Raw genomic sequence first — 57,671 nt, forward strand, 5'->3', positions numbered from 1 at the left:
GTTCCGCACGAGCTTCGTCCCGAACTGCTCCTGCAAGAAGGAGGGGCAGAGCTGGGCGCAGTCGCTCGCCAAGGCCGAGAGCATGCTGGTGCGGCACAAGGGCGACATCTTCGTCACGCCGATGACCGCCGAGCGGCTGTCGCGCGCCCCGAAAGTCCGCCTGACGCTGGTCGGCCGTGCCGACCGGACCGCGGCCTCGCTCGCCGCCGACGCCGCCAACCGCGAGGGCGTGGCGACGACGGCGCCGGAAGCTGCCGCCGCCGAGGCCACCGGCTCGACGGGCGAGGCCCGCAGCAGCGCCATCCGTGTCATCGTCCCCGGCCTCGTCCCGGTCCCGGCCGCGCCCTGACGGCCTTGCGCCGGAGATGTTTGGTTCGCGCCGCGCGGATCGAAGTAGAACGCGCCTCGACCTGAAAATTTGACGTCTCGTGATCGGGAACCATATCGGCCCGACACTGTTCGGAACCGCCGATCGCGTTTCACGAGGCCGTCCTACATGCGGATCACCCGCTCCCTGCTCCTGACCGGTACGATTCTGCCGGCTCTTCTCCTGTCAGACCTGTCCTTCGCGCGCTCCCTCGGCGAGGCCGCCAACGGGCGGATCGAGCTGGCGCAGCGCGATCCCGAAGGGCCGGGAGGACCGGGTGGCGGTCGCGGCGGGCCGGGCGGCCCCGGTGGACCGGGTGGCATGGAGCGCGGTGGACCGGGCGGTCCGGGCGGCGGTCGCGGTGGCCCCGAGCGTGGCGGCCCCGAACGCGGCGGTCCCCCCGGCGGCATGGAGCGCGGCGGCCCCGGTGGGCCGGGTGGCGGTCGCGAGCGGCCGGATCGTCCCGAGCGCCCCGACCGGCCGGAGCGTCCTGATCGTCCCGAGCGGCCCGCGCCCGCCGAGCGCGCCGCCCCGCCGGCGGCCCGCGAGCGGCCGGACCGCCCCGAGAGACCGGACCGCCCCGAGCGTCCGGATCGTCCCGCGCGCCCCGACCGCGACGCGCCGGATCGTCCCGACCGTGCGACTCCGCCGGCCGCCCGCGAGCGCGCGCCGACGCCGGACCGCGACGCCCCGCCGGCCCGCCCCGGCCGCGACGCGACGCCGGATCGGCCCGACCGGCCGACACCGCCCGCCCGCGGCGGTCGCGATGCCGACCGCCCCGATGCCCCCGGCCGCCCGGACACCCCGGCGCGCCCCGGCCGTGACGCGACCCCGGACCGTCCTGGTCGTGATGCGACGCCGGACCGTCCTGGCCGCGATGCGCCCGGCAAGGATACCCCCGGCAAGGATACCCCCGGCAAGCCCGACCAGCCCCCGGCACGCGGCGGTCGCGATGCCGATCGTCCGGACGCGCCCGGTCGCCCGGATCGCGACGGCCCGAACCGTCCCGGCCGCGATACGCCGGCCAAGCCCGATGCCGCCAAGCCCGACCGTGACGGTGATGGCAAGCCCGATCGCGACGGCCCGGCCCGTGGTGGCCGCGATGCCGATACGCCGCCGAACCAGCGCCCCGGCGTTCCCGGCCGCCCGGCCCAGCCGCCCGGCACCCCGCCGAACACCGACCAGCCCGGCCGTCCGGGTCAGCCCGGCGCCAACCCGACGACGCCGCCGAACCAGCAGCCGGGCGTGCCCGGCCGCCCCGTGACGCCGAATCAGCAGCCCGGCGTCCCCGGTCGCCCGGTGCAGCCGCCCGGCACCCCGCCGAACGCGCCGCAGCCCGGTCAGCCCGGTGTCGGCACGCCGCCGCCCGGCGCCCCCGGTGCGCTCCAGCCCGGCCAGCCGGGCTATCAGCCGAACGGCCGCGACGGCCGGCTCGATGACGACCGCCGCGACGGGCGCGACCGCGACGACCGCTTCGGTCGTGACGGACGTGATCGGGACGACCGGTTCGGCCGGGATGGGCGTGACCGGGACGACCGCTATGGCCGCGATGACCGCCGCGACGGGCGTGACGGCTACGGCCGCGACGACCGCTCCGGTAGCCGCGACCGCTTCAACGTGCCAGGCACGCCGGCCTACATCCCCGGCGGCTTCCGCGACGACGACGACCGCATCCGCGACTACGACACGATCCGGCGCGACCGCCGCGAATACGACGTGGATGGCCGCACCTATTACCGCGAGCCCGGCCGCATCATCGTGCGCGACCGTGACGGCTACTTCATCCGCCACGACGAGAACGAGCGGTTCCGCACGATCTACGGCGGTCGCGGCTATCGCAGCGAGCGCCGTGGCGGCGAGGTCTACAGCTACGTCGACAGCCCGGCGGGCGGCCAGATCGTCACCGTGGTGGACGACGACGGGCGCCTGCTGCGCCGCTCCCGCCGCTACAGCGACGGGCGCGAGGTGTTCCTGATCAACAACGCCTATGGCGGCGCGCCGCGGCCGGTCTACGACGATGTGGTCGATCTGCCGCCGCCGGACATCCGCATCCCGCGCGACCGCTACATCGTCGATTACGAGCGGGCCGACGAGCGCCAAGTCTATCAGGCGCTTTCCGCCCCGCCGGTGCAGGCGGTGGACCGGCGCTACACCCTGGATCAGGTGCGCTACTCGCCGCAGCTGCGCGCCCGGATGCCGTCCGTGGACATCAACACGATCACGTTCGAGTCCGGCTCGTTCACCGTGACGCCCGATCAGGCCCAGCGCCTGTCGAGCATCGCGGCGGCGATCAACCAGACGGTCAAGGCCAACCCGCAGGAGGTCTTCCTGATCGAAGGCTACACCGACGCCGTCGGCGCGGAGGTCGACAACCTGTCGCTCTCCGACCGCCGCGCCCAGTCGGTCGCCGCGGTGCTGACGCAGAACTTCCAGGTGCCGCCGGAGAATCTGACCACGCAAGGCTACGGCGAGCAGTACCTGAAGGTGAACACGCAGGACGCCAGCCGCGAGAACCGCCGTGTCACGGTCCGCCGCATCACCCCGCTGCTCCAGCAGCAGGCGGACGGGCAACAGCCGGCGGCCCCGCCGCCGCAGTAAGCGCGACGCTTGACCCTCCCCCCTCCGCGGGGGAGGGTGCCTGCGAAGCAGGCGGGAGAGGGAAGCGACGGTGCCGGAAACGTCGCTCATCTCCCGCTTTCTCCGAAAGCCCCCTCCCCCACCCAAGTCGGGCCTGCCCGACTTGGGTTTTCGTTTGCGGATATCGGGCAAGCCCGACATCCGTCGGGGGGAGGGTCTTTTGTGCGTCGAGGACACGGCACCATGGATGAAGCCCGGTTGATCGAAGCCGGCACGCCGGCCTTTCGGCGGGCGACCCTAGCGCTCTTCGCCGCCGGCTTCTCCACCTTCGCCGTGCTCTACGGCGTGCAGCCCCTCCTCCCCGTCTTCGCCGACAACTTTTCCGTCTCGCCCGCCGAGAGCAGCCTCGCCCTGTCGCTGCCCTGCGCGACGCTCGCCATCGCGCTCCTCGTCGTCAGCCCGTTGTCGGAGGTGTTCGGCCGCAAGCCGGTGATGACCGCCTCGCTGTTCGCCTCGGCGCTGCTCACCATCGCGGCGGTGCTGATGCCCGACTGGCACGGCTTCCTGATCCTGCGGGCCCTGACCGGGATCGCGGCCAGCGGCCTGCCCGCGGTGGCGATGGCCTACTTGAGCGAGGAGATGCACGGGCGCGCCATCGGCCTGTCGATGGGGCTGCTGATCGGCGGCAACGCGCTCGGCGGCATGGTCGGGCGGCTGCTGGCCGGCATCATCGCCGACCACGCCTCCTGGCGCTGGGGCCTCGGCACCATCGGCGTACTGGCGCTGCTGGCGGCCATCGCCTTCCAGTTCGGCCTGCCGGCCTCACAGAAATTCCAGGCGCACCGGATGCGCTGGCGCGAGGTGCCCGGGACCTTCACCCACCATTTCTCGGATGCCGGCCTGCCGTGGTTGTTTCTGGCGCCATTCCTGCTGATGGGCGGGTTCGTCTGCGTCTACAACTATATCGGCTTCCGCCTGCTCGATCCGCCCTACTCGCTGAGCCAGACGGCGATCGGCCTGATCTTCGTGGTCTACCTCGCCGGCACCGCGAGTTCGGCGCTCACCGGCCACGTCGCGAGCGTGCTCGGGCGGCGCAAGGTGCTGTGGCTCGCCATCCTCCTCGGGCTCGTCGGCATCGCGCTCACCATGGCCGAGAACCTGATCCTCATCATCCTCGGCATCGTCGTCGTCACCGTGAGCTTCTTCGGCTCGCATTCGGTGGCGTCGAGCTGGGTCGGGCGGCGCGCCTCGCGCGACCGGGCCCAGGCCTCGGCGATCTATCTCTGCCTATACTATCTCGGCTCGTCGCTGCTCGGCACCGCCGGGGGCTGGTTCTTCCTGCAGTACGGCTGGGGCGGCGTGGCCGGCTTCTTTGCAAGTCTCTACGTGGCCGCTCTCCTCGTCGCCCTTCGATTGACCCGCCTTCCGCCGCTTCCGCTCTCGTGAGGCCGCCATGACCGCATCGGACAACCACGAATCCCAGGTCGATCGCCAGTTCGGGGCGCGGGCCGCCGATTACGTCGCCAGCGCCGTCCATTCTTCTTGTGCCGACCTCGACGCGCTCGCCGCCCTTTGCCGCGACTTGCCCCAGGCCCGCGTGCTCGATCTCGGCTGCGGCGGCGGCCACGTCGCCTACGCGGTCGCCCCGCATGTCCGCACGGTCACCGCCCTCGACCTGTCGCAGGCGATGCTCGACGCGGTGGAGGCGGAGGCCGCCCGACGCGGCCTGACCAACCTCGACACGCGCCGCGCCGCGGTCGAGTCCCTCCCCTTCCCGGATGCCAGTTTCGACCGGGTGCTCACGCGCTACAGCGCCCATCACTGGGCCGACGTGCCGACGGCCCTGCGCGAGGCCCACCGCGTGCTCAAGCCCGGCGGCCGCCTCGGCCTCGTCGACGTCATCCACCCCGGCCCCCCGCTGCTCGACACCCATCTCCAAGCCTGGGAACTCCTGCGCGACCCCTCCCATGTCCGCGACTAAGGCGAAGCGGAGTGGCGCGCGATGCTGACGGAGGCCGGCTTCGTGCCGGGGGCGGTGCAGCGCTGGCGGGTGCGGATGGAGTTTGCGAGCTGGGTTGCGCGGATGGGGACGCCGGACGCGAATGTTGCGATGATCCGGGCATTGCAGGCGGGGGCGCCGGAGGCGGTGCGGGGGTATTTTGGGGTTGAGGTGGATGGAAGTTTTAGGGTAGATGTGATGATTGTTGACGTCGGGCTGATATAATATTATGAATTGGTATTCTATATTTCTATGTATTTTGTATCCGTGTAAGACAGTCCGGTAGTGTTGTGGGATAGCCGTTACTTATAGAAATGTGATTATATTGAACGTACAGAATTTTGGCAAAGTAAGATCGGTTAAATTTGCAGGGAGATTGCGCGTGACCCTCGTTGTAGCAAGGATATCGAATGGAGTAGTCGCGATGGCCGTGGATACTCTGTTGACGGAGCATGATGTGGCTTTGCCTGTGAGTAAAGGAACTTTAAAAATATGTTTTCTTCCAGGTAGAATATGTGTTGGATTTGCAAATTCGCCTGAGTTGGCCGAAAGGGATTTTCAGAATTTCATAAATAAATTTCCTTTAGGAACAGATTTAGAGACATCGGTTTTATATTTCGAGTTATCTAGCAAAAACACTGGCAACGATTATATCATTGCTTCCTGTGATGGCCCAAAAGAATCGTAAAAATTTCGGATGGTTGTCGTGCCAGGACTGTGTCTCAAACAGTCTGGATCGGAGATCGACAAGCATACAATCGTTTCGTAGAAGTAGATAGAAAGCATCGGCGATCATTGGACTCAGGTCGTGCTGTAAGTATATCAATTTTTGCTGACGAAATGGATGGTTCGCCAGCTAGCTCTTTGTATTATGCAATGAAAAATACCGTTGCGGATAAATCTATCGCCAGCGTCGGCGGACTCGTTGCCGTTGCGAGTAGCAGGATCGACGGATTTAGGTTTTCTTCGTTTTGTGACTTGCTTTACGATTGGCCGATGCAGAAGGACGATGAGTATACTGTCAATTTGGATGAGCCAATCACGTACTCATCATCGGCGGAAAATTCTCGCTACTCGCTGTCGCATATCCCGTCTGGATTTTTAAATGCCAACTTCCTGGCATTTTATTTCATCAAAGGTAATCTTCTGTATGTTTTTTATGGAAGGTATAATGGGCTTGCCCGCCAGTGTTATTCAGAAACAGGTGTAGCGCCTGGAAACATTTATAATACCATTAGTAGGTATTTCGGTTTTGATCTGAATTGGTTGGTATGGGTGTTCTCAGGACTGCCTGCTGATTTATCCGTTGTTGGATTAGACGTGCCTGGTGCCACGGGTGTGAGAACCGGCTTCATTTGTCATGCAAACACACACTCTGATGACAAAAAGCAAGCAATCATGTACGCACATGCTCCGCCCTGCGGGGATGATTAGAGATTTCCTAAGTGTTGCAGTTGTTTTAGGAAGGTGTGCTTAATCGCTCCACCGCCCGCTCCCGCCCAATCAACGGCAACAACCCCGCCAGATCGGGCCCATGCTCCAACCCCGTCAGCGCCAGCCGCAGCGGCATGAACAGCGCCTTTCCCTTCGCCCCGGTGGCGGCCTTCACGGCGTCGGTCCAGGCCTTCCACGTGGTGGGGCCGAAGGGGGCGTCGGGGAGGAGGCGGGCGGCCTCGGCGATGAAGGCCGGGTCTGGGATCACCGGGGTGACCGGGCCGGTCACCACGCGCCACCAATCGGCGGCCTCGCTCACGCGGGCGAGGTTGGCCCGCACCGCGAGCCAGAATTTTTCGGACATCTCCTCCGGCACGCCGAGGGCCGTCAGGCGCTCGCGGGCCTCGGCGAAGGGCATGTCGTGGACGAGGCGGGCGTTGAGGCCGTCGAGTTCGGTCGGGTCGAACCGGGCCGGCGCCCGGGAGAGATGGGCGAGGTCGGCGAGTGAAGCCAGTTCGTCGAGGGAGGCGACCGGGCGCACGGCCTCGGCCGAGCCGGTCAGCACGGCGAGCGAACGCACGGCCGCCGGCTCGTAGCCGGCCTCGCGCAGGGAACGCAGCGAGAGATGGCCGAGGCGCTTCGACAGCCCCTCCCCGTCCGCCGTGGTCAGCAGGTTGTGGTGGCCGAAGGCCGGCACGGGGGCGCCGAGCGCCTCGAACAGCTGCACCTGCACGCCGGTATTGGTGACGTGGTCCTCGCCGCGGATCACGTGGGTGACGCCGGTCTCGGCATCGTCCACCACGGAGGGCAGCGTGTAGAGATAGCTGCCGTCGGCCCGAACCAGCACGGGGTCGGACAGCGAGGCGCAATCGACGTGGCTGTCGCCGCGCACGAGGTCGGTCCAGGCGACGACGCGGTGGTCGAGCCGAAAACGCCAATGCGGGCGCCGGCCCTCGGCCTCCAGCGCGGCGCGGTCGGAATCGGTGAGGCTCAGCGCGGCGCGGTCGTACACCGGCGGCTGGCCGCGGCCGAGCTGGCGCTTGCGGCGGCGCTCCAGTTCTTCCTGGGTCTCGTAGCAGGCGTAGAGCCGGCCCGCGGCCTTCAGTCGTGCGGCGGCCGCGTCGTAGAGGGCCGTGCGGTCGCTCTGGCGGAAGAACAGGTCCGGGGTGATGCCGAGCCATGCGAGATCGGTCTCGGCGGCCTCCGCGAACGCTTGCGTCGAGCGCTCCCGGTCGGTGTCGTCGAGCCGCAGCAGGAAGCGCCCGCCGTGGCGCCGGGCGAAGAGCGCGTTGAGCAAAGCCGGGCGGGCGTTGCCGATATGCAGGAAGCCCGTCGGCGAGGGGGCGAAGCGGACGAGGGGTGCGGTGGCCATGCCGCCCGTCTACCCAAATTTTTTGGGTCCCGCACCCACTACGCCGCTCGCTCAGTTGCCGTAGGGGTTGGTCGCCAGCCCGGGGACGAAGAGATTCGAAAAGTTGTAGCGCAGGCCGATGCGGAACTCGTTGGCGGCGAGGTCCTTCACGCGTGTGCCGTAGCCGTAGGCGTCGAGCCCGCTCTTGGCCCGGCCGAGATCTACGTAGCGGTAGGCGGCATCGAGCGTGAAGCCCGCGCCGATGTCGTAGGACACGCCGGCGGTGAGGGCCCAGGCGAAGCTGGTGAGGCCGTAATTGGCGCGGGGCACGGACTCGCGCGGGCCGGTGCCGGGGCGGCCGTCGCAGGCGTCGAGGGTGCAAGTGGTCTGGGTGTAGTTGCGCTTAAAACCCTTGTCGGCGAAGCCGATGCCGCCGCCGATATAGGGCGTGAAGCCGTACCACGTGCCGAGATCGGCGTAGACGTTCACGAGGCCGGTCAGCACGTCGATCTTGCCGGCCTCGATGTTGTAGCCGGTGACGAAGTTCGAGCGCGAGGAATAGCCGCGAAAATCCGAGCTGCCGCGCTGGTCGATGGTGGCGTCCACGCGCAGCCACGGGAAGAGGCGGTAGCCGATGCCGCCGCCGTAGCCGCCCTCCGGGCTCATCCGGATGCCGACCATCGGCGGCAGGCCGGGATCGGTCGGGTCGGGCCGCACCGCGTCCTTGGGGTGGGCGTACCAGCTCTGGGTGAAGTCGCCGCGCAGGTACCAGCCGGTGCCGATCTCGACCGGCGGGGCGACGGGCGGCGGAGGCGGCGGGGGCAGCAGGTCCGCGGCCCCGGCGAGGCCGGGCGCAACGCAGGCGAAGACGGTCGCCGCGAGGGTGAGACGGTTCATGGACACTCTCTCGGGAATCGGCGGCGCGGGCCGCGGTGCGATTGCCTAAGAGCTTGACCGATAGAGGTTATGATCGTCTTAACCTTAACCGATCGGTTGAAGAATAGAAGAACGGCGCGGGAGGGCCCGCGCCGTTCGATCGATGGCGATGTCTTGTCTGGATCAGTACTTGCGCACGAGCGGGCCGGGCGCGTAATCGACCGGCGGCAGCGGGGCCGGAGCGCCGAGCAGGTAGCGCAGGCCGATCTTCACGTCGTGGGAGTCGAGCTCCTTGAGGCGGTAGACCGTCTTGATCCCGCAGGCCGGGACGCACTCGACCACGCCGGTCTCGGCGTTGCCCATGTTGAGGTAGCGGTAGGCGAGTTCCAGCTTGACGTTGTGGGACAGCGAGTAGGCGACACCCGCATGCGCGGCCCAGGCGAAGTTGGTCTTCTCCTTGGCCGGGCCTTCGCCGTAGCCGCCGAAGTAGTTGCCGTAACCGTGATCGTAGCTCTTGCCGAACATGTGGTGGGCGACGCCGACGCCCGCGCCGAAGAACGGCGTCATGCCGAAGAAGGTACCGAGTTCGACGTAGCCGTTCACGAGGCCGACCACCGAGTCGAACTTGCCTTTGGTCAGGTTGTAGCCGCCGGTGTTCGGGACGGTGGTGTCCTCGGCGAACAGGTGCCACTTGGTCTGGAAGCGGTATTCGCCGGTGGCGTCGAAGCGGAGCCACGGGTTGAACTGATAACCGATACCGGCGCCGGCGAACCACTGGCTGCCGACCTTGTCCTGGATCGCCTTGTAGGCGTAGGGGGTCGGGTGCTTGGAGACGTCGACCGCCTCGGTGCGGCGCAGTTCGAGGTCGCCCCAGCCGCCGTCGCCGCGCAGGTACCAGCCGCCCGCGAAATCGATCGGCTCGGCGATCGGCGGGAGCGGCGGGGGCGGCGGCGGGGGCAGCAGGTCGGCGGCTTGAGCCAGGCAGGGCACCCCGACGCCCGCGAGGAGCGTGAGAGAGCGCGCCCAGGCGAGGAGCGTGGTGCGGCGGGGCATGTGGATATCCTTCACTCGTCGGGCGCGCCGGAGACTGTCGGGCCGGCCCGTGGTGCGAGTTGGAGAATGATCCGTTGGGGTTAAGCCGCGCTTAACGTAAAAAATTAGCCTTGCCGATCGGTGGATTTTCTCGCCGAGACTGCAAAAGCGCAACGAGGGGGCCGCCCCCGTTTTGCGGGGGCGGCCGAGAGCAGCGGCTCGAAAGGTGGATGCCGGCTTTTGAACCGCTGCGGTACGATCAATTAAGACATCGTCCCGGATCCGATATCCAGGGCAATGTCTTGAGCCTCAGGCGGCGGCCTTGGTGACGGCGTCCACCACCTCGTCCACCACCTCGTTGACGAGGTCGCGGTCGTCGCCCTCGGCCATCACGCGGATCACCGGCTCGGTGCCGGACGGGCGGATCACGAGGCGGCCTGAGGCGCCGAGGCGATCCTTGGCGTGGGCGATGGCGGTGACGACGGAATCGGCCCGCAGCGGCTCGCCGGAGCGGAAGCGGACGTTCTTGAGGATCTGCGGCAGCGGCTCGAAGCAGTGGCAGACCTCGCTCACCGGCCGCTCCTGGCGCTTGACGACGCTCAGCAGCTGGAGCGCGGCCACCAAGCCGTCGCCGGTGGTGGCGTAGTCCGACATGATGATGTGGCCGGATTGCTCGCCGCCGAGGTTGTAGCCGTGCTCGCGCATGTGCTCCAGCACGTAGCGGTCGCCCACCGCGGTGCGGGCGAGGTTGAGCCCGAGGCCGTTGACGTAGCGCTCGAGGCCGAGGTTCGACATGATGGTGGCGACGAGTCCCGGCTGGGTCAGGCGCTCGTCCTCCTTCCACGAGCGGGCGACGACGGCCATCAGCTGGTCGCCATCGACCTTCTGGCCCTTCTCATCGACGATCAGCACCCGGTCGGCGTCGCCGTCGAGCGCGATGCCGACATCGGCGCGCAGCTCCCGAACCTTGTTGACGAGGGCGGCCGGGGCCGTCGAGCCGACATCGTGGTTGATGTTGAAGCCGTCCGGCTCGACTCCGATGGAGATCACCTCGGCGCCGAGTTCCCACAGGGTCTCGGGGGCGACGCGGTAGGCGGCGCCGTTGGCGCAATCGACCACGACCCGCAGGCCCTCCAGCGTCACGTGGCGCGGCAGGGTGCGCTTGGCGAACTCGATGTAGCGGGCATGCACGCTCTCGATCCGCTTGGCCCGACCGAGATCGCGCGAGCCCGCGAGTTTCTTGCGCAGGTCGCCGCCGTCGAGCAGGGCCTCGATCTCGAGTTCGACCTCGTCGTTGAGCTTGAACCCGTCGGGCCCGAACAGCTTGATGCCGTTGTCCTCGAACGGGTTGTGCGAGGCCGAGATCATCACGCCGAGATCGGCCCGCATCGAGCGGGTCAGCATGGCCACAGCCGGCGTCGGCATCGGCCCGAGCAGCAGCACGTCCATGCCGACCGAGGTGAAACCGGCGACGAGCGCGGTCTCGATCATGTAGCCGGACAGGCGCGTGTCCTTGCCGATGACGACGCGGTGGCGGTGATCGCCCCGCTGGAACACGACGCCCGCCGCCTGCCCCACCTTGAGCGCGAGTTCCGGGGTGATGACGCCGTTGGCGCGCCCGCGGACGCCGTCGGTTCCAAAGTACTTGCGCAACGTCGCTTCTCCGCGGTCCGGACGGGTGCCAGCCGGCCGCACATTAGCAGATCGGAGCCCCGACCGGTCGAACGAGCCGCGGGCGTGGTGAATCGGTTGCTCCGCGACAAAGGCGTTGGAAATACGGCCGATGCTTCAGATCAGCTTCGGCAGCGCCGAGGCGAGCATCGCCACGCCCGAGACGGTCAGGAGACCGAGCACCAGCCGGCGGAAGCCGGCTTCGCTGATGCCGGCATAGACGCGGGTGCCGAGAAGGGTCGGGATCAGCATGGCGAGCAGCACGACGGCAAGGGTCGGCAGCATCGATATGCGGACGACGCCCGAGGCCAGATAGGCGATCATGATGGCCAGCAGCATCGACAGGTTGAAGTTCTGGATGACGTTGCGCTGCACGTCCCGCTCGTAGCCGCGCAGGGTGCACCAGAGCGTCGGCAGCACCCCGGTGAAGCCGCCGAGCCCTCCGAGCACGCCGCCGGCGAGGCCCACGACCGTATCCGCCGCCCGGCCGCCCACGGTGATGCGAGGCAGGTTCTTCGCGAACAGCATGGCCGGACACCAGACGACCAGCAGGCCGCCGAGGATCGCCTTGAACCAATCGATGTCGAGGCGCGGCAGCAGGGCGACGCCGAGCGGGATGCCGACGAGGCCGCCGAGGACGAAGGGCGCGAGCAGCGGGAGATCGAAGCCGCGGCGGACCCTGACGGCGGCGACGAGTTGACCGCCGAGGCTGCCGGCGACGGAGAGGACGGCGGCGAGCGTCGGATCGATCACCCAGGCCCAGACCGACAGGGCGGTGAGGCCGAACCCGAAGCCGGACAGTCCTTGCACGAACCCCGCAAGGGCGGCGCCGAGCGCGACGATCAGAAGGGTCGAGAGGGTCATGTCGCGGTGCGCGTTCCGCCAACCGGAGCGGATCGGATCATCCGACCAAGAAGAAGGGGCGCCTCGCGGCGCCCCTTGCTGAAAGGAACCTGTCCGGGTCGGCCTCAGCCCTGCGGCTGCGGGCTCGGCTCCAGCCCGCCGTCGGTGCCGCGCGGGCGGCCTCGGCCGGTGGAGGGGACCGTGGAGCCGCGGGCCGGGGTCGGCGGGACGTCGCCGGAATCGCGCACCGGAGGCTCGCCCTTGAGCAGCTTGCGGATCTCGTCGCCCGAGAGCGTCTCGTATTCGAGGAGCCCCTGAGCCAGCGCCTCCAGATCGTCGGCCTTCACGCCGAGGATGCGGCGGGCCTCTTCCAGGCCGGCCTCGACGAGGCGGCGGACCTCCGCGTCGATCTTCTGGGCGGTCGCCTCCGAGACCGTCTGCTGACGGCCCATCGACATGCCGAGGAAGACCTCGTCGTTGTTGTCGCCGTAGGCCACGGTGCCGAGTTCCGGCGAGAAGCCCCAGCGTGTGACCATCATCTTGGCGAGCCGCGTGGCCTGCTCGATGTCGGACTGGGCACCCGAGGTCACCTTGTCTTTGCCGAACGTCATCTCCTCGGCGATGCGGCCGCCCATCATGATCGCGAGGCGCGAGGTCATCTGCTCGAACGACATCGACAGCTTGTCGCGCTCGGGCAGCTGCATGACCATGCCGAGGGCCCGGCCGCGGGGGATGATGGTGGCCTTGTGGACCGGGTCGGTGGCCGGGACGTTGAGGGCGACGATGGCGTGGCCGCTCTCGTGATAGGCGGTGAGCCGCTTCTCGTCCTCGGTCATGACCAGCGTGCGCCGCTCGGCGCCCATCATCACCTTGTCCTTGGCGTCCTCGAACTCGTGCATCGTGACGATGCGCTTGCCGCGACGGGCCGCGAGCAGGGCCGACTCGTTGACGAGGTTCATCAGGTCCGCGCCGGAGAAGCCGGGCGTGCCGCGGGCGATGGTCTTCAGATCGACATCGGGGGCCAGCGGCACCTTGCGGACGTGAACGCGCAGGATGCGCTCGCGGCCGGTGACGTCCGGGTTCGGCACCATGATCTGGCGGTCGAAGCGGCCGGGACGCAGCAGCGCCGGGTCGAGCACGTCGGGGCGGTTGGTGGCCGCGATGATGATGACGCCCTCGTTGGCCTCGAAACCGTCCATCTCGACCAGCAGCTGGTTGAGGGTCTGCTCGCGTTCGTCGTTGCCGCCGCCGAGGCCCGCGCCGCGGTGGCGACCCACCGCGTCGATCTCGTCGATGAAGATGATGCAGGGCGCGTTCTTCTTGGCCTGCTCGAACATGTCGCGCACGCGGCTGGCGCCGACGCCGACGAACATCTCGACGAAGTCCGAGCCGGAGATGGTGAAGAACGGCACGTTGGCCTCACCCGCGACCGCGCGGGCGATCAGGGTCTTACCCGTGCCGGGCGGGCCGACGAGCAGCACGCCGCGGGGAATGCGGCCGCCGAGCCGCTGGAATTTCTGGGGGTCGCGCAGGAACTCAACGATCTCCTGCAAATCCTCCTTGGCCTCCTCGACGCCGGCGACATCGTCGAAGCTCACGCGGCCGGACGCCTCGGTGAGGAGCTTGGCCTTCGATTTGCCGAAGCCCATGGCGCGACCGGCACCGGACTGCATCTGGCGGCTGAGAAAAATCCAGGCGCCGATAAAGACGAGGATCGGCAGCCAGCTGACCAGAAGCTGGATGAACCAGGGAGTGTTGTCGGACGGCGGGCGGGCGGTGATCGAGACGCCCTTGCTCTGGAGCTTCGAGACGAGGCTCGGATCGTTGGGGATGTAGCTCGTGAAGTTGCCGCCGCCCACATAGCTGCCGCTCACGTCCTGACCGGCGATCACGACGGACTGGATCTTGCCGGAATCGGCGTCGTTGAGGAGCTGGCTGTAGGCGATCTCGCTGCCGCCGCCGCGGTGACCCGGGTTCTGGAACAGGGTCACCAGCGCGAGCACCAGCAGGAAGATGACGACCCACAGGGCGAAGTTGCGGAAATTCGGGTTCATCTCTCGGTCCTGAGAGGCGTGCGGGCGACTTCCCGCGGCTGCCGGGGCATGCTCCACGCGCTCCGGGCCAATGTAGGCGGCGGTTCCCCCGTTGCCAAGTAAATCGGCGGCCCCTGCGGCGAGGTCGCCGTGCACGGTTACTTTCGGGGCGCGACAGGGCGGCGCGGCGGCGCGGGGGTGAGGCGGATGCGGCCCGAGGGGCCGACGCCGATGATTTGGCCGCGCAGGGTTCGGCGCAGGGCCTCGCCGCGGGCGAGCGCAGGCAGGATGCCGTCGAGAACGAGGTTTTCCAGGCGTTCCAGGCGCTTGGGCGGTGCCGCGTAGTCGTGGCCGAGCGCCGTATCGAGCACGCGCAGGACGATGGCCACCGGCTCCCCGGCGAGGCGGTGACCATCGAGGGTGAGCACCTCCCCATCGCCCGCGAGGCGCACCTGCGCGAGCACCGTGGCGGCACGGACTGCCAGCGCCGCCTCGTCGCGGGCGATGCGGGCGGCGAGCCGCGCCAGCCGTTCGGTCGAAAGCCCCTCCCCTTCCAGCAGCGGCAGCAGGCGGCGCAGCCGGGCGCGGGCGAAGCGCTCGTCGGCGTTCGACGGATCGTGCACGAAGGGCAGCGCATGGGCGGCGCAATAGGCGACGAGGTCGGCTTTTGCGATGTCGAGGAACGGGCGCGCGAGGTGAAGCCCCTCGCCGAGGGGACGCTCGTTCCGCATGCCGGCGAGCCCGGCCGGACCGCTGCCGGCGATCAGCCGCATCAGCACGGTCTCGGCCTGATCGTCGCGGGTGTGGGCGGTGAGGATGCGATTCGCGCCGATGCTTTTGGCATGCTGCGCGAGAAGCTGGTAGCGCGCCGCCCGCGCCTCGGCCTGGATGCGGCCCGCGCGCCGCGGCGTCTCCCAGGTCAGCACCGTGTGCGGCAGGCCGAGTTCTTGCGCGAGGCGGGCGACTTCCGCGGCCTCGTCAGCCGAGCCTGCACGCAGGCCGTGATCGATCGTGGCGACGAACAGCCCGGCCGGGGCGCCGCGGATCGCGGCGGCATGCATCAGGGCGGTGGAATCCGGCCCACCGGAGACGGCAAGCAGAACCGGCACGGTCGCCCCGTCGAGGAACGGCGCGAGGGAAAAACTGAGAGGATCGTCGTTCCGCATCGGCTTTGTCCGAAAGCCGGTTCCCACCGATCGAGCCGTTGCTCCGGGACCGCCGGGATCAAGCCGCGCAGCGGGCGCGCTTCTGCTCCCGCTCGACGCCCTGGCGCACGGTGGCGCCCGCGCCGGGGAACTTGCGCTCGACCTCGGCCAGCGTCGCGCAGGCCTGGGCCTTGGCGCCGAGCGCGTGGAGCGAGGCGCCGAGCTTCATCATCGCCTCGGGGGCGACTGGCGAGGCGGCGTAATCGGTCGAGACCTTCAGGAACTGCTCGGCGGCCTCGCGCGAGCGGTTGCGCTGGAGGTAGCTCTCGCCGAGCCAGTAGGTCGCCTTCGGCACCAGCCGGTCGCGGGGATGCGACTGGATGAACTGGCGCAGGCTCATCTCGGCCTGCTCGTATTGCCGCTCGCGGATCAGGCTGTAGGCGGCCTCGAAATCGGCCTGGGCGTCGCCGCTGCCGGTGGCCGCGATGCTGGCCGAACTCGGCGGCTCGGCCGCGGCGACACGCGCCTGCGGCGGGGCGATGTCGACTGGGCCGCCGAGGCCCGGCGGCGGCAGGTCGGTGTCGCCGGGTTCGCCCGCGTCACCTTCCTCGACGCCGGCGCTGCGAAGCGGCGCGTCGGCCTCGGCGATGGCGCCGGTGGGCAGCGGCAGCGAGGGCTGGGTGGAGCCGAGTTGCTTCGGTGCGCCCGGCGCGTTCGGGTTCTGGGCCGGATTGAAGGCGTCGCCGCGCTTGGCCGGCTTGCCGTCTCCCTTGCCGTCGCCCGGATTGACGCCGTAAGGCGTGCCGCCCGAGGGCGCCGCGGCGGGCGGTGATGCGGGCGCGCGCTTGGCGGCGGGCGCCGGGGCGCTCCCCTTGCCCTCCTGCAAGCGGAACTCGACGTCCTCCTGGAACTTGCGCAGCTGCTCCTTGAGCTGGCGGTTCTCGTATTGCAGCGTCTCGATCTGGCCGGAGAGCTGCCGGGAGACGTTCTCCAGGCGGTTCAGGCGCACGATCAGCTCGGAGGCGTCCTGCGCCCGCGCGGGACAAGCGAAGGCGAGCGCGAGCCCGAGGGTGAGAAATAGGCGGCGGAGCATGGGGGCTGGCACCGATCGTCAGTCTGTTCGCGGCCGTACCTTCCGGTTAGCAGAAGCCCCGGCCGGCCGCAAAACCGGGTTCCTGCCTGCCGATGTCAGGAGCCGGCGCCGTTGTCGAGCACGGTGACGGCGCGGCGGTTCTGCGACCAGCACGAGATGTCGTTGCACACCGCGACGGGGCGCTCCTTGCCGTAGGACACCATCCGCATCCGGCCCGCCGCGATGCCGCGGGAGGCGAGGTAGTCCTGCACCGCCTGTCCGCGCCGGGCGCCCAGCGAGAAATTGTACTCGCGGGTGCCGCGCTCGTCGGCATGACCCTCGATCAGGAAGCTGTAGCGCGGGTAGCGCTGCAGCCACGCGGCCTGCTTGTCGAGGGTGGCGGTGGCGGTCGGCGTCAGGTCGGTCGAGTCCGACTCGAAGAACACCCGGTCGCCGATGTTGACGACGAAATCCTGCGCGCTGCCCGGACGCGCCGGGCCGCCCGCGCCCCCGGCCCCGAAGCCCGAGGCGTCGGCGAGATCGGAGTCCTTGGTGCAGGCGCCGAGCCCGAGGGCCGCGCACAGAGCCAGCGTGAGGGAAAGCCCACGGAGAGGCGCGGGTGTCGGCATCGTCTTGGCTCCTCGGCCCGCTTGCGCGCGGGCCGGCTGCGTTCGGTTGCGAACGGTGTAACGGCGGATGGTTAAGCGTCCTTGACGCAAGGCACGTCGTAGCCGTGGGCGGGGTGACTCCCGGTGCGCCCGCACACCCAAACACTCACCGTTCAATGCGGCGCCTCGGAGACGCCGGCGGCGTCCCGCGACTTTCGCGGCCGGTGTTGCGGGCCGGCAACAGCCTCAGGCGGCCCGCAGCACCGCGATGGCCGAGCGGGCCCGCGCGGCGTCGGCCAGCGCGTCGTCGAGCGCCACCGCGAGGTCGGCCTCGCGCAGGCAGGCCTGTTCCAGCCGGGCGCAGGCCTGCGACAGCGACGAGAAGGCGAGCGCCCCGCTCGACGAGACCAGAATGTGGGCGTCGCGGGCGAGCTGATCGCGGTCCGCCGACGGCGGTTCCAGCCGGGTCGCGATTTCCTGGTCGAGGGCGCCGAGCAGTTCGAGCAGGCGCGGGCGCCCGAACAGGTCTTCCAGGTCGGCCATCGTCTCGGCGTCGAAGTCGTGCGCGGTCATGCGGCGTTCCTGCCTTGCGAATCCTTGACGTGACGCAACCGTCTCAAGGGAACGTTAACCGGACCGAGGTGTCATGCGGCCGGACCTCACCGGAACTGGGCCATGGTTTCACGTCCCACCGTCCTCATTGTCGAGGACAATTATCTCTTGCTCGAGATGCTCACGCACTTGTGCGAGCAGGAGGGCATCGCCGTGCTGGCGGCATCGAGCGGCGAGGCGGCGCTGACCATGCTGCGCGACGGCCGCACGGCGATCGACTGGCTGTTCACCGACATCAACCTGCCCGGCCTGATCGACGGCTGGACGGTGGCGGCGGCCTATCGCGAGCGCCATCCCCGCCGCCCGGTGATCTACGCCTCGACCCAGCCGCAGCTGGAGCGCCGCACGGTGCCGGGCAGCCTCTACGTGCGCAAGCCGTTCCAGATCCGGGAGATCCTGGCGCTGGCACGGATGATGGCAGTGGAGAGCCAGAACGCCGAGCCGATGCGCGCTGCGGGTTGAGTCTCCGCCTCGCGATAACGGGGCGAGAGGGAAGCCGCAGCGAGCGAACGCTTATTTCAGGTGCGCGAAATACACGTCGCCCGCTGCGCGCTTCAGTTCCGCGCCGGCGTCGCGCCCGATCGCGGCGGCATCCGAGACGGCACCCTCGCGACGGACTGCCCAATGCTGCGAGCCGTCCGGAAGGAACAGCAGGCCGTCGAGGCTGATGCGGTCGCCCGTCACCTGGGCGAGGGCGGCGATCGGCGTGCGACAGGAGCCGTCGAGTTCGGCCAGAAGCCCCCGCTCGGCGTCGAGCACCGTCGTGGTCGTGGCGCAGGCGACGGGCGCCAGCAGTGCCCGGACCGCGTCGTCGCCCGCGCGGCACTCGATGCCGAGCGCGCCCTGCGCCACCGCGGGCAGCATCTCCTCGACCGAGAGGACGGAACGGGCCACCGCTTCCATGCCGAGGCGCTGGAGGCCGGCGAGCGCCAACAGCGTCGCGTCGCACTCGCCGGCTTCCAGCTTGCGCATGCGGGTGTTGGCGTTGCCGCGCAGGGGCACGATCTTCAGGTCCGGCCGGTGCATCAGCACCTGCGCCCCGCGCCGCAGCGACGAGGTGCCGACCCGCGACCCGGCGGGCAGGTCGGCGAGCCCGGTCGCGGCGCCCGCGGTGAGGAAGGCGTCGCGCGGGTCGTCCCGCTCCAGGATGCAGGCGATGACGAGCCCGTCCGGCAGCCAGGTCTCCACATCCTTCATGGAATGGACCGCGACGTCGACTTCGTCGGCGAACAGCGCCTGCTCCAGTTCCTTGGTGAACAGGCCCTTGCCGCCGATCTCGGAGAGCGGCCGGTCGAGGATGCGGTCGGCCACCGTCGAGACGACCACGATCTCGGTTTCCAATCCGGGATTGGCCGCGACGATCCGGTCACGGACCATTCCGGTCTGCGCCAGCGCCATGGGGCTGCCGCGGGTTCCGATTCGCAAGGGGCGCACGCTCATGCTTCGCCTCGTAGCCGAGACTGGCCCGTCCGTCACGCGGGCGCGTGCGTCTTGTCCCGTCCGGCCGTGAGTTCCGTGGCCGACGCAACCGCCCCATGCCGGCGAGCCCCCAGCAAAGGTTCCCGGCAAAATCTTCGAACCATCGGCTAGACAGCCGTCCCGGCCGTTGCTAATAGCCCGCCACCGCAGGGGATTGGTGGCCCGGCGGGACGGCCTCTCAAGAGAGACCGAAGGGCGCATAGCTCAGTTGGTAGAGCAGCTGACTCTTAATCAGCGGGTCCTAGGTTCGAACCCTAGTGCGCCCACCAAACATCCCAGACAATCTCGAAATATAGATAGAGCCGATCTTCGGCTCCGCTGCGTTCACCGTCTCGCGACGATCGGAGATGCGGTTGGGGCGCCGTTACGGCCTTGAGATTCGCGGTGCGGCTTCCGCCGACGCGCCCGGCCTCGCCGAGATGCTGGCGGCGTCCGGTTGGCCGGTTTCGGCGAGCGATCTGGCCGGGCGGCTCGACGGACTGCGTCACGGCACCGGGACGGCGTTGCTCGCCCTCGAATGGGGGCCGCCGAGCGGGATCGTCGTGCTGCACTGGTATCCGGGGCTGCTCGACGCCGCGCCCGTGGCACAGATCACGACGCTCCTCGTCGCACCCGACGACCGGCGCCGCGGGATCGGGCGCCAACTCCTGAAATCCGCCTCGCAGGCCGCGCGAATGGCCGGCTGCGACAGCCTCCAGACGCTGGTGCCGTCCGAGGCACCGGAGCTTGCCGTCTTCTGTCGGGCTGCGGGTTTCGTGGAAGGGCCCGGCGGATTCGTCCGGCCGTTGCGCAAGAAGGGCTGAATCAGCGCGACAGCCACAGGCCGTGGTCGATCACCAGCACCGCGCCCAGCACGATCCCGACATAGCGGCATCACGAAACGGTTCCAGCCGTGGCCGGGTCTCCATCCGGGCGGCCCGCTGGCGGCGCGGCGTCGTTTCATCCGCGCGCGCTTGGGCGACGCGGCCGGGCTAGGGCGGGCGGCCCGCGGTCTCGTCGTCGGTGGCGCCCGCGTCGATCTGCGCCTTCAGTTGCGGGACGGTCGGGTGCGCCGAGGCAGGGGCGCCTCGGGAATCCGGTCGGCTGTGGGCGGCGGCGTCTCGGAGTGAAACGCCATCGGTGGGGGCCCGCTTAGCGCGAGGAGCCGCCGGTGCCGCCGCCGCCGCTGCCCTGCGGGATCGCCCGTTCCGGCTGGCCGGCATTGCCGCCCGCGGCCGAATTCGTCGTGATGGTGTCGGCGCCGGTGGGGCCGGGCGCGATGACGTAATCGACGCCGCCGCCGGTGACGTTCTGCTGGCGCTGAATGATCGTGCCGGGCGGGAAGCGGCCGGGCGGGCCGTCATAGGGCTGGGCCTGGGCGCCGGCCGCACCGAGGGCGGTCAGGAAGGCGGCGGTGAAAACTGGAAGACGCATGGTCATATCCTTGGACGTCGGGGGGGCGCCGGAGCGGCGGCACACGCCTCGTCCTCGAACAATCCGGATCGCCCCGGTCCGGTTTCCGCACGATGTTGCGATCCTGAAGACGCGGGAAAGGCGCGGGATGCGCGCAATTCGAGCGAATCGGTCAGGCTCTCGTTCAAACCGTGCTGCAAGCCTCTAGCGGTGGAGAATGGATCGGGCGGACCATGCTGACGGCAGGCGCAGAGCGGCGGATCGAGCCCCGCCAACGGATCGGAGAGGGCGGAACGGTGGCGCTCGACGAGCACACCACGATCGGCTGCCTCGTCCACGACATCTCGGCGAGCGGCGTGCGCATCACCCTGCCGGACGCCTCCGCCATCCCGGAGGTGTTCCTGCTCAGCGCCGCCTGCCTGCCCGACGCCGCGGTCTGCCGCGTGGTCTGGCGCGACGACGAGACCATCGGGGCACGCTTCGAGAACTGAGAGACCGGGTGGCGGGGGGGCGTTGAGCCTACCGGCACTGCTCTTCGAGCATCCGGGCGATGTCGAGCCCGCCCAGCGAGACGCCGGGCTTGAACGGCGGGCCGGGCATGATGCGGACCCGGCCGCTTTCGCTGAAGAGTTCGAGCGGCTGCTTCACGCTCCACGAACCGTCCGGATTGCGGCTGAACCGCGAGCAGTCCAGCTCGTTCTGGCCCGTCGGCTGCTGCGTCTGGGCACCACCCACCAGAAGCGCCCACGCGGCCAGAGCCAACAGAGCAGAGCGCGACGGCATGAACGGTCCTCAAGGGCGCGACGGTCCCGGCGGAGGTTAGGGGCTTCGCTCCCCGAAAGCCAGCCGGGACCTTTCGAGCGCGACCGCGGGAGCTAAGCCGCGCGGCCCCCTCCCCTCACAGCATCGCGGCGAGCGCGTCCTCGCCGTAGAGCGCGTTCGTCTCCCGCTGGTGGCGGGCGTATTGCGCGCGGTAGGCCTCGTCGGTGAGCGTCTCGCTCTCGGTCAGGTCGAGACTGGTGCCGTAGGTGTGGGCGAGGTCGAGTCCACGCAGGCGCGGCACAGGCAGCACGTCGTTGGCGGCCGCCTGGGCCATCTGGCCGTAGAGCCCTTCCAGGCGGCGCACCAGCAGCGGCGTGTCGAACAGCTGGCAGGTGTCGCGGCCCGCGATCAGCCGCTCCCGCGTCGGCCGCAGGCTGGCCGGATCGCGGCCGTAGGCGACGGCGCGGGCGACGTAGTCGTCGCCCGAGGTGCAGATCATCTCCTCGATGCCCGCCGCCCGCACGAGGCTGGCGCAGACCCGCGCGGCAAAGCTGCGGCCCATCAGCGTCAGCACCGGCACCCCCATCCACAGGGCGTCGGCGGCGGTGGTGTGCGAGCCGTAGGGGAAGGTGTCGAGGAACAGGTCGGCCAGCGGGTAGCGGGCGAGATGGTGCGGGTTGGCCCGCTTGTCGGCGAAGACCAGCCGCTCCGCCGCGACGCCGCGGGCGGTCGCCGCCTGGCGCAGGCGCTCGTTGGTCTCGTCCGTGCCGGTGAGCAGCCACAGCACGCTGTCGGGCACCTGCGCCAGGACCGACATCCAGCGCGAGAAGACCCGCTCGGTGATCTTCTGCATGCCGTTGAGCGAGCAGAACACGAAGCCGTTCTCGGGCAGGCCGAGTTGGGTCCGGGTCGGACGCTCGGTCGCGACCGTGCGGCGGCGGTCGTTCGGCTGGTAGCAGGGCAGCCGCAGCACGCTCTCCGAGACCGTGTACTCCAGTTCGCGCGGAAGAATGGTGTCGTCGGCGATGAGGTAGTGGTGGAACGGCGAGGCCATCGAGCCGGGGAAACCGAACCAGTTCACCGAGACGGGCGCGGGCCGCATGCCGAAGACGCGGGTGCGCGCGTCCTTGGTGTAGCCGTTGAGGTCGATCAGGATGTCGATCTCGTGGGCGCGGATCAGCCGGGCGGCGTCGGCGTCGCTGACGCCGGTCAGGTCGTGCCAGTGATCGACCGCAGCCTTGGTGCGCTGGTGCGTGGCGTCGGCGGCGGGTACGCCGCAATAGTAGCCGAAGATCTCGCAGACCGTGCGGTCGTGCTTCTCCATCACCTCGGTCATCGAGAAGCCGACCGCGTGCTCGCGGAAGTCCGACGAGACGTAGCCGATGCGCAAGGGGCCGGGCCGGCGGTTGCGCGGATCGAGCGGCGGCAGCGCGTCGGCTGGCTCAGGCGTCAGCCCGATCGAGGTGCGGCAGTAGCGGTGGGAGTTCGACAGCAGGAAGACGGGATCGTCGGTGTAGCAGGCGGCCGAGAGCGGCGAGATGCCGGCGACGAGGTCGGCGCGCTTCATCGTGCCGACGTCCGTGATCAGCGGCCACTTGCACTGGCGCTGGCGCAGCGCGATCCAGTGCTGGACCACGTCCGGCTGGTGCGGGTTCAGCTCCAGCGACTGGCGGAGCGTATCCTCGGCCAGTGCATCGCTGTTGGAGGTCTCCAGCACCCGGCCGATCTGCTTGAGCGCGATGGTCTTGAAGTTCAGGTTCTCGCCGGTGAGCGCGGGCAGCCCGGTCGCGACGCCGTTCCAGGCGGTCACTGCGGCGCCGACCTGGCCGAGGCGCTCCAGCGCGCTGCCGAGGTTGATCCGCGCGGCGTAGAAATCGGGGTTGAGCCGCACCGTGTCGCGCAGGACGTTGACCGCGCCGGTCACGTCCTTCTGGTCGGACAGGGCCATGCCGTAGTTGAACATCGCCGCGTAGAGCAGCGGGTGGTCGGGGTTGAGCGCGATCCAGGTCTTGTAGAGCTCGATCGTCAACTCGGGCCGCCCGCCCTGCTTCAGCGCATCGGTGGCGTGGATCAGGCCGGCGAGGTCGAGCTGGCCGGCTCGGATGCGCGCCAGCTCCCGCTCGTGGAGTTCGTTCCCCTGAATGTCCGCCTGGGTTTCCGACTGTCCTGCCGCCATGATCGTGCCCGCCAACGAGATGTGCGTCGAGGTCACCGATCTGTTCCGCCGAGCGTCCGTTCTCCGGGACGTTGCGCGCGACTCTCGATGAACCCCGCCTCATCAGGTCAGAGTTTGGTTAACGACTGGTTTCACGAGGTCGGCCACAGGTTTCGCCGGGGCGAACACGCGGACGCCGCCGGCCGCGACTCCTTGCGGATCGTGGCCGGCGGCGCCGGGCGTTCTTGAGGTGTCCCGGCGCCGGAGCGCCGGGGTCGTGCCTCGGATCAGGCCGTGAGCAGGCCCTTCAGGGCGTCGGACTGCGCGCCCGACATGCCGGTGATCTGCGTCGTGGTGAAGGCGCTGCCCTGGGTCGTGGTCAGCGAGGTGATGTCCCCCGCGCTGAGGCCCGCGATCTGGGACTTGTTCAGCGAGCGGATCACCGTCGCCGACAGGCCGTCGATCTGGGTCGTCGTCAGGGCGGCGATCGCCGTCGAGGCCAGGCCCTTGACCTGGGTCGTCGTCAGCACCCCGACCTGGGTCGAGGTGAGGCCGCCGATCTGGGTCGCCGTCAGGACCGACATCTCGGAGGAGGTCAACCCGCCGACCTGGGCGGCCGAGAGCGCCCCGATGTCGGAGGAGGCCAGCCCCCTCACCTGCGTCGTCGTCAGCGCCCCGAGGAGCGTGGCGGTGAAGCCGGCGATCTGGGTCGCGGTCAGGTCGGCGATGTCGGTCGAGGAGAAGCCCTTGACCTGCGCGGTGGTGAGGCCGCCGAGCTGGGTGGCGGTGAGGCCGCCCAGTTGGGTCGTCGTCAGTGCATCGAGCTGCGAGGACTTGAACCCGCCGACCTGCGTCGTGGTCAGGGAGGCGATGTCGTCGGAGCTCAACCCCTTGACCTGATTGGTAGAGAAGCTGCCGAGCTGGCCCGTGGTCAGGCTCCGCACCTGCGCCGTGGTCAGATCGCCGATGTCCGTCGCGGTGAGGCCCGCGAGCTGCGCCGTCGTCAGCCCGGTGACCTGGGTGGCGGTGAGCCCGCCGGACTGGGTCGCGGACAGCGCGCTGAGCTGGGAGCCCGTCAGGTTGCCCATCTGGGTCGTCGTCAGCCGGCCGAGGCCGGCCGAGGTCAGTCCGCCGATCTGGACCGTGGTGAGGTTCTTCAGCTGCGTCGCCGTCAGCCCGCCGATCTGCCCCGTGGTCAGGGAGCCGAAGTCGGTGGAGGACAGGCTCTTCATCTGCGTCGTGTTGATCGCCCCGAGCTGCGTGGCGGAGAGCGCCTGCAACTGGGCCGTCGTCAGCGCGTCGAGCTGGGTGCCCGAGAAGCCGGCGAGCTGCGTCGTCGTGAGGGCCGCGACCTCGATGGCCGAGAGGCCGCCGAGCTGCGTCGTGGTCAACCCGGCGAGCTGGGTCGCCCGGAGGTTGGCGAGCTGGACCGTGGACAGGCTGTTGATCTGGTCCGCGGTCAGGCCCTTGATCTGCGTGATGGTCAGGCCCTTGATCTGGTTCGCGGTCAGGCCGTCGACCTGAGTGGTCGAGAGCGCCGCGATCTGGGTGCTGGTGAGCCCGATCATCTGGCTCGTGTTGAGCGCGCCGATGGCGGCCGAGGAGATCGCGCCGACCTGCGTCGTGGTGAGCGCACCGATCTGCGCGCCCTTGAGGCCGGCGAGCTGGGTCGCGTTGAGGCTCGTCAGACCGGTGGTGGAGAGACCCGCGATCTGCGCCGTCGAGAGTGCGCCGAGCTGGGTCGCGGTCAGGCCGTCGAGCTGGAGGGCGGAGAGCGCACCGAGCTGGGCCGCGGTCAGGCCCGAGAGCTGCACCGTCGTGATCGCGCCGAGCTGAGCCGAGGTCAGACCGCCGAGCTGCGTCGTGGTCAGGCTCTTCAGGTCGGTCGCCGAGAAGCCGAGAACCTGCGCGGTCGTGAGGCTCCCGAGCTGCCCGGCGGTGAGGCCGCCGAGCTGGGTCGAGGTCAGCGCGTCGAACTGCGTCGCCTTGAAGCCGGCGAGCACCGTGTTCGAGAGGCGTCCGACCTGGGTGGTGGTCAGGGCGCCGAGCTGGGCGTTCGACAGCGCACCGACCTGGGTCGTGGTCAGGCCGTTGAGCTGGGTCGAACTGAGGGCGCCCATCTGGCTCGTCTTGAAGCCGGCGAGCTGGGTCGCGTTCAGCCGCTGCAACTGGGCGACCGAGAGGCCGGCGAGCTGGGTGCTCGTCAGGGCGCCGAGCTGCGGCGCCTTGAGGCCGGTGACCTGGGCGGTCGTGAGCGCGGCGACGTCGGCGGTCGAGAGATCGCCGAGTTGGCTCGTGGCCAGCGCGCCGAGCTGGGCGGAGGTCAGCGCGTTGAGCTGAGCCGTTGTCAAGGCCCCGACCTGGGTCGAGGTCAGACCGGCGAGCTGGGTGTTGCTCAGGGCGGTGACCAGCGTCGTGGTCAGGCCGCCGAACTGAGCCGTCGTCAGGCTGCGCAGGTCGGTCGCCGAGAAGCCGCCGATCTGCGTGGCCGTCAGGCGGCCGATCTGGGTGCCGGTCAGGGCGCCGAGCTGTGTCACGTTGAGCGCGTCGAGCTGGGTCGCCTTGAGGCCGCCGAGCGCCGTCGTGTTCAGGGCCCCGATCTGGGTCGCGGTCAGCCCGCCGAGCTGGCCGGTCGAGAGCGCCCCGATCTGGGCCTGGGCCAGACCGTTGAGCTGAGCCGCGCTCAGTGCGCCGATCTGGACGCTGCCGAGGCCGGCGAGCTGGCTCGTGGCGAGGTTCGACAGCTGGGTGGCCTTGAAGCCGCCGATCTGCGTCGTCGTCAGCGCGCCGAGCTGGTTGGCCTTGAGGCCGGCGACCTGAGCGGTCGAGAGCGTCCCGATGTCGGTGGTGGACAGGCCTCCGAACTGGGCGGCGGCGAGCGCGCCGATCTGCGCGGCGGTCAGGCCGCCGAGCTGAGTCGCCGTCAGGGCGCCGAGCTGGGTCGAGGTCAGGCCGGCGAGCTGGGTGTTGGTCAGCGCGGCGATCTGGTTGGTGGACAGGCCGCCGACCTGGTCGGTGGTCAGCCCCCTCAGGTCGGTCGCGGAGAAGCCGCCGATCTGCGTGGTGGTCAGGTCGCCGAGCTGGTCGCGGGTGAGGCCGGCGAGCTGGGTCGCGGTCAGGGCGTCGAGCTGGGTCGGCTTGAAGCCGCGCAGGGTGTCGGCGCTGAGGTCACCGAGCTGGTCGGCGGTCAGGTAGCCGATCGAGATCGCCGAGAGGCCGCCGATCTGGGTCGCGGTCAGGCCGTCGAGCTGTTCCGCGGAGAGCGCACCGAACTGGGTGCTGCCGAAGCCGGCGAGCTGGGTCGCGGAGAAGTTGGACAGCTGGGTGGTGGTCAGCCCGCCGATCTGGTCGGCGGAGAGCGCGCCGAGCTGGGTCGTCCGCAGGCCGCCGAGCACCGTGGCCGTGAGGTCGGCGATCTTGGTCGCGGTCAGGCCGGAGAGCTGGTCCGTCGTGATCGCGCCGAAGCCGGTCGCGGTCAGGGCGTTGAGCTGCTCGGTCGAGAGCGCGCCGAGCTGGGTCGAGGCGAGGCCGGCGAGCTGCGTGGTCCTCAGCCCGGCGATCTGCGCGGTGGTGAGGCCCGCGAGCTGGCCATTGCCGAGGACGCCGAGGTCGGTCGAGGAGAACCCGCCGATCTGCGTCGTCGTCAGGCCGCCGAGCTGCGTGCTGGTCAGGCCGCCGAGCTGGACCGAGGACAGCGCGTCGAGCTGCGTCCCGCTGAGGCCGCTCAGCGCGGTGGCGCTGAGGTCGCCGAGCTGAGCCGCGGTCAGGGCGCCGAGCGAGGTGATGGAAAGCCCGCCGTACTGGGTCGAGGTCAGGCCGTCGAGCTGGGTCGCGTTCAGCGCGCCGAGCTGGACGGTGCCGAAGCCGCCGAGCTGGGTCGCGGTCAGCCGCGACATCTGCGTGGTGGTCAGCCCGCCGACCTGGTCGGCGGTCAGGCCGCCGAGCTGGGTCGTGGTCAGGCCGGCCAGCGCCGTGGTGGTGAGGGCGCCGATGGCGGTCGCGTCGAGGCCGCCGAACTGCGTCGTCGAGATCGAACCGAGGCCGGTCGTGGTCAGGGCGTTGAGCTGATCGGTGGAGAGCGCGCCGATCTGGGTCGAGTTCAGGCCGGAGAGCTGCGTCGCGGTGATCGCCGCGAGCTGGGTGGTGGTGAGGCCGCCGAACTGGAGCGTGGTCAGGCCGGCGAGGTCGGTCGAGGAGAAGCCGCCGAACTGCGTCGTGGTCAGGCCGCCGAGCTGATCGCTGGTCAGGCCGTCGATCTGCGTGTCGGTGAGCGCGTCGAGCTGCGTCGCCTTGAAGCCGCCGAGCGCCGCGGTGGTCAGGTCGCCGAGCTGGGTCGAGCTCAGCAGGCCGAGCGAGGTGGTGGTCAGGTCACCGTACTGGGTCGCGGTCAGGCCGTTGAGCTGATCGCTGGAGAGCGCGGCGAACTGGACCGTGCCGAAGCCGGCGATCTGGCTGGAGGCGAGGCTCGCGAGCTGGGTGGTGGTGAGGCCGCCGACCTGATCGGCGGTCAGCGCGCCGAGCTGGGTCGTGGTCAGCCCGGTGAGAGTGGTGGTCGAGAGGGCGGCGATCGAGGAGGAGCCGAGGCCGCCCACCTGGGTCGTCGTCAGCGAACCGAGACCGTTCGTGGTCAGGGCGTTGAGCTGGTCGTTCGACAGCGCGCCGAGCTGGGTCGAGGTCAGGCCGGAGAGCTGGTCGTTCGTCAGCGCCGCGATCTGGTCGGCGGTCAGCCCGGCCCGCAGGGCAGACGTCAGGCTGGTCAGGTCGGTGGAGGAGAGGCCGCCGATCTGCGTCGTTGTCAGGCCGCCGAGCTGGTCGCTCTTGAGGGCGTTGAGCTGGTCCGAGGTGAGCGCGTCGAGCTGGGTGGCCTTGAAGGCGCCGAGCGAGGTGCCGTTCAGGTTGCCGATCTGCGTCGTGGTCAGCAGGCCGAGCGAGACCGTGTTGAGACCGCCGATCTGGGTTGCGGTCAGGCCGTTGAGCTGATCGCTGGAGAGCGCGGCGAACTGGGTGGTGACGAAGCCCGCGATCTGGGTCGAGGTGAAGTTCGCGAGCTGGGTCGTGGTGAACCCGCCGACCTGGGTGGTCGTCAGCGCGGCGAGCTGGGTGGAGCGGAGGCCCGACAGCAGGCCGGTCGAGAGGTCGGGGAGCTTCGTGACCGTGAGACCGCCGATCTGCGTCGTCGTGAGCGAGCCGAGAGCGGTCGTGGTCAGGGCGTTGAGCTGGTCGGTAGAGAGCCCGCCGAGCTGGGTCGTGGTCAGGTTGGCGAGCTGCGCGACCTTCAGGGCGGCGACTTGATTCGTCGTGAGGCCGGCGAGCTGGGTCGTGGTCAGCCCGGCGAGGTCGGTCGCGGAGAAGCCGCCGACCTGCGTCGTGGTCAGGCCAGCGAGCTGGTCGCTCTTCAGGCCGTCGAGCTGGGCGTCGGTGAGCGCGTCGAGCTGGGTCGCCCGGAAGGCGCCGAGCGAGGTGGCGGTGAGGTTGCCGATCTGGGCCGAGGTCAGCAGGGCGAGCGAGGTCGTGTTGAGGCCGCCGAACTGGGTCGCGGTCAGGCCGTTGAGCTGGGTCGCGTTCAGCGCCTGGACCTGCACGGTGGCGAGGCCTGCGAGCTGGGTCGAGGCGAGGCTCGCGAGCTGCGTGGTGGTGAGGCCGGGGACCTGGGTGGCGGCCAGCGCGGCGAGCTGGGTGATCTTGAGGCCCGACAGCAGTCCGGTGGACAGATCGGTGATCGTCGTGGCCGTCAGGCCGGCGATCTGCGTCGTGGCGAGTGCGCCGACATTGGTCGTGGTCAGGGCGTTGAGCTGGGTGGTCGAGAGCGCACCGACCTGGGTGGTGGTCAGGCCCGAGAGCTGACCGCTGGTAAGCGCGGCGATCTGGGTGGTGGTCAGCGCCGCCCGCAGGGTCGAGTCCATGCCGGTCAGGTCGGTGGCGGTGAGGCCGCCGATCTGCGTCGTGGTCAGGCTGCCGAACTGGTCGCCGGTCAGGCCGTTGAGCTGCGTGGTGGCGAGCGCGTCGAGCTGCGTCGCCCGGAAGGCGGCGAGCGAGGTGGTGGTCAAGTTCTTGATCTGGGTCGTGGTCAGGTAGCCGAGCGACGTCGTGTTGAGGGCGCCGATCTGGGTCGCGGTCAGGCCGTTGAGCTGATCGTTCGAGAGCGCGGCGAACTGGGTGGCGCCGAGGCCCGCGATCTGGCTGGAGCTGAGGTTCGAGAGCTGGGTGGTGGTGAGGCCGCCGACCTGGGTGGTCGTCAGCGCGGCGAGCTGAGCCGTCTTGAGGCCGGTGAGCAGGGTGGTAGTGAGGTCGGCGACCTTCGTGGCCGACAGGGTGCCGAGCTGGGTCGTCGTGAGCGAGCCGAGAGCGGTCGTGGTCAGGGCGTTGAGCTGCTCGGTGGTGAGCGCGGCGATCTGGGTCGCGGCGAGGCCAGAGAGCTGGGCCGTCGTCAGGGCGGTGACCTGCGTGGTCGTCAGGCCGCCGAGCTGGGTGTTGTCGAGTTCCTTGAAGTCGGTCGAGGTGAAGCTGCCGAGCTGCGCCGTCGTCAGGCTGCCGAGCTGGTCGCTCTTCAGGCCGTCGAGCTGGGCCGAGGTGAGCGCGTCGAGCTGCGTCGCCCGGAAGGCCGAGAGCGAGGTCGTGCTCAGGGCGCCGAGCTGGGTCGAGGTCAGGTAGCCGAGCGAGGTCGTGCCCAGCGCGCCGATCTGGGTTCCGGTCAGGCCGTCCATCTGGGTCGCGTTCAGCGCCTGGAACTGGAGGGCGACGAAGCCGGCGATTTGGGTCGCGGTCAGGCTCGAAAGCTGGTCGGCGGTGAGACCGCTGACCTGGGTGGCGGCCAGCGCGCCGAGCTGGGTCGCCTTGATGCCGGCGAGCACCGTGGTGTTGAGTTCGCGGATCTTCGTCGAGGTCAGGTTGGCGATCTGCCCCACCGTGAGCGAGCCGAGGCCGGTCGTGGTAAGCGCGTTGAGCTGGGTGGTCGTGAGGGCGGCGACCTGGGCCGTGGTCAGGCCGCTGAGCTGCTCCGTCTTGAGCGAGGCGATCTGGGTCTCGTTGAGGCCGGCGAGCTGGGTGGTGGTGAACTCGGTCAGGTCGACCGAGGAGAAGCCGCCGACCTGCGTCGCCGTCAGGCCGCCGAGCTGCGTGGCCGTTAGGCCGTCGAGCTGGGTCGTGGTCAGGGCGTCGATCTGGCTCGCCTTGAAGCCGCTGAGCGCGGTGGTGTCCAGGGAGCCGAGCTGCGCCGCGGTGAGGAGGCCGAGCGAGACCGTGCCGAGGCCGCCGAGCTGGGTCGTGGTCAGGCTGTTGAGCTGGGTCGTGTTCAGGGCGGCGAGCTGCGTCGTGACGAAGCCGGCGAGCTGGGTCGAGGTCAGGCTCGACAGCTGCGTGACCGCGAGGTTCTGGGCCTGGGCGGTGGTCAGGTTGCCGAGCTGGTCCGCGGTGAGGCCGGCGACCGCCGCGGTGGTGAGGCCGGTGAGGTTGACGGTGCTCAGGTTGCTGACCTGGGTGGTCGTGAGCGAACCGATCGCGGTCGTGGACAGGGCGCTGAGCTGGGTCGTCGTGAGATCGTTGAGATCGGTCGAGGACAGGGCGCCGAGCTGGGTGGTCCGGAGCGCGGCGAGCTGGGTGACCTTCAAGCTCTGAAGCTGGGTCGTGACGAAGTCGCCGAGGTCGGTCGAGGAGAAGCCGACGATCTGGGTGGTGGTCAGGCCGCCGACCTGCGTGGTCGTCAGTCCGCCGAGCTGGGCCGTGGTGAGGGCGTCGAGCTGGGTCGCCTTGAGGCCGCCGAGCGCGGTGGTGTCGAGGGAGCCGACCTGCGCCGCGGTCAGGAGGCCGAGCGAAACGGTGCCGAGGCCGCCGATCTGGGTCGTGGTCAGGCTGTTGAGCTGGGTCGTGTTCAGGGCGGCGAACTGGGTCGTGACGAAGCCGGCGAGCTGGGTCGCGGTCAGGGTCGGCAGCTGCGAGGTGGCGAGGGCCTGGGCCTGGGTGGTGGTCAGGTTGCCGAGCTGGTCCGCGGTGAGGCCGGCGACCGACGCGGTGGTGAGGCCGGTGATGTTGGTCGAATTGATGCCGCTGACCTGGGTCGTCGAGAGCGAACCGATCGCGGTCGTGGACAGGGCGCTGAGCCGGGTCGCCGTCAGATCGTTGAGATCGGTCGTGGACAGGGCGCCGAGCTGGGTGGTCCGGAGCGCGGCGAGCTGGGTGGCCTTCAGGCCGCCGAGTTGGGTCGTGTCGAAGTCGCCGAGGTCGGTCGAGGAGAAGCCCAGGATCTGAGTCGTGGTCAGGCCGCCGATCTGCCCGGCCGTCAGTCCGCCGAGCTGGGCCGTGGTGAGGGCGTCGAGCTGGGTCGCCTTGAGGCCGCCGAGCGCGGTGGTGTCCAGGGAGCCGACCTGCGCCGCGGTCAGGAGGCCGAGCGAGACCGTGCCGAGGCCGCCGATCTGGGCGGTGGTCAGGCTGTTGAGCTGAGTCGTGTTCAGGGCGGCGAACTGCGTCGTGACGAAGCCGGCGAGCTGGGTCGCGGTCAGGGTCGGCAGCTGCGAGGTGGCGAGGGCCTGAGCCTGGGCGGTGGTCAGGTTGCCGAGCTGGGTCGCCTTGAGGCCGGCGACCGCCGTGACGGTGAGGCCGCTGAGGTTGACGGTGCTCAGGCCGCTGACCTGATCCGTCGAGAGCGAACCGATCGCGGTGGTGGTCAGGGCGCTGAGCTGGGTCGCCGTGAGATCGTTGAGATCGGTCGTGGACAGGGCGCCGAGTTGGGTGGTCCGGAGCGCGGCGAGCTGGGTGGCGTTCAGGCTCTGGAGCTGGGTCGTGGCGAAGTCGCCGAGGTCGGTCGAGGAGAAGCCGACGATCTGCGCGGCGGACAGGTCGCCGATCTGCGTGGTCGTTAGGCCGGCGAACTGGGTCGAGGTGAGGGCGTCGAGCTGCGTCGCCTTGAGGCCGCCGAGCGCGGTGGTGTTCAGGGAGCCGATCTGCGCCGCGCTCAGGGCACCGAGCGAGCCGCCGCCCAGGGCGCCGTATTGCGTCGTGGTCAGGTTGTTGAGCGCGGTGGTGTTGAGGTCGCCGATCTGGGTCGTGGTCAGGCTGTTGACCTGGGTCGTGGTCAGGCCGCCGATCTGCGTGGCGGTCAGGCCGTTGACCTTGGTCGAGTTCAGGCTGTTGAGGTTGGTCGCGTTCAGGCCGGTGATCTGCGACGAGCTGATGTTGCCGAGCTGGGTCGCGTTCAGGGCGTTGAGGTTGGTCGAGGACAGGCCGCTGATCTGGGTCGCGGTGAGGCTCGTGAACTGGGCCGTGGTCAGGGCGTTGAGGTTGGTCGAGCTCAGGGCGCCGAACTGCGCCGAGGTGAGATTCGGCAGCTGGGTGGCCGCAAGGCCGCCGACCTGACCCGCGGTAAGGTTCGCGAACTGGGCCGCCGAGAGGCTGCCGAGCTGCGTCGTCGTGATCGCGCCGATATCGCTCGATTGCAGGCCCGAGACCTGGGTCGTGGTCAGCGCGGCGACCTGCGCCGGGGTGAGCGCCTGCAGATGGCCGGTGCTCAGGCTGTCGAGCTGCGTGCTGGTGAGGCCGGAGAGCTGCGTCGCGGTGATGAGCGCGAGGTTGGCCGTGGTCAGGGCTTCGAGCTGGGCCGCGCTCAGCACCGCGATCTGGGTGGGGACGAAGTCCGCCATGTCCGTGGTGGTGAGCGCGGAGATCGTCGTCGTCGACAGCGCGATGATCTCGGTGGTCGTCAGGTTGGCAATCGTCGAGGCCACGGTCCGCTCCAACACCCGAAAAGCGCTGCCGCCTTGTCGGGCGGCGATATCCGTCGCCTCGTTCGGGACGAGGCGGAGCGGCGATTGTCTCAAGGAGGGGTCGGTGTCGGCGGGCCGATCGCGGGGCGTGGCGCCGCTGGGCGTCTCCGCCGGGCTCCCCTGGAGCCCGCGGTGATCGCTCGAAACGTCTGCCCCCGCGTCCGGCCTTTCAGCGCATTGGACGCCCTTTGGTCCAATATGCCGGCCGATGGGTTAAAGCCGGTTTAAGTCGGGCGGCCGAACCGGACATTGGGCGCAATTGTCGAGGCCGACCGCGGATGTGCTGAATCGCCGGGTAACGCCGCCGGTCGAGTCCAATCCATCGGCGCCGTCTGATGATGTCGTGGTCTCGGAGCGGCTACGGAGGCCGATTTTTTCAGTCGAATCGCTGCGATACTCGCAAAAATAAAATCCGGCGAAGCGGAGGCCGCTTCGCCGGAAGTCTGTCGGGTCAGGCGATGCGCTGAAATCGGTCGTCCGATCCGGTCGGGTGGTGCCGGGCCTCAGGGCTCGCGGATGCTCTCGTCGAAGCCGCGGATCAGCGGATAGATGAAGTACGAGATCACGCTGCGGGTGCCGACCTTGATCTCGGCGGTGACGCCCATGCCGGGAATCGGCCGCGTGCCCTCGGGCAGCCCGCGCAGGTGGTTGCCGACGAGGTCCACCTGCCCGCGATGGGTCATGTTGGCCGTGTTCGGGCCGGTGGCGCCCTGCGCCGTCTCCATCCGCACCGAGCGCAGGCGCCCGGAGAGCGTGCCGTGGCGCTGGTAGGGGAAGGCGTCGAGCTTCACCATCACCTCGTCGCCGGGCTTGGCGTAGCCGGCGTCGCCGGAGCCGATCATCACCTCGGCGAAGAGCGGCGCGTCGAGCGGCAGCAGCGTCAGCACCGGTTCGGCCGGCTGCACCACCGAGCCGACCGAGCGGCGGGCGAGATCGAGCACCACGCCGTCCTCGGGGGCGGTGAGCACCACGAGTTCGTTCATGCGGTTGGCCTTCACGAGGCTCTCGCTGACGCCCTTCTCTTCCTTGCGCGCCTTGACCAGCGCCTCCATCAGTTCGCTGCGCCAGCGATCGACGAAGACCTGCCGCTCGGCGCGCTTGGCCGCGAGCTGATTCTCCAACTCGTTGCGGCGGTTGTCCTCTTCCTGGCGGTCGCGCTCGGCTTTGAGGCGGCTGACCGAGGCGCCGAGATACTGCACCCGCGAGGCGACGGTCTTCTTGTAGAGCTGCGAATACATCTGCTCCAACTCGGAATAGACGTCGAATTGCAGCTCGGCCGACTTGGCGTTGACGCCGGCGGCCGCGAGGCTCCCGGTCAGCCGGGCGAGCTCGGCATCGAACGAGCGCAGCTGCGCCTCGAACTGCGAGTGGCGCTGGCGGTGCAGGCTGGTCTGGAGCGCCACGTCCGGGCCGGACCCGGTGAAGCGGGGCGGCTGGTCGGCGAGTTCGGCCTCCAGACGTTCCAATTCGGCGCGAAGCGCGTCCTGCTGGCTGGCCAGCGCGGTGCGATCGGCCTGGGCGAAGGTCGGATCGAGGCGGGCGAGCACGTCGCCCTTGCGCACGGTGTCGCCGGCCTTCACCCGCAACTCGCGGATGATCGAGAGCTGGAGCGGCTGGAGCACGATGTTCGGCGCGTCGGCGAGCAGCCGGCCCGAGGTCGAGACGATGATATCGACCTTGACGAGGACCGAGGCCAGCGTCAGCGCCGCCACCAGCGCGACGACGCCGTAGAGGGTCATCCGCATGGCCCTGGGCGGGCGCTCGGCGAACAGCGCGTCGAGGTCCTGGGGCTCGTCGCGCAGCGCCGCGCGGGCGCGGGCCGCGCCGTCGATGGTGCGGCGGGTCCAGGCGGCGGCGCCGCCGAGCCGGGCCCGGCGGGCATGGGGAAGGCGTGGCGCGTCGGGCGCCTTCGAACGGCGCAGCATCACTGGAAATGCCTGGTCTGCTGGTGCCAGAGGCGTTGATAGACCTCGCAGCGCTCGACCAGCTCGGCGTGCGGCGCGCAATCGACCACCCGGCCGCGATCGAGCACGAGGATCTTGTCGGCCGTGACCAGCGAGGTCAGGCGGTGCGAGACGATGACCATGGTGCGCCCGTGGGCGATCTCGGCCAGATGCTCCTGCACGATGGCCTCGCTCTCGGGGTCGAGGGCGCTCGTCGCCTCGTCGAAGATGAGCAGGCGCGGGCGCAGCACGAGGGCGCGGGCGATGGCGATGCGCTGGCGCTGGCCGCCGGAGAAGTTCGAGCCGTTCTCCTGCACCATCGTGTCGTAGGAGGCGGGCAGGCGCTCGATGAACTCGGCGGCACCCGCCATGCGCGAGGCCTCGACGATCTCGGCGATGGATGCGTCGGGGCGGGCGGCGGCGATGTTCTCGCGGATCGTGCCGCGGAACAGAAAGTTTTCTTGCAGCACCACGCCGATCTGCGTGCGCAGATGCGGCAGATCGATCTGGCGCAGGTCGATCCCGTCGAGGCGGATCGCCCCGCCCTGCGCGGTCTGGATGCCCTGGATCAAGCGGGTGACCGTGGTCTTGCCGGAGCCGGAGCGCCCGACCACGCCGACGACTTGACCGGGCTCGACCGTGAAGCACACGCCGTCGAGCGCAGGCGCCGCGGCGCCCGGATAGGTGTAGGTGACCTCCTCGAACTCCATCCGTCCCGACAGCTCCGGCTTCATGCCAGGGCGGCCGGGATCGCGCTCGGGCGGGTGGGTCATCACCGTGCCGAGCATCTCGACGGCGAGCCGCGTCTCCTGCGATTCGTTGACGAGGGCGACGATCTGGATGAGCGGGCCGGTGACGCGGCCGGCCACCATGTTGAAGGCGATGAGCGCGCCGATGCTGAGCGAGCCGTCGAACACGTCGAGCGCGCCGAGGCCCAGCACGCAGAGCTGCATGCTCTTCTCCAGCCCCGTGGTCATCACGTTGGCGAAGGCCGCGAGCCGCCCAACCGCGGCGCGGCGGGCCACGCCCGTGGCGACCGTGGTGTCCCATTCCTTGAGCCGAGCCGGTTCGAGGGCCAGCGACTTCACGGTCCGCATCCCGTGGATCGTCTCGACGAGGTGCGACTGGCGTGAGCCCTCCGCCTGATAGAGTCGCTGGAGGTGATGGCGGAAGATCGGGACGATGGCGCCGATCACCGCGGCGATGGCGAGCGAGAACAGCAGCACCACGATGGTCAGCTTGCTCGAGTAGAAGGCGAGCAGCCCCAGCGTCAGCGGCAGCGTCACGGCGTCGAGCGCGGCCTGGAACAGGCGCCCGGTGAGGAACTGGCGGATGGTGTCGGTCTGCTGGAGGTTGCGCGTCAGCGCGCCCGCGCTCTGCCCCTCGAAGAAGTGCAGCGGCAGATGCAGCATGTGCCGGAAGGTGCGGGTGGCGAGCCGCGCGTCGACCTTGTTGGTCACGTACAGCATCAGGTATTGGCGCACGTAGGAGAACAGGCCGTCGAACAGGATCAGGATCGCGGCGATCAGCACGATCGCGCCGAGCGTCCGATAGCTCTGATGGCCGAGCGCCTTGTCGATCAGCACCTGGAAAGTGAGCGGCGTGGCGAAGCCGATGATCGTCGCCATCACGGCCGCGACCGCGACGTCGCGCAGGTAGCGCCGCTCGCGCAGGATCTCGGGGACGAACCAGCTCAGGCCGAAGGTCTCGGGCTCGGCGGGCTTCGCCTTGGCCGGACGGCACAGCATCAGCGTGCCGGACCACTCCTCAAGGAATTTATCGCGCGTGACCGGGGTGCCGCCGTCGGCCTCGGTGCGGGGATCGAGCACCATCACGCCCGGCCCATCGGGGCCGTCGGCCGAATCGGTGACGAGGACCCAGTTGCCGCCCTTCTGCTGCGCCATCACCGGCCACGCGCCGCCCATGGCGGCGAGGTGCTTCCAGCGGCGCTTGGCCAGCAGCCGTCCCTCCAGCCCGGAGGCGGCCAGCACCCGCAGCATCGAGCCGGTCGGGTCCTCCTCGCTGATCCCGGCGATGGCTTCGGGCCGGAGCTGGACGCCCCGGTGGAGCGCCATCACGAACAGGCAGCGGATCGCCGTGTGATGGCGCGAGAGCAGGAAGGAGGCCGGCGCGTTCACGGCAAGCTCCTGTCGGGACGGTGCGGCGGATGATCGGGGGGCGTGGGCATGGCGGGGAGCCTATGGCGCCTCAGGCGGCCCGGCGGGCGGCGGCCCGATCCGGGTGCGGCGCGCGGCCGATCGCTTCGGCTGATGGCTCCACGACGCAAACTCCCCCCGGAGCCGTATCGGCCCTAAGGCGACACTGAGCCTCCATCGCTCAACATTCGGTTAACCTTGCCATTCGGATGCTGTTGACCCGAACGAACTGATGCCGCCGCGCGGCCGTGCTGGAGCCATAAAGAGAACGGACGGAGCAATCGAAGGCGATGGCGCCCCCTGCCCCGACCGGGTAGCGTGAGGGGGCGCATCCGGCAGCGCCCGAACTTCCGAGACGATGGTCCCCACAGGCTACAATCCGGCGCTGGTCGCCCTCTCGATCGCCATCGCGGTGTTCGCCTCCTACACGGCGCTCGACCTCGGCGGGCGGGTGCGCGGCGCGGCGTCGAACGCGCGGCTCGCCTGGCTCTTGGGCGCGGCGCTGGCGATGGGCGGCGGCATCTGGTCGATGCACTTCGTCGGCATGCTGGCCTTCGAGATGGGCCTGCCCGCGACCTACCATCTCGGGCTCACCGCCCTGTCGCTCGCCATCGCCATCGGCTTCACTGGGGCGGCGCTCGGCTACGTCGCCCGCGAGGGCGCGCGCGACCGCGACGTGCTGATCGCCGGCCCGGTGATGGGGCTCGGCGTCGCGGCGATGCACTACACCGGCATGGCGGCGATGCAGGTGCACGGCAACCTCGCCTTTAGCTCATCGATCGTCGCGCTCTCGGTCGCCATTGCGATCATGGCGGCGACCGCCGCCCTGTGGCTCACCTTTCGTCAGAGCAGCCCATGGCAGCGGCTCGGCGCGGCCTGCCTGATGGGCGCGGCGGTGGCCGGCATGCACTACACCGGCATGGCGGCGGCGACCGTCACGGCGGAGGAGGCCGGATCGCATGCCGCCCATATCGCCGCCACCAGCATGGACCAGCAGAACCTCGCGCTGGCGGTGGCGGGCGCGACCTTCGTCATCCTGTTCCTGGCGATCCTCGCCGCCTCGATCGACCAGCAGCGGATCGGCGGCGAACTCCGCGCCAGCGAGGAGCGCTTCCGCGCGGCGGTGCGGGCGGTGCGCGGCGTGCTCTGGACCAACGACCCGACCGGCCGCATGACCGGCGAGCAGCCCGGCTGGGCCGCGCTGACCGGGCAGACGCGCGACGCGTACCAGGGCTACGGCTGGGCCGAGGCGGTCCACCCGGACGACCGCCAAGCGAGCGTCGAGGCCTGGAACCGGACGGTCGCCGAGCGGCGCACCTTCGTCCATGAGCACCGGGTGCGGGCGAGGGACGGGACGTGGCGCCACTTCGCCATCCGGGCGATTCCCGTGCTCGATGCGCACGGCGCGATCCGCGAGTGGGTCGGCGTCCACACCGACATCACCGAGCAGCGCGAGGCCGAGGCCGAGCTGCGCGAATCGAACGAGGAAATCCAGCGCTACGCCTACATCGTCAGCCACGATCTGCGCGCCCCGCTCGTCAACGTGATGGGCTTCACCAGCGAGTTGCAGGAGACCCGCGCGGAGGTGCGCGCGGCGCTTCGCGATCATCCGCAGGCGCAGCGCATCGACACCGACATGGCGGAGGCGCTCGGCTTCATCAGCGCGGCCATCACCAAGATGGAGGGACTGATCGCGGCGATCCTCAAGCTGTCGCGCGAGGGCCGCCGCCGCTTCGACCCGGAAACCCTCGACATGAGCGCCTTTCTGCAAGGCATCGCCGATGCGCAGCGCCATCAGGCCGAGCGCAAGGGCGCCCGCGTGAGCGTGGCGCCGGGCCTGCCCGTCATCGCCGCCGATCGGCTCGCGGTAGAGCAGATCTTCGGCAACCTCATCGACAACGCGCTGAAATATCTCGATCCCGCCCGGCCGGGCCTGATCGAGATCGCGGCCAAGCCTGCGCCGGGGAACCGCGTGCGCTTCACCGTCTCGGACAACGGCCGCGGCATCGCCGACCGGGACCATGCCCGCGTGTTCGAGCTGTTTCGCCGCTCCGGCCAGCAGGACCAGCCGGGCGAGGGCATCGGGCTCGCCCACGTCAAGGCGCTGGTGCGCGCTCTCGACGGGCGGATCGAACTCAGCTCGAAGCTCGGGGAAGGCACCACCTTCACGGTGACGCTGCCGCGCGGGACCGCTACAGGCAATCGTTCGGAGACCGCCGAGACGCGGATGGCCGCCGAATGACGATGGAGACACCCATGCATCCCGTCTGCATCGTGATGATCGAGGACGACGAGGGTCATGCCCGCCTGATCGAGCGCAACATCCGCCGCGCGGGCGTGAACAACGAGATCGTGCCGTTCCGCGACGGCACCTCGGCGCTCGAATACCTGCTCGGCCCCGACGGCTCCGGCGAGGTGAGCGCGCGGCGCCATCTCCTCGTGCTGCTCGACCTCAACCTGCCGGACATGACCGGCATCGACATCCTGGAGCGGGTGAAGGCCAACCCGCATACCCGCCGCTCGCCGGTGGTGGTGCTGACCACGACCGACGACGCCCGCGAGATCCAGCGCTGCTACGATCTCGGCGCCAACGTCTACATCACCAAGCCGGTCAACTACGAAGGCTTCTCGAACGCGATCCGCCAACTCGGGCTGTTCTTTTCGGTGATGCAGGTGCCCGAGAACCCATGACCGCCCCCGTTTCCTGCCGCGTCCTCTACATCGACGACGATCCGGGCCTCGGCCGCCTCGTGCAGCGGGCGCTGCGGACGCGCGGCTACGACGTCGAGATCGTGCTCGACGGCGAGGCCGGGCTGGCGCGGCTGCGCCAGGGCGGGATCGACCTCGTCGCCCTCGACCATCACATGCCGGGCCAGACCGGCCTCGACCTGCTCCCCGAAATCCGCGCCCTGCCGGACGCCCCGCCGGTCGTCTACGTCACCGGCTCGGAGGACAGCCGCGTCGCGGTGGCCGCGCTCAAGGCCGGCGCGGTCGATTACGTCTGGAAGGACGTGCAGGGCCAGTTCCGCGAACTCCTGGGTGAGGCCATCGACACGGCTTTGCGCGCCGAAGCGATGCGGCGCGACAAGGAGCGGGCCGAGGCCGCCGTGCGCGAGGCCCGCGACCGGGCCGAATTGCTGCTGCGCGAGGTCAACCATCGGGTCGCCAACTCGCTGACCCTGGTGGCCGCGCTCGCCCGGATGCAGACCAGCGCGGTCAAGGACCCGGCGGCCAAGGACGCGCTGGAAGAGATGCAGGCGCGCATCTCCGCCATCGCCGGCATCCACCGTCGGCTCTACACCTCGCAGGACGTCGAGGCGGTCGAGCTCGACGCCTACCTCAGCGGCCTCGTGGAGGAATTGCAGCTCGCCATGAAGGCGTCGGGCCGCGACCACGCCATCCGGCTCAAGGCCGAGCCGATCCGGCTCGCCACCGACAAGGCGGTCTCGCTCGGCGTCGTCGTCACCGAACTCGTCACCAACGCCTACAAATACGCCTATCCGGCCGAGGCTGCGGGCGAGATCCGCGTCACCGTCGAGCGGCAGGACGCCGACACCCTCTCGCTCGCCGTCGAGGACGACGGCATCGGCTGGACCGGCGAGGGCGAGGCCAAGGGCACGGGGCTCGGCTCCCGCATCATCCGGGCGATGGCCTCGAACCTGCGCTCGGCGCTCACCTACGCGCCGGGCCGCCCCGGCACGCGGGCGGTGCTGTCGTTCCAGGCGTGAACGCCGGTTCGGCCGGCTCATTGCCGCACCGAGCCGGACATCCACCGTACCGACCCCAAGGCCGGTACGCCAACATCGCAAAAGAAGAATCAGCCGCGCTGGCCGATCCCCACATAGTCGCGGCGATCCGGGCCGACATAGAGCTGGCGCGGACGGCCGATCTTCTGGGACGGATCCTCGATCATCTCGGCCCACTGGGCGATCCAGCCGACCGTGCGGGCCAGCGCGAACAGCACCGTGAACATCGAGGTCGGGAAGCCGAGCGCCTTGAGGGTGATGCCCGAGTAGAAGTCGATGTTCGGGTAGAGCTTCTTCTCGATGAAGTACTCGTCCTTGAGCGCGATCTGCTCGAGCTGCACGGCGACCTCCAGCAGGTCGTCCTTCAGCCCGAGCTCGTTCAGAACCTCGTGGGTGGTCTTCTGCATGATGCGCGCGCGCGGGTCGTAGTTCTTGTAGACCCGGTGGCCGAAGCCCATCAGACGGAAGGGGTCGTTCTTGTCCTTCGCCTTGGCGACGTACTTCTGCACGTTCTCGGGGTGGCCGATCTCCATCAGCATCTTGAGCGCCGCCTCGTTGGCGCCGCCATGGGCCGGCCCCCACAGGCAGGCGATGCCGGCGGCGATGCAGGCGAACGGGTTAGCGCCCGAGGAGCCCGCCAAACGCACCGTCGAGGTCGAGGCGTTCTGCTCGTGGTCGGCGTGGAGGATGAAGATCTTGTCGAGCGCGCGGGCGTAGATCGGGTTGACGACGTATTCCTCGCACGGAACCGCGAAGCACATCCGCAGGAAGTTCGAGGTGTAGTCGAGGTCGTTCTTCGGGTACACGAACGGCTGGCCGATGGTGTACTTGTAGGCCATCGCGGCCAGCGTCGGCATCTTGGCGATCATGCGCAACGAGGCGATCATGCGCTGGTTCTCGTCCGAGATGTCGGTCGAGTCGTGGTAGAACGCCGAGAGCGCGCCGACGCAGGCGACCATGACCGCCATCGGGTGGGCGTCGCGGCGGAAGCCCTGGAAGAAGCGGTTCATCTGGTCGTGCACCATGGTGTGGCGCGTGACCCGGTAGTCGAAATCGGCCTTCTGGGCCGCGGTCGGCAACTCGCCGAACAGCATCAGGTAGGCGGTCTCGAGGAAGTCGCCCTGCTCGGCGAGCTGCTCGATCGGGTAGCCGCGATAGAGCAGCACGCCCTCGTCGCCGTCGATGTAGGTGATCTTCGATTCGCAGGAGGCGGTCGAGGTGAAGCCCGGATCGAAGGTGAACTTGCCGGTCTGGGCGTAGAGCTTGCCGATATCGACCACGTCGGGGCCGATGGTACCGGACTTGACGGGGAGCTCGACGTGTTTGTCGCCCACGATGATGGTGCTGGCGGAAGCGCTCATGGGAACGCGGACCTTTCTCGCGACGGGGACAGCACCGGACCGGGAGCCGATGCCGCCTCCCCGTCCGTTGTGGCGCCGCAGCGGAAAGCTGCGCCTGCTCACTGGAACTCCGGGTTAGCGGATCGGCTCCCGCCCATCAACGGGCGGGTGCCTGCCGTCCTTCGCAGATGCGAGAACCGGGCCGATTTGTCACCGGCATTGCAGCAGCCGACGCTCAGCCCGGCACGCGATCCCGCAGGCGCGCCAGCGATTCGTCGCGGCCGAGCACGGCGAGCACGTCGAAGACCGGCGGAGACGTAGCCCGCCCCGTGAGTGCCGCTCGTAGCGGCTGGGCGACCTGCCCGAGCTTGACCCCCGCCTCTTCGGCGAAGCGCCGCACCGCCGCCTCGGTGGAGGCGGCCGTCCATTCGGGCAGGGCCTCCAACGCGGGAATCAGGGCGCGCAGCCGCTCCGGCGCGTCGCCCGCGAGCAGGGCTTCGGCCTTGGCGTCCAGCACCAGCGGGCGCGGCGCGTAGAGGTAGAAGGCGCTGTCCAACAATTCGACCAGGGTCTTGGCGCGCTCCTTCAGCCCCGGCATCGCCGCGATCAGCTTTTCCCGCAGCTCCGGCGTCAGGCGGGTCGGCAGGCCACGCTCGGGGCCGCGGGCGGGGAGGATCGCGTCGATGGCATCCGTCAGCGCCGCGTCGTCGCTGCCGCGGATGTAGAGGCCGTTCAGGCTCTCCAGCTTGGTGAAGTCGAAGCGCGCCGCCGAGCGGCCGATCGCCTTGAGATCGAAGGCCGCGACCATCTCTTCGGTCGAAAAGATTTCCTGGTCGCCGTGGCTCCAGCCGAGGCGCACGAGATAGTTGCGGAGCGCCGAGGGCAGGTAGCCGCGGTCGCGGTACTCCTCGACGCCGAGCGCCCCGTGGCGCTTCGACAGCTTGGCCCCGTCCGCCCCGTGGATCAGCGGGATGTGGGCCATGGCCGGCACGTCCCAGCCGAGCGCGCGGTAGATCTGGCTCTGGCGCGCGCCGTTGGTGAGGTGGTCGTCGCCGCGGATGATCTGGGTGACGCCCATGTCGTGGTCGTCCACCACGACGGCAAGCATGTAGGTCGGCGTGCCGTCGGAGCGCAGCAGCACGAGGTCGTCGAGATCGCGGTTGGCCCAGGTGACGCGCCCCTGCACCCCGTCCTCCACCACGGTCTCGCCCTCCAGCGGCGCGCGCAGGCGGATCACCGGCTTGACGCCTGCGGGTGCCTCGGACGGATCGCGGTCGCGCCAGCGCCCGTCGTAGCGCGGCGCCCGGCCCTCGGCCCGGGCGGTCTCGCGCATCTGGGTCAGCTCATCGGCCGTCGCGTAGCAGTGGTAGGCGTTGCCCGAGGCCAGCAGACTCTCGGCGACCGCGCGGTGGCGCTCGGCGCGGGCGAACTGGTAGATCACCTCCCCGTCCCAATCGAGGCCGAGCCAGCGCATCCCGTCGAGGATCGCGTCGATGGCGCCCTGCGTCGAGCGCTCGCGGTCGGTGTCCTCGATCCGCAGCAGCATCCTGCCGCCGAAGCGGCGGGCATAGAGCCAATTGAACAGGGCCGTGCGCGCGCCGCCGATATGGAGAAAGCCCGTGGGCGAGGGCGCGAAGCGCGTGACGACGGGTGCCGACATCGATCTTTTCTTGAAAAACCTGGGATTTCGGGAGGGCGGCCGCGGCTGCTCTGTGCCGGGCGTGTAGCACGAGGATGCGGATGCGTTAAGAAATCGTCATCGGTGCCGCGCAGGGCGGCACGGCGCGGCGAGCGGGGCGCGCGAGACGATGGCGGAGGACGGCGGCAGGACGGTGCGGGGGGCGCTGCCCGCGCTCGCCGCCGGCCGCCTCCCCGCCCCCGCGCGGTTGTTCGAATTTGCCGCCGACGAGCTGCGCGGCGGGATCAGTCGCGAGGCCGAGCAGCGGCGGTTGTTTCCGTGGCTCGCCGTCGCCTTCGGGGCCGGCATCCTCGTGTTCTTCACGGCGACCGACGGGGTGCCCTCGCTCGCCGCGCCCATCATCGCGGCGGCGCTCTGCCTCGGGCTCACGCCGTTGCTGCGGGCGCGACCGGTCTGGCTCGCGCTGGTTCTCGGGCTCGCCGCCGCCTTCCTCGGCTTTGCCGCCGGCGTCTGGCGCGTGGCCTCGGTCGCCGGGCCGGTGCTGGCGCGCACCACCATCGCGCCTCTCGCCGGAACGGTGGAGGCGCTGGACGAGCGCGAGGGCGGCGCGCGGCTGATCGTGCGGGTCGAGCGTTTCGGCGATCTTGCCGACGCCGCGCGCCCGCGGCGGGTGCGGGTCTCCTATCGCACTGCGCAGGTGGTGCGGCCGGGCGATGCCATCCGCGCCACCGCCCGCCTGCTGCCGCCGCCGGAGGCCGCGCGGCCCGGCGGCTACGACTTCGCCCGCGACGCGTATTTCCGCGGCATCGGCGCGGTCGGCTCGCTCACCGGCAAGGTCGAGATCGTGCCGCAGACGGTGCCGCTGGCGACCGACCTCCGCCTCGCGGCCTCGATCGACGCGGCGCGCAACACGCTGACCCGGCGCATCACCGAGGCGATCGGCGGGCAGGCCGGCGCGGTCGCGGCCGCGTTGGTGACCGGCAAGCGCGGGCTGATCTCGGAAGAGACCAACGCCGTGCTGCGCGCGGCCGGCATCTACCACGTCGTATCCATTTCCGGGCTGCACATGGTGCTCGCCGCGGGCGTGGTGTTCTGGCTGATGCGGGCCGGGCTCGCCCTGGTGCCGATCCTGGCGCTGGCCTTCCCCATCAAGAAGGTCGCGGCCGGCGCCGCCATGCTGGGCGTGACCGCCTATTGCGCCTTCTCCGGCTGGGACGTGGCGGCCGAGCGGGCGCTCATCATGACGCTGGTGATGCTCGGCGCGATCCTGGTCGATCGCCCGGCGCTGAGCATGCGCAACCTCGCGCTCGCCGCCATCCTGGCGCTCGCCCGCGAACCGGAAGCCCTGCTCGGCCCGAGCTTCCAGATGTCGTTCGGGGCGGTGGCCGGGTTGATCGCCTGCGCGCCGCTCCTCGATGGCCGGCTGTTCCGCCGGGAGGGCGGCTCGTGGCTCGCCCGTGCCCTGTCCTGGGCCCTGACCGTCAGCGTCGGCACGTTGGCGACGACGCTGGTCGCGCAGATCGCCACCGCACCGTTCGCGACCTACCACTTCCAGACCGTCCAGCCCTTCGGCCTCGTCGGCAACGCGCTGACGCTGCCGCTCGTCTCGCTCGCAGTGATGCCCGCGGCCGTCCTCGGGATGCTGGCCTATCCGTTCGCCCTCGATAAGCCGGTCTGGTGGCTGATGGGGCTCGCCGTGCGCGGCATGCTCGACATCTCCGCCTGGATCGCGGATTTCGGCCAAGCCAATGTCGTTCTGCCGGCCTTCGGCACCGGGGCACTCACGCTGCTGGCCCTCGCGCTCCTCGTCGCGACCCTTCCGGTCTCGCGGCTGCGGGCGCTCGCCGTCCTGCCCGCTGCGCTGGGCCTCGCCTTCGCGGCCAGCCCGGCACGGTTCGATCTCTACGTGGACCGCAACGGCGCCGGGGCGGCGCTTCGTGGATCGGACGGACGGCTCGCCGTGCTCGGGCGCCCGCCGGGCTTCGTGCTGGAGCAGTGGCTCAAGGCCGACGGCGACGCCCGCAAGGCCACCGACGTGAGCGGCGGCCCTGATGTTCGCTGCGACCGCCTCGGCTGCACCATGACGGCCTCCGACGGGCGCAAGGTCGCCCTCGTCACGGACAAGCGCGCCTTCCCCGAGGATTGCGCCCGCGCCGACATCCTGATTAGCCGCCTGACGGCCCCGCCGAACTGCGCCACGCCGCTGCGCATCGACCGCGCCTATCTCGCCGCGAACGGCGCGACCGCGATCCGGCTCGGGCCGACCGGGCCGGAGGTCGTCAACGCCCGCAGCGCCGGCTCACTCAAGCCCTGGCAGGAGCGGCCCGGCACGGGACCGCCCGCGACACCCCAGGCCGCGAGTACCGAGGCCACCCCCGAGTCCGCCGAACCGGCGCCCGATTCGCCTCAGTAGCGGCGCACGAGGCTGACGAGCTTGCCCTGGATGCGGACCCGGTCGGGTCCGAGCACGCGGGTCTCGTAGGCCGGGTTGGCCGCCTCCAGCGCGATCGAGGAGCCGCGGCGGCGTAGGCGCTTCAGGGTCGCCTCCTCGTCGTCGATGAGCGCCACGATGATGTCGCCGTTGTTGGCAGTCTCCTGCTTGTGGATCACCACCAGATCGCCGTCGAGGATGCCGGCTTCGATCATCGAATCGCCGCGCACTTCGAGCGCGTAATGCTCGCCCCCGGCCAGGAAATCCGGCGACATCGCGATGGTGTGGCTCTGGCTCTCGATCGCCGAGATCGGCGTACCGGCGGCGATCCGGCCCATCACCGGCACGATCACCGGGCGGCCCTCGCCGTCCTGAGCCTGGAGCAGCGGCGCCTTCGGAGCCGGCGGCTTGCCGGCGAGCCCGCCCTCGACCACGCTCGGGGTGAAGCGGCGGGGTTCGGGGGCGGCGGGCTTGGCGGCCGGCGCGTCGGGCATGCGCAGGATTTCGAGCGCGCGGGCGCGATTCGGCAGGCGGCGGAGGAAGCCGCGCTCCTCCAGCGCCATGATCAGGCGGTGGATGCCGGACTTCGACTTGAGATCGAGCGCGTCCTTCATCTCGTCGAAGGACGGGGGCACGCCGCTTTCCTGCATCCGGGCCTGGATGAACTGGAGTAGTTCGAGTTGCTTGCGGGTCAGCATGCGGCACCTGATGTCGAATGCCGCCGAGGCGCGGCCCGATCACGGAAAAACAAATCGCGAACAGGCTAGACGTTCCCCACCTGTTCCGCAAGGGCGTCCTTGGCCGTTTCGGGCGGAGGCGGATTGCCGAGCGACAAAAGAAGAGGGCGGCGGAACCGATGTTCCGCCGCCCTCTCCGCTGACCCTTTCGGCCGATCCGGGACCGGATCAGGCGGGGATCACGTCCACGATCTCGTAGGTGTCGGGATCGATGATGACGATGTCGTCGCGCACCAGGATGAACTGGAAGCCGCGATAGGCCGGCACGAGGGTCAGGATCGCCGGGGGCAGCGGGTGCAACGAGATCGAGCGTGGGATCGCCGTGCCGACGCCGAGCCCGAAGTTCACGTTGGTGACCCGCGTGACGTTGGAACTGGTGATCGACTGACGGAACTCGGTGCGCTGGGTGCTGCTCAGGCTGCGCGAGGCGCCACGAGCCTCGGTGACGTTGCTGCCGCGACCGCCGCGGTCGGCCGCGCCGTCCCGACCGCCGCGCTCACCGCGCTCGGCACCGTCACGGCCACCGCGTTCGCCGGCGCCATCTTTGCCGCCACGCTCGCCCCGCTCGGCGCCGTCCCGACCGCCCTTCTCGCCGGCGGCATCCTTGCCGCCACGCTCACCGCGCTCAGCACCGTCGCGACCGCCCTTCTCACCGGCGGCGTCCTTGCCGCCACGCTCACCGCGCTCGGCACCATCACGACCGCCGCGCTCGCCCGCCGCGCCCTTGCCACCGGGCTCGCCCGCCCGCCCGGCACCGCCCGGCTCACCGCCCCGCATCGCGCCGCCGGCACCGCCCGGTTCGCCACCGCGCATCGCACCGCCCGCGCCGCCGCCGGCTTCACCGCCGCGCATGGCGCCACCGGCACCGCCCGCGCCACCGGCCTCGCCGCCGCGCATGGCGCCACCGCCAGCACCGCCGCCGGGACCACCCGCTCCGCCACCGGCGCCGCCGCCGGCACCCATTCCGGCGCCACCGCCACCGCCAGCGCCGCCGCCCGCTCCGCCTCCGGCGCCACCGCCCGCGCCGCCGCCCTGGGCCATGGCCGTCGCCGCGCCGAGCACAAGGATGGCCGCCGTGGCCGTGCTGCGTAAGAACTTGCTCATGATACGTCCCTGTCCCCTACGCGACGCTGCCCACAGCGCCGAAACCGGCCTCGCAACGGCCGGTGCCGACAAACCGTTCCGCGAATCGCTCGAGTGCTCAGGACGGTGTGAGGACCGGTCCGGGGATTTGGGCGGGGGGTTTTTCGGGATCGCTGCGACCTCGGTTCAGCGTTTTTCCCTCTCTCGCCCTCATCCTGAGGAGCGGCCTCGAAGGAGGGCTTCTGGGATCGCCGAGCGAACTGGCGCCCTCCTTCGAGGCTTCGCTTCGCTACGCACCTCAGGATGAGGTGGGTGGAAACGAGTTAGGGCCACGACGGAGCGAGCGGCTTCACTTCAAATGCAGCATCGCCCGCGCCTCGTCCGGCGTCGCCGGGCGGGCGCCGTGTTCGGCGCAGATTGCCACGGCGAGGCGCACGAGCGCGGCGTTGCCGTCGGCGAGTTCGGTCTTCGAGAGGCGGATGTTGTCCTCCAGCCCCGTGCGGATGCCGGTGGCGCCGCGGGCCAGCGCCCAACGGACCGCCTCGCTCTGGAAGCGGCCGATGCCGAAGGCGCCCCAGGTGGCCTGTGGCAGGAGGCGTCGGGTTTCGGCGAGAAGCAGGTCGAGGCAGTGCGGGTCTGCCGGCATCGCGTCCGCGATGCCGAGCACGAACTGGATATGGGTGCGCGCGTCGGCGAGGCCGGAATCGATCAGGCGGCGGGCGTTGTGGAGGTGCGAAAGATCGAACACCTCGATCTCCGGCCGCACGCCGTTCGCCCGCATTCGCTCGGCCAGCGCGGTGTAGAGGGGGGCCGGGTTCTGGTAGACGCCGCCGGCGAAGTTGGTCGAGCCGGTGGTGAGCGAGGCCATGTCCGGGCGGTGGGCGAGACAGTCGCCGCGAAGCTCCGCGTCCGGCTCGGCGCCGCTCGACGAGAACTGCACGATCATGCCGGGGCAGTGGCGGCGGATGCCCTCCTGCACGCGGGCGAAGCGGTCGGGATCGTGCGAGGGCGTCCCGTCGTCCTCGCGCACGTGGATGTGGGCCAAGGCCGCGCCCGCCTCGTAGGCAGCCTGCGTCGATTCGATCTGCTCGGCCGGGGTGATCGGCACGGTCGGGTTGTCGGCCTTGCGGGCGACCGAGCCGGTGATCGCCACCGTGACGACGACGGGCCGCATGATCGGCGCTCCTAACCCAAGGCCTCTTCGACGGCCTTACCGCAGGCCGCGGTGTCGGCGTTGCCGCCGAGGTCGCGTGTGCGCAGGGTTTTTTCCGCGAGCACCCGCTCGATCGCCGAGACGATCTCGGCCGCGGCTTCGCGCTCGCCGAGATGCTCCAGCATCATCGCCCCGGACCAGATCTGGCCGATCGGGTTGGCCAGCCCCTGGCCGGCGATGTCGGGGGCCGAGCCGTGGACCGGCTCGAAAACCGACGGATGCCTGCGCTCGGGATTGATGTTCCCCGACGGCGCGATGCCGATGGTGCCGGTGCAGGCCGGCCCGAGATCGGAGAGGATGTCGCCGAAGAGGTTGGAGGCCACCACCACGTCGAACCGGTCGGGGTTCAGCACGAAATGCGCGGTCAGGATGTCGATGTGGTACTGGTCCCAACGCACGTCCGGGTAGCTCTCGGCCACGGCGCGCACGCGCTCGTCCCAGAACGGCATGGTGATCGAGATGCCGTTGGACTTCGTCGCCGAGGTCAGATGCCGCTTCGGCCGTCTCTGCGCGAGTTCGAAGGCGAAGCGCAGGATGCGATCGGTGCCGTGGCGGGTGAAGATTGATTCCTGCACCGCGAACTCGCGATCCGTGCCGGGAAACATCCGGCCGCCCGCGTTGGAATATTCGCCCTCGGTGTTCTCGCGGACCACCCAGAAATCGATGTCGCCGGGCTCGCGGCCGGCGAGCGGGCTCTTCACCCCCGGCATCAGACGCACGGGGCGCAGGTTGACGTACTGATCGAACTCGCGTCGGAACAGGATCAGCGAGCCCCACAGCGAGATGTGGTCGGGCACCCGGTCCGGCATGCCGACCGCGCCGAAATAGATCGCGTCGTGCGAGCCGATCTGCGCTTTCCAGTCCTCGGGCATCATCCGCCCGTGGGCCTCGTAATAGTCGCAGGAAGCGAAGTCGAACCAGTCCTGGTGCAGCTCGAAGCCGTGTCGCCGGGCCACCCGCTCCAGCACGCGCACGCCCTCCGGCACGACCTCCTTGCCGATGCCGTCACCGGGGATGATCGCGATCCGATAGCTGCGCTTGCCGTCCGTCAATGCGTCCTCCGCGGCGCGACCTTTCGGTCTCAGTCACGCCGCGGGGCCCCGGCGTCAATGCCGGGAGCGAAGAAGCGGTATCAGTTGATCGAGCCTGTCGTCTCGCCGGGGCAGGCCTCGTGGGCGCGCGAGCGCAGGACGCGCTTCAAGCGCACGGGTTGCGAACCCGCGGCGCTGTCGAGGGTGCCGACCAGAGCTTCCGGTCCGGCGGTGCCGTGGAAGCTGACCAGCCCGGCCTCGGTCTCGACCCGGAAGGCGACGTCCTTGGTGGCGTCGTCCACCGTCACCGTGGTGAGGACCGGCACCCGAAGCCCCGCGCCCTCGTAGATCAGGCCGTCGCCGTTGGGCGAGCGCTTGAGAGTGATGCGCCGCCCCGCCTGCGCCCCGTCCTCGGGGCTCGTGCAGAGGTCGGCATAGACCCAGGTGCCGGAAACCCAGCCGGGCCGCGCCTCGGCCGGCGCTACAGCCAGCACGCCGAATGCCAGAAGTCCGCCGAGGAGGGTCCGGTGAAGGGTCGTCATCTCGATCCTCGCTCTCGGCAGGGCGGCACGTCGGCCGCGACGAGAACCGAAGTGTTCGGAATGCCGCGGGTTCCGGTCTCCCAAGCAAGAGGCGTGCGCAACGACACGCGTGGGGTGTCGGGGCCGATGCGTTGGAGCCGTGTCGGCGGATCGACGACGATCCGTCCCTGCGGCGATCGATCGAAATCGCAGGCGACGACTGGGTTCGCCACCCTATGGCAGACCCGGAAGGCGGCTCCCCTATCCCGTAGCAAAGAAACGCCCGCTCCGAAGAGCGGGCGGAAGTCGGGAGGAGGAAAACACAAGGGTATGCGGCGGGACCGTCGCTGATCCCGCCGGGTCGGAGGTCAGCCCTCCTTGGTGGTCAGGGCCACAGCCACGAAGCGGGTCTGGCCCTTGGCGCTCTTCACGCGCATCAGCACCGCCTTGCGGCCGTTGGCCTGCGCCGCCTTGATCTGCGCCTGCACGTCGGAGGGCTTCGAAACGCTGGTGCCGGCGACATCCAGGATCACGTCGCCCTGCTCGATGCCCTTGGCCGCGGCCGGGCCGGAGGGATCGACCTCCATCACGGCGACGCCGTCGCCGCCGAGGCCGACATCGCCCGCCGGGGCGAGGCTGAGGCCCAGCCGCGGCTGGCCGCTGGTCGCGTCGTCGTCGCTGCTGCGGCTCGCGACCTTGCCGTCGGTCGGCAACGTGCCGAGTTCGACCGTGGCAACGTCGTTCTTGCCGTTGCGCAGGTAGGCGAGCTTCACGGCCGTGCCGGGCTTGAGGCCGGCGATCTTGCGCGACAGCTCCTTGGCGTCGTTGACCGGCGTGCCGTTGACCGACTCGATCACGTCGCCGGACTTCAGGCCAGCCTTGGCGGCGGGCGTGCCGTTCTCGGCGTGATCGACCAGCGCGCCCTTGGCCTTGTCGAGGCCCAGCCCGTCGGCGATGTCCTTCGTCACCGGCTGGACCTGCACGCCGAGATAGCCGCGCACCACCTTGCCGTCGGTGCGGAGCTGATCGACCACCGCCTGGACCGTCTCGGCGGGGATCGCAAAGGCGAGGCCGACCGAACCGCCGGACGGCGAGGCGATCGCGGTGTTCACGCCCACGACCTCGCCGTTGACGTTGAAGGTGGGCCCTCCGGAATTGCCCTTGTTGATCGGCGCGTCGATCTGCAGGAAGTCGTCGTAGGGGCCGGCGCCGATGTCGCGACCGCGGGCCGAGACGATGCCGGCCGTCACCGTGCCGCCGAGGCCGAACGGGTTGCCGATCGCCACCACCCAATCGCCGACGCGCGGGGCTCCCTTGCCGAACTGGACGTAGGGGTAGGTGCCGCCCTCGGTGATCTTGAGGAGCGCGAGGTCGGTCTTCGGGTCCTTGCCGATCACCTTCGCGTCGAGGGTGCGGCTGTCGTCGAGCGTCACCTGAACGGTCTTGGCCTTGTCGACGACGTGGTTGTTGGTGACCACGTAGCCGTCGCCGGAGATGATGAAGCCGGAGCCGACCGCGCCGCGCTCGCCGCGCTGCTGCGGGGCATTGCGGCCCTGCGGCCCGTTCTGTCCGCCGCCCTGGCCGAAGCGCTTGAAGAACTCGCGCAGCTGCGGCGGCACCTGCTGGAGGTTGCCGTTGCCGGGGGTGTCATCGTCGTCGCTGGCGTCGGCGTTGAGCTTCACCTTCACGGCGACGACGCCGGGCTTCACCTTGTCCACCACGTCGGCGAACGAACCCGGCGGGTGCTGGGGCGCGGTAATCGGCGTCTGCGGCAGGGCCTGGGCGTAGGCCGGGGTCGCGGGCGGGGTGAGGCCGAAGCCGGCGGCGCCCCCCGCGACGAGGGCGGCCGCGGCGACGGAGGCGAGGGCGCGGCGGCGAACGGTCAGGGTCATGGACGGGTCTCTCCGAAAACTCTTGGCCGACCGTCGCAGCGGCAGGCCGTGGATGCGGTTCTAGGGAGGCGCGCCTGACGCCGGGGTGGCGCGAAGGTTACGGTTTGGACAGGTGGCGGATCATTCCGCGAGGCGTGCCAGCGGCTCCACGCCGGCTCGCCAGCGCAGGTCCGCCAGCAGGCCGAGCGGGTGCGTGTCGAGCACGGGCGTCGTCGGCACGCCCGCCGCGTCGAGCAGGTCCGCGGCCCAGTGGTTGCAGACGTTGCTGTACGAGAAGCGGCCGTTGGCCTCATAGAACAGGCTCGGCCCGTAGAGGCCGGGGCCGAGATCGACCGGCTGATTTTCTGTAAGTTTGAAGCTCGCCTCCAGGCGGGCGAGCAGCCGGGCGAGGCCGCCGCGGGAAACGCGGACCGGCACGATGTCGGCGCTCGGAAACGAGTCGCGGGCGGGGCGCTCCAGGCCGACCACCTGGATCACGCCGTCGCTGCCGCCGGGGGTGAACAGCGCGCTGAGCGCGAGGCGCCAGTCGAAGGCCGCGAGCGTCGGCGTCGCCCGGTAGAAACGGGCTTCGCCCCAGCCGAATTCGAGCTGCGAAAAGTCGCGGAAGCGGGTGGAGACGTTGCGCAAGGCGCTGCCCGCCCCCTCCCCCGTCACGCTCTCGCGGCTCAGCACGATCCCGGAATGCCAGCCGTGGCTGACGAGGAGCACCGTCTCGGCCTCGGACTCGTTCGTTGGGTAAAGCGCCGGATCGCCGGGCCTCGCCGTCCACACCGCGCTCAACCCCACCAGGGCGACGAGCGCGACGAGGAATCCGGCGAGGACGCGGCCGAGCCGCCTCACGCGTCGGTGAGGCGGGCGAGCGCTTCCTCGATCTTGGCCAGCCGCGCGGCCTCGGCCTCGCGGCGCTCGCGCTGCTCGTCCACCACCTCTTCCGGCGCGCGGGCGATGAAGTCGGCGTTGTTGAGCTTGCCGTCGAGCTTGGCGATCTCGGACCTGGCCTTGCCGCCTTCCTTCTTCAGGCGGGCGACTTCCGCGCCGAGATCGACGATGCCCTCCAGCGGCAGGGCGGCGACGCTGCCGCGCACGAGGAGCTGCACTGAGTTCTTCGGCGGCGCATCCGCGTGTCCGATCTCGGACAGGCGGGCGAGGCGCACCAGCGTCTCGCTCCAGCGGTCGAGGCGGGCGCGCACGGTGGCGTCGGCCGCGACCATCACCAGCGGCACCTGGGCGCCGGCGGGCACGCTGGTCTCGGAGCGGGCCGAACGGACTTCGGAGATGAGATCGACCAACCACCCGATCTCGGCCTCGGCCTCGGCATCCGCGAGGCCCGACAGGTCGGGCCAGGATTCGAGCGCGAGCAGGCTGCGGTTCCCGGGCAGCGCCTCGCCCTTGATCGCCCACAGCTCCTCCGTGAGGAAGGGCATGAACGGGTGCAGCAGCTTGGCGATCTGGTCGATCAGGAAGGCGACGGTGGCCTGCGTCTCGGCGCGCGCCACCGGATCGACGCCCTCGCCCTGGAGCACGGGCTTCGCCAGCTCGAGATACCAGTCGCAGAACACGTTCCAGACGAAGCGGTAGGCGGCCGCCGCCGCGTCGTTGAAGCGATAGACCGTGATGCCCTGGGCGACCTCGGCGACCGCCTTGGCGGCCTCGGTGAGCGCCCAGCGGTTCAGCGTCTCCTTGACGGCCTCGGGGCGGAAGTCGGCTCGGAGCGCGCAGCAGTTCAGCTCGGCGAAGCGCGCGGCGTTCCAGAGCTTCGTCGCGAAGTTGCGATAGGTCTCGACGCGCTGTGGCCCGAGCTTGATGTCGCGGCCGGGGGCTGCGAGCGCGGCGAGCGTGAAGCGGAGCGCGTCGGCGCCGAAGCGGTCGATCAGATCGACCGGATCGACCACGTTGCCCTTCGACTTCGACATCTTGGCACCCTTCTCGTCGCGGACGAGGGTGTGCAGGTAGACGGTGTCGAAGGGCGCGCGGTCGGTGAGCTGGAGGCCCATCATCATCATCCGGGCGACCCAGAAGAAGATGATGTCCTTGCCGGTCACCAGGGTGTTGGTCGGGTAGAACCGGGCGAGCTCAGACGTGGCGTCGGGCCAGCCGAGCGTCGAGAACGGCCAGAGCGCCGAGGAGAACCACGTGTCGAGGACGTCGGGGTCGCGGGTCAACGCGACCGGGCGGCCGTGCTTGGCCTCAGCCTGCGCAAGCGCCTCCGCCTCGCTACCGGCCACGAACCAATTGCCCTGGTCGTCGTACCAGACTGGGATCTGGTGGCCCCACCAGAGCTGGCGCGAGATGCACCACGGCTCGATGTTCTCCAGCCACTGGAAGAAGATCTTTTCGTAGTTCTCGGGGACGAACTTGGTCTGCCCGTCGCGCACCGCCTGGAGCGCACGCTCGGCCAGCGGCTTGACGTTCACGTACCACTGGTCGGTGAGATAGGGCTCGATCACGACGCCGGAGCGGTCGCCGTGTGGCACCGCGTGGGTGTTGGGCTCGATAGCGCGCAGGCGCCCGCGCTCCTCCATCAGGGCGACGACCTGCTTGCGCGCCTTCTCCCGCTCCAGGCCGTCCAGCGCCATCGCGGCGTCCTCAGGTGCCGCGCTATCGAGGAAGGCGGCGTTGCCGGCGATCTGGATGCGCGCCTCGGGGTCGAGGATGTTGATGGCCGCGACCCCAGCGCGGCGGCCGACCTCGAAGTCGTTGAAGTCGTGGGCAGGCGTGATCTTGACCGCGCCGGTGCCCTTCTCCGGATCGGAGTAGCTGTCGGCGACGATGGGGATCAGGCGGCCGACGAGCGGCAGGCGGACGCGCTTTCCGACGAGCGCGGCGTAGCGCTCGTCTTCCGGGTGGACCGCGACGGCGGTGTCGCCGAGCATGGTCTCGGGGCGGGTGGTCGCGACCGTGATGATGTCGCCGGTCTCGTTTCCGGCCTTGTCCACGACCGGATAGTCGAAGTGCCAGAGATGGCCCTTGGTCTCGATCTGCTGGACTTCGAGGTCGGAGATCGCGGTCTGGAACTTCGGGTCCCAGTTCACGAGGCGCTTGTCGCGGTAGATCAGCCCCTGCGCGTGGAGATCCACGAAGGTCTTGAGGACGGCGCGCGACAGGCCCTCGTCCATGGTGAAGCGCTCCCGCGACCAATCGCAGGAGGCGCCGAGCCGCTTGAGCTGGCCGATGATGGTGCCGCCGGATTCTTCCTTCCAGGCCCAGACCCGGCGCAGGAACTCTTCGCGCCCCAAGGTCCGGCGATCCGGCTGCCCGGTCTCGGCGAGCTTGCGCTCGACCACCATCTGCGTGGCGATGCCGGCATGGTCCATGCCGGGCTGCCACAGCACGTCGCGCCCGCGCATCCGCTCGAACCGGGCCAGGATGTCCTGAATCGTGTTGTTGAGGGCGTGGCCCATATGCAGCGAGCCCGTCACGTTCGGCGGCGGGATCATGATGCAATAGGGCTCGGCGCCCGCGCGCTCGGGGCGGCCGGCCCTGAAGGCGTCCGCCTGTTCCCAAGCCGCGGAGACGCGCGCCTCGACGGCGGCGGGATCGAAGGTCTTGTCCATCATGGGCGGAGCGGGCGTTTCGACGGCGGAAAAAGCTGCCGCCGCTATCGGCCCGCGGCCCTGGTGCCGTCAACCTCGTGCGGGCACCCAAACCTAGCCCAACGGGCTAGTACTACAGCCGGGTTTTGTGCGTTGTCATGGCGGAGGTAGGCCATGAGGCGGCTGATGGGAGCGGATGCAGCGGGCTGGGCGCAGAGTTTTGACGNCTAGTACTACAGCCGGGTTTTGTGCGTTGTCATGGCGGAGGTAGGCCATGAGGCGGCTGATGGGAGCGGATGCAGCGGGCTGGGCGCAGAGTTTTGACGAGGTGCTGGAGCGGATTGGCAGCCGGTTCGGGCGGGCCGAGCCGCGCCGACGGGTCGAGGCTTACCTGCGCGGCCTCCTGGCGCCGGTCGAGCGCAAGAACGGCTGGCAACTGGCGGAAGCGGCGGGCGATGCTACGCCCGATGGGGTCCAGGAGTTCCTGAGCCGGGTGCGCTGGGACGCGGACGCCGTGCGCGACGACCTACAGAGCTACGTGGCCGATCACCTGGGCGATCCGAACGCTGTGCTCGTGCTCGATGAGACCGGCTTCTTGAAGAAAGGGATCAAGTCGGCTGGCGTGCAACGGCAGTACACCGGCACGGCCGGACGGATCGAGAACGCGCAGGTCGGGGTGTTCCTGGGCTATGCCGGACGGCACGGCCATGCCCTGATCGACCGGGCGCTCTACCTGCCCAAGTCCTGGACGGACGACCGTGCGCGCTGCCGCGCCGCGCACGTGCCGGACGCGGTTGCGTTCGAGACCAAGCCAGCGCTCGGCCTTGGCATGCTGGAGCGGGCGCGCGCGGCCGAACTGCCGTTTGCCTGGATCGCGGGCGACAGCGTCTACGGGGGCGACCGCGCCATCCGCCGTTGGGCGGAAGATCACCGGGTTGGTTACGTCCTGACCGTCACATCGGGTCAGCGACTGGCCATGCGCCCCGTGACAGAGTGGTTTGCCGATCAGGTCGACGCGCGGCCTGGGAACGCCCCGCCTCTCTGGCAGCGCCTGAGCGCGGGTGACGGTGCCAAGGGACCGCGTTTGTACGACTGGGCCTGTCTCCCCTATCGCGGGGCCGCGCAAGGCTTCCAGTGCGCGCTTCTGGTCCGTCGTTCACTGACCGATCCGGACGAGCCGACCTTCTACCTGACCCACGCACCAGCAGGCACACCGCTCTGCGACCTCGTACGGATCGCCGGC

The 57,671-nt window shown here is 69.9% G+C and carries 41 protein-coding genes, 1 tRNA gene and 1 pseudogene (2 of these 43 only partly in view); 16 read left to right on the forward strand and 27 right to left on the reverse strand.

All coding sequences use genetic code 11. The features are described 5' to 3' along the window. The 6 genes and pseudogenes from ASG52_RS16650 to ASG52_RS27325 all read left to right on the forward strand — a co-directional run. A protein-coding gene (locus ASG52_RS16650; protein WP_056245525.1) for a DUF2865 domain-containing protein crosses the window boundary here: on the forward strand, window positions 1–349 show its 3' portion. It extends 653 nt beyond the left edge of the window; 349 of the gene's 1,002 nt are visible here — the last part of the coding sequence; its start codon lies off the left edge, out of view; its stop codon occupies window positions 347–349. 147 nt (window positions 350–496) lie between these two features. Further along, window positions 497–2,965, forward strand: coding sequence for an OmpA family protein (locus ASG52_RS26520; protein WP_082552603.1), 2,469 nt, complete (start codon window positions 497–499; stop codon window positions 2,963–2,965). 222 nt (window positions 2,966–3,187) lie between these two features. Then, a complete protein-coding gene (locus tag ASG52_RS16665; RefSeq protein WP_056245531.1) occupies window positions 3,188–4,390 on the forward strand; it encodes an MFS transporter in 1,203 nt (400 codons plus the stop codon). A 7-nt stretch (window positions 4,391–4,397) separates the two neighbouring features. After that, a pseudogene (locus ASG52_RS16670) lies at window positions 4,398–5,168 on the forward strand (class I SAM-dependent methyltransferase). 157 nt (window positions 5,169–5,325) lie between these two features. Then, window positions 5,326–5,631, forward strand: a complete 306-nt coding sequence (locus ASG52_RS27320) for a hypothetical protein (RefSeq protein ID WP_156384000.1) — start codon at window positions 5,326–5,328, stop codon at window positions 5,629–5,631. Window positions 5,632–5,738: 107 nt separating this feature from the next. Further along, complete coding sequence (locus tag ASG52_RS27325) at window positions 5,739–6,377, forward strand: hypothetical protein (RefSeq protein ID WP_156384001.1); 639 nt, start codon at window positions 5,739–5,741, stop codon at window positions 6,375–6,377. Window positions 6,378–6,402: 25 nt separating this feature from the next. On the opposite strand, the gene gltX (ASG52_RS16675) is transcribed toward ASG52_RS27325, so the two are convergent. The 10 genes from gltX (ASG52_RS16675) to ASG52_RS16720 form a co-directional block, all read right to left on the reverse strand. Next, window positions 6,403–7,749 (reverse strand): glutamate--tRNA ligase, encoded by a 1,347-nt coding sequence (gene gltX / locus ASG52_RS16675; protein ID WP_056245534.1) that lies wholly within the window; start codon window positions 7,747–7,749, stop codon window positions 6,403–6,405. 51 nt (window positions 7,750–7,800) lie between these two features. Beyond that, entirely contained in the window at window positions 7,801–8,625 is an 825-nt protein-coding gene (locus tag ASG52_RS16680) for an outer membrane protein (RefSeq protein ID WP_056245536.1), read from the reverse strand. 162 nt (window positions 8,626–8,787) lie between these two features. Further along, window positions 8,788–9,657: an outer membrane protein gene (locus tag ASG52_RS16685; RefSeq protein ID WP_056245539.1), complete on the reverse strand. Its 870-nt coding sequence runs from the start codon at window positions 9,655–9,657 to the stop codon at window positions 8,788–8,790. Window positions 9,658–9,945: 288 nt separating this feature from the next. After that, window positions 9,946–11,289 carry a phosphoglucosamine mutase gene (glmM, locus tag ASG52_RS16690; protein WP_056245546.1) on the reverse strand — a complete coding sequence of 448 codons (1,344 nt, stop codon included), beginning with the start codon at window positions 11,287–11,289 and terminating at the stop codon, window positions 9,946–9,948. A 135-nt stretch (window positions 11,290–11,424) separates the two neighbouring features. Next, window positions 11,425–12,171 carry a sulfite exporter TauE/SafE family protein gene (locus ASG52_RS16695; RefSeq protein ID WP_056245549.1) on the reverse strand — a complete coding sequence of 249 codons (747 nt, stop codon included), beginning with the start codon at window positions 12,169–12,171 and terminating at the stop codon, window positions 11,425–11,427. 104 nt (window positions 12,172–12,275) lie between these two features. Then, the gene (gene ftsH / locus ASG52_RS16700) at window positions 12,276–14,204 is read right to left on the reverse strand and encodes an ATP-dependent zinc metalloprotease FtsH (RefSeq protein WP_056245557.1); all 1,929 of its coding nucleotides are present in this window, start codon (window positions 14,202–14,204) and stop codon (window positions 12,276–12,278) included. A 137-nt stretch (window positions 14,205–14,341) separates the two neighbouring features. Next, complete coding sequence (gene tilS, locus ASG52_RS16705; RefSeq protein WP_056245558.1) at window positions 14,342–15,349, reverse strand: tRNA lysidine(34) synthetase TilS; 1,008 nt, start codon at window positions 15,347–15,349, stop codon at window positions 14,342–14,344. 58 nt (window positions 15,350–15,407) lie between these two features. Continuing rightward, window positions 15,408–16,421 (reverse strand): tol-pal system protein YbgF, encoded by a 1,014-nt coding sequence (gene ybgF / locus ASG52_RS16710; RefSeq protein ID WP_056245561.1) that lies wholly within the window; start codon window positions 16,419–16,421, stop codon window positions 15,408–15,410. A 95-nt stretch (window positions 16,422–16,516) separates the two neighbouring features. Beyond that, complete coding sequence (pal, locus tag ASG52_RS16715) at window positions 16,517–17,029, reverse strand: peptidoglycan-associated lipoprotein Pal (RefSeq protein ID WP_056245563.1); 513 nt, start codon at window positions 17,027–17,029, stop codon at window positions 16,517–16,519. 225 nt (window positions 17,030–17,254) lie between these two features. After that, window positions 17,255–17,581 (reverse strand): Hpt domain-containing protein, encoded by a 327-nt coding sequence (locus ASG52_RS16720; protein ID WP_056245567.1) that lies wholly within the window; start codon window positions 17,579–17,581, stop codon window positions 17,255–17,257. Window positions 17,582–17,683: 102 nt separating this feature from the next. On the opposite strand from ASG52_RS16720, the gene ASG52_RS16725 reads away from it, so the two are divergent. Further along, complete coding sequence (locus ASG52_RS16725) at window positions 17,684–18,082, forward strand: response regulator (RefSeq protein WP_056245570.1); 399 nt, start codon at window positions 17,684–17,686, stop codon at window positions 18,080–18,082. Window positions 18,083–18,133: 51 nt separating this feature from the next. Here ASG52_RS16725 and hemC read toward each other — a convergent pair whose 3' ends face one another. Beyond that, window positions 18,134–19,060 carry a hydroxymethylbilane synthase gene (gene hemC, locus ASG52_RS16730; RefSeq protein WP_056245572.1) on the reverse strand — a complete coding sequence of 309 codons (927 nt, stop codon included), beginning with the start codon at window positions 19,058–19,060 and terminating at the stop codon, window positions 18,134–18,136. 232 nt (window positions 19,061–19,292) lie between these two features. Here hemC and ASG52_RS16735 point away from each other — a divergent pair. Together ASG52_RS16735 and ASG52_RS16740 are read left to right on the forward strand one after the other, a co-directional pair. Further along, window positions 19,293–19,368 (forward strand) — tRNA-Lys (locus ASG52_RS16735). An 84-nt stretch (window positions 19,369–19,452) separates the two neighbouring features. Further along, complete coding sequence (locus tag ASG52_RS16740; RefSeq protein WP_056245812.1) at window positions 19,453–19,902, forward strand: GNAT family N-acetyltransferase; 450 nt, start codon at window positions 19,453–19,455, stop codon at window positions 19,900–19,902. Window positions 19,903–20,230: 328 nt separating this feature from the next. On the opposite strand, the gene ASG52_RS16745 is transcribed toward ASG52_RS16740, so the two are convergent. Then, complete coding sequence (locus tag ASG52_RS16745) at window positions 20,231–20,512, reverse strand: hypothetical protein (protein WP_056245575.1); 282 nt, start codon at window positions 20,510–20,512, stop codon at window positions 20,231–20,233. A gap of 212 nt (window positions 20,513–20,724) precedes the next feature. On the opposite strand from ASG52_RS16745, the gene ASG52_RS16750 reads away from it, so the two are divergent. Then, a complete protein-coding gene (locus tag ASG52_RS16750) occupies window positions 20,725–20,982 on the forward strand; it encodes a PilZ domain-containing protein (RefSeq protein ID WP_056245579.1) in 258 nt (85 codons plus the stop codon). A 28-nt stretch (window positions 20,983–21,010) separates the two neighbouring features. Here ASG52_RS16750 and ASG52_RS16755 read toward each other — a convergent pair whose 3' ends face one another. From ASG52_RS16755 to ASG52_RS16775, 5 genes are all read right to left on the reverse strand, one after another. Then, on the reverse strand, window positions 21,011–21,274 hold the full coding sequence (locus ASG52_RS16755; protein ID WP_056245582.1) for a hypothetical protein: 264 nt from the start codon (window positions 21,272–21,274) through the stop codon (window positions 21,011–21,013). A 115-nt stretch (window positions 21,275–21,389) separates the two neighbouring features. Next, the gene (locus tag ASG52_RS16760) at window positions 21,390–23,465 is read right to left on the reverse strand and encodes an O-linked N-acetylglucosamine transferase, SPINDLY family protein (RefSeq protein WP_056245584.1); all 2,076 of its coding nucleotides are present in this window, start codon (window positions 23,463–23,465) and stop codon (window positions 21,390–21,392) included. A gap of 230 nt (window positions 23,466–23,695) precedes the next feature. Further along, a complete protein-coding gene (locus tag ASG52_RS16765) occupies window positions 23,696–33,124 on the reverse strand; it encodes a beta strand repeat-containing protein (protein ID WP_056245587.1) in 9,429 nt (3,142 codons plus the stop codon). A 542-nt stretch (window positions 33,125–33,666) separates the two neighbouring features. Then, on the reverse strand, window positions 33,667–35,088 hold the full coding sequence (locus ASG52_RS16770; protein WP_056245590.1) for an HlyD family type I secretion periplasmic adaptor subunit: 1,422 nt from the start codon (window positions 35,086–35,088) through the stop codon (window positions 33,667–33,669). After that, entirely contained in the window at window positions 35,088–37,181 is a 2,094-nt protein-coding gene (locus ASG52_RS16775) for a peptidase domain-containing ABC transporter (protein WP_056245817.1), read from the reverse strand. The genes ASG52_RS16770 and ASG52_RS16775 overlap by 1 nt, the downstream gene beginning before the upstream one ends. 439 nt (window positions 37,182–37,620) lie before the next feature. Between ASG52_RS16775 and ASG52_RS16780 the strand changes: the two genes are divergently transcribed. Genes ASG52_RS16780 through ASG52_RS16790 form a run of 3 tightly spaced genes read left to right on the forward strand, consistent with a single transcriptional unit; the run spans window position 37,621 to window position 40,990 of the window. After that, on the forward strand, window positions 37,621–39,504 hold the full coding sequence (locus ASG52_RS16780; RefSeq protein ID WP_056245592.1) for an MHYT domain-containing protein: 1,884 nt from the start codon (window positions 37,621–37,623) through the stop codon (window positions 39,502–39,504). A gap of 2 nt (window positions 39,505–39,506) precedes the next feature. Continuing rightward, the gene (locus tag ASG52_RS16785; RefSeq protein ID WP_056245595.1) at window positions 39,507–39,953 is read left to right on the forward strand and encodes a response regulator; all 447 of its coding nucleotides are present in this window, start codon (window positions 39,507–39,509) and stop codon (window positions 39,951–39,953) included. Continuing rightward, window positions 39,950–40,990, forward strand: coding sequence for a sensor histidine kinase (locus ASG52_RS16790; protein WP_056245598.1), 1,041 nt, complete (start codon window positions 39,950–39,952; stop codon window positions 40,988–40,990). The genes ASG52_RS16785 and ASG52_RS16790 overlap by 4 nt, the downstream gene beginning before the upstream one ends. An 89-nt stretch (window positions 40,991–41,079) precedes the next feature. On the opposite strand, the gene gltA is transcribed toward ASG52_RS16790, so the two are convergent. Together gltA and gltX (ASG52_RS16800) are read right to left on the reverse strand one after the other, a co-directional pair. Beyond that, window positions 41,080–42,369 (reverse strand): citrate synthase, encoded by a 1,290-nt coding sequence (gene gltA / locus ASG52_RS16795; RefSeq protein WP_056245601.1) that lies wholly within the window; start codon window positions 42,367–42,369, stop codon window positions 41,080–41,082. A gap of 214 nt (window positions 42,370–42,583) precedes the next feature. Further along, window positions 42,584–44,008, reverse strand: a complete 1,425-nt coding sequence (gene gltX, locus ASG52_RS16800; RefSeq protein WP_056245604.1) for a glutamate--tRNA ligase — start codon at window positions 44,006–44,008, stop codon at window positions 42,584–42,586. A gap of 148 nt (window positions 44,009–44,156) precedes the next feature. On the opposite strand from gltX (ASG52_RS16800), the gene ASG52_RS16805 reads away from it, so the two are divergent. Further along, window positions 44,157–46,400, forward strand: coding sequence for a ComEC/Rec2 family competence protein (locus ASG52_RS16805; protein WP_056245606.1), 2,244 nt, complete (start codon window positions 44,157–44,159; stop codon window positions 46,398–46,400). On the opposite strand, the gene lexA is transcribed toward ASG52_RS16805, so the two are convergent. Both lexA and ASG52_RS28790 read right to left on the reverse strand, forming a co-directional pair. Then, the gene (lexA, locus tag ASG52_RS16810) at window positions 46,394–47,116 is read right to left on the reverse strand and encodes a transcriptional repressor LexA (RefSeq protein ID WP_056245609.1); all 723 of its coding nucleotides are present in this window, start codon (window positions 47,114–47,116) and stop codon (window positions 46,394–46,396) included. The two genes, ASG52_RS16805 and lexA, sit on opposite strands and share 7 nt — an antisense overlap. 207 nt (window positions 47,117–47,323) lie before the next feature. Further along, entirely contained in the window at window positions 47,324–47,503 is a 180-nt protein-coding gene (locus tag ASG52_RS28790; RefSeq protein WP_502691076.1) for a DUF1236 domain-containing protein, read from the reverse strand. On the opposite strand from ASG52_RS28790, the gene ASG52_RS28795 reads away from it, so the two are divergent. Beyond that, entirely contained in the window at window positions 47,450–48,247 is a 798-nt protein-coding gene (locus ASG52_RS28795) for a hypothetical protein (RefSeq protein WP_502691077.1), read from the forward strand. The two genes, ASG52_RS28790 and ASG52_RS28795, sit on opposite strands and share 54 nt — an antisense overlap. A 340-nt stretch (window positions 48,248–48,587) precedes the next feature. On the opposite strand, the gene ASG52_RS16820 is transcribed toward ASG52_RS28795, so the two are convergent. The 6 genes from ASG52_RS16820 to ASG52_RS16845 all read right to left on the reverse strand — a co-directional run bounded on the left by ASG52_RS16820 (window position 48,588) and on the right by ASG52_RS16845 (window position 56,452). Beyond that, window positions 48,588–49,412: a 3-oxoadipate:acetyl-CoA acetyltransferase gene (locus ASG52_RS16820; protein ID WP_056245613.1), complete on the reverse strand. Its 825-nt coding sequence runs from the start codon at window positions 49,410–49,412 to the stop codon at window positions 48,588–48,590. Window positions 49,413–49,423: 11 nt separating this feature from the next. Continuing rightward, the gene (locus ASG52_RS16825) at window positions 49,424–50,503 is read right to left on the reverse strand and encodes a tartrate dehydrogenase (RefSeq protein WP_056245615.1); all 1,080 of its coding nucleotides are present in this window, start codon (window positions 50,501–50,503) and stop codon (window positions 49,424–49,426) included. A gap of 80 nt (window positions 50,504–50,583) precedes the next feature. Then, window positions 50,584–51,024: a hypothetical protein gene (locus ASG52_RS16830; protein ID WP_056245618.1), complete on the reverse strand. Its 441-nt coding sequence runs from the start codon at window positions 51,022–51,024 to the stop codon at window positions 50,584–50,586. A 347-nt stretch (window positions 51,025–51,371) separates the two neighbouring features. Then, window positions 51,372–52,895, reverse strand: coding sequence for a Do family serine endopeptidase (locus ASG52_RS16835; protein ID WP_056245621.1), 1,524 nt, complete (start codon window positions 52,893–52,895; stop codon window positions 51,372–51,374). 120 nt (window positions 52,896–53,015) lie between these two features. Continuing rightward, window positions 53,016–53,735, reverse strand: coding sequence for a DUF2459 domain-containing protein (locus ASG52_RS16840; RefSeq protein ID WP_056245624.1), 720 nt, complete (start codon window positions 53,733–53,735; stop codon window positions 53,016–53,018). Further along, on the reverse strand, window positions 53,732–56,452 hold the full coding sequence (locus ASG52_RS16845) for a valine--tRNA ligase (protein ID WP_056245627.1): 2,721 nt from the start codon (window positions 56,450–56,452) through the stop codon (window positions 53,732–53,734). The genes ASG52_RS16840 and ASG52_RS16845 overlap by 4 nt, the downstream gene beginning before the upstream one ends. Window positions 56,453–56,702: 250 nt before the next feature. Here ASG52_RS16845 and ASG52_RS16850 point away from each other — a divergent pair, with 250 nt between their 5' ends. Further along, window positions 56,703–57,671, forward strand: the 5' portion of a protein-coding gene (locus ASG52_RS16850) for an IS701 family transposase (RefSeq protein ID WP_056245630.1). It continues 369 nt past the right edge of the window; 969 of the gene's 1,338 nt are visible here — the first part of the coding sequence; its start codon is at window positions 56,703–56,705; its stop codon lies beyond the right edge, outside the window.

The sequence above is a fragment of the Methylobacterium sp. Leaf456 genome (assembly GCF_001425465.1).
In the GTDB taxonomy this organism is placed as follows: domain Bacteria; phylum Pseudomonadota; class Alphaproteobacteria; order Rhizobiales; family Beijerinckiaceae; genus Methylobacterium.

What these genes read in the sequence shown, in the direction of transcription:
- ASG52_RS16755 (WP_056245582.1), bottom strand. Translation starts at nt 21,274, where the DNA reads ATGCCGTCGCGCTCTGCTCTGTTGGCTCTGGCCGCGTGGGCGCTTCTG.
- tilS (WP_056245558.1), bottom strand. Translation starts at nt 15,349, where the DNA reads ATGCGGAACGACGATCCTCTCAGTTTTTCCCTCGCGCCGTTCCTCGAC.
- ASG52_RS16835 (WP_056245621.1), bottom strand. Translation starts at nt 52,895, where the DNA reads ATGACCCTGACCGTTCGCCGCCGCGCCCTCGCCTCCGTCGCCGCGGCC.
- ybgF (WP_056245561.1), bottom strand. Translation starts at nt 16,421, where the DNA reads ATGCTCCGCCGCCTATTTCTCACCCTCGGGCTCGCGCTCGCCTTCGCT.
- ASG52_RS16725 (WP_056245570.1), top strand. Translation starts at nt 17,684, where the DNA reads ATGGTTTCACGTCCCACCGTCCTCATTGTCGAGGACAATTATCTCTTG.
- hemC (WP_056245572.1), bottom strand. Translation starts at nt 19,060, where the DNA reads ATGAGCGTGCGCCCCTTGCGAATCGGAACCCGCGGCAGCCCCATGGCG.
- ASG52_RS26520 (WP_082552603.1), top strand. Translation starts at nt 497, where the DNA reads ATGCGGATCACCCGCTCCCTGCTCCTGACCGGTACGATTCTGCCGGCT.
- ASG52_RS16785 (WP_056245595.1), top strand. Translation starts at nt 39,507, where the DNA reads ATGGAGACACCCATGCATCCCGTCTGCATCGTGATGATCGAGGACGAC.
- ASG52_RS16830 (WP_056245618.1), bottom strand. Translation starts at nt 51,024, where the DNA reads ATGACGACCCTTCACCGGACCCTCCTCGGCGGACTTCTGGCATTCGGC.
- ASG52_RS16790 (WP_056245598.1), top strand. Translation starts at nt 39,950, where the DNA reads ATGACCGCCCCCGTTTCCTGCCGCGTCCTCTACATCGACGACGATCCG.
- ASG52_RS16820 (WP_056245613.1), bottom strand. Translation starts at nt 49,412, where the DNA reads ATGCGGCCCGTCGTCGTCACGGTGGCGATCACCGGCTCGGTCGCCCGC.
- ASG52_RS16750 (WP_056245579.1), top strand. Translation starts at nt 20,725, where the DNA reads ATGCTGACGGCAGGCGCAGAGCGGCGGATCGAGCCCCGCCAACGGATC.
- ASG52_RS16685 (WP_056245539.1), bottom strand. Translation starts at nt 9,657, where the DNA reads ATGCCCCGCCGCACCACGCTCCTCGCCTGGGCGCGCTCTCTCACGCTC.
- ASG52_RS16770 (WP_056245590.1), bottom strand. Translation starts at nt 35,088, where the DNA reads ATGCTGCGCCGTTCGAAGGCGCCCGACGCGCCACGCCTTCCCCATGCC.
- ASG52_RS16780 (WP_056245592.1), top strand. Translation starts at nt 37,621, where the DNA reads ATGGTCCCCACAGGCTACAATCCGGCGCTGGTCGCCCTCTCGATCGCC.
- ASG52_RS16745 (WP_056245575.1), bottom strand. Translation starts at nt 20,512, where the DNA reads ATGCGTCTTCCAGTTTTCACCGCCGCCTTCCTGACCGCCCTCGGTGCG.
- gltX (WP_056245534.1), bottom strand. Translation starts at nt 7,749, where the DNA reads ATGGCCACCGCACCCCTCGTCCGCTTCGCCCCCTCGCCGACGGGCTTC.
- ASG52_RS16695 (WP_056245549.1), bottom strand. Translation starts at nt 12,171, where the DNA reads ATGACCCTCTCGACCCTTCTGATCGTCGCGCTCGGCGCCGCCCTTGCG.
- gltA (WP_056245601.1), bottom strand. Translation starts at nt 42,369, where the DNA reads ATGAGCGCTTCCGCCAGCACCATCATCGTGGGCGACAAACACGTCGAG.
- ASG52_RS16805 (WP_056245606.1), top strand. Translation starts at nt 44,157, where the DNA reads ATGGCGGAGGACGGCGGCAGGACGGTGCGGGGGGCGCTGCCCGCGCTC.
- pal (WP_056245563.1), bottom strand. Translation starts at nt 17,029, where the DNA reads ATGCCGACACCCGCGCCTCTCCGTGGGCTTTCCCTCACGCTGGCTCTG.
- gltX (WP_056245604.1), bottom strand. Translation starts at nt 44,008, where the DNA reads ATGTCGGCACCCGTCGTCACGCGCTTCGCGCCCTCGCCCACGGGCTTT.
- ASG52_RS16720 (WP_056245567.1), bottom strand. Translation starts at nt 17,581, where the DNA reads ATGACCGCGCACGACTTCGACGCCGAGACGATGGCCGACCTGGAAGAC.
- ASG52_RS16665 (WP_056245531.1), top strand. Translation starts at nt 3,188, where the DNA reads ATGGATGAAGCCCGGTTGATCGAAGCCGGCACGCCGGCCTTTCGGCGG.
- ASG52_RS16775 (WP_056245817.1), bottom strand. Translation starts at nt 37,181, where the DNA reads ATGGCGCTCCACCGGGGCGTCCAGCTCCGGCCCGAAGCCATCGCCGGG.
- ASG52_RS16680 (WP_056245536.1), bottom strand. Translation starts at nt 8,625, where the DNA reads ATGAACCGTCTCACCCTCGCGGCGACCGTCTTCGCCTGCGTTGCGCCC.
- lexA (WP_056245609.1), bottom strand. Translation starts at nt 47,116, where the DNA reads ATGCTGACCCGCAAGCAACTCGAACTACTCCAGTTCATCCAGGCCCGG.
- ASG52_RS16845 (WP_056245627.1), bottom strand. Translation starts at nt 56,452, where the DNA reads ATGATGGACAAGACCTTCGATCCCGCCGCCGTCGAGGCGCGCGTCTCC.
- ftsH (WP_056245557.1), bottom strand. Translation starts at nt 14,204, where the DNA reads ATGAACCCGAATTTCCGCAACTTCGCCCTGTGGGTCGTCATCTTCCTG.